General features: G+C 70.7%; 62 protein-coding genes, 1 tRNA gene and 1 riboswitch (2 of these 64 only partly in view). Of the genes, 38 read left to right on the top strand and 25 right to left on the bottom strand.

Translation table 11 applies throughout. The features are described 5' to 3' along the window. Positions 1-58, top strand: partial view of a hemolysin family protein gene (locus tag BBA86_RS01470; protein ID WP_065569925.1) — the final stretch only. 1271 nt of this gene lie to the left of the window's left edge; the window shows 58 of its 1329 coding nt (coding positions 1272-1329); the start codon falls outside the window, past its left edge; its stop codon occupies positions 56-58. After that, positions 55-1107 carry a hemolysin family protein gene (locus BBA86_RS01475; RefSeq protein ID WP_065569926.1) on the top strand — a complete coding sequence of 351 codons (1053 nt, stop codon included), beginning with the start codon at positions 55-57 and terminating at the stop codon, positions 1105-1107. The genes BBA86_RS01470 and BBA86_RS01475 overlap by 4 nt, the downstream gene beginning before the upstream one ends. Positions 1108-1113: 6 nt before the next feature. On the opposite strand, the gene BBA86_RS01480 is transcribed toward BBA86_RS01475, so the two are convergent. Then, positions 1114-2187, bottom strand: coding sequence for an NADH:flavin oxidoreductase/NADH oxidase (locus BBA86_RS01480; protein ID WP_065569927.1), 1074 nt, complete (start codon positions 2185-2187; stop codon positions 1114-1116). Positions 2188-2208: 21 nt separating this feature from the next. Here BBA86_RS01480 and BBA86_RS01485 point away from each other — a divergent pair, with 21 nt between their 5' ends. The 6 genes from BBA86_RS01485 (at position 2209) to BBA86_RS01510 (ending at position 7830) form a co-directional block, all read left to right on the top strand. Beyond that, positions 2209-3042: an NAD(P)H-hydrate dehydratase gene (locus BBA86_RS01485; protein ID WP_083199400.1), complete on the top strand. Its 834-nt coding sequence runs from the start codon at positions 2209-2211 to the stop codon at positions 3040-3042. 28 nt (positions 3043-3070) lie between these two features. Next, positions 3071-4267 carry a glycosyltransferase 87 family protein gene (locus BBA86_RS01490; RefSeq protein ID WP_065569928.1) on the top strand — a complete coding sequence of 399 codons (1197 nt, stop codon included), beginning with the start codon at positions 3071-3073 and terminating at the stop codon, positions 4265-4267. A 13-nt stretch (positions 4268-4280) separates the two neighbouring features. Further along, positions 4281-4622: an MTH1187 family thiamine-binding protein gene (locus BBA86_RS01495; RefSeq protein ID WP_065569929.1), complete on the top strand. Its 342-nt coding sequence runs from the start codon at positions 4281-4283 to the stop codon at positions 4620-4622. Further along, positions 4619-5836 (top strand): MFS transporter, encoded by a 1218-nt coding sequence (locus tag BBA86_RS01500; protein ID WP_065569930.1) that lies wholly within the window; start codon positions 4619-4621, stop codon positions 5834-5836. The genes BBA86_RS01495 and BBA86_RS01500 overlap by 4 nt, the downstream gene beginning before the upstream one ends. A 63-nt stretch (positions 5837-5899) precedes the next feature. Continuing rightward, positions 5900-6382, top strand: coding sequence for an SRPBCC family protein (locus BBA86_RS01505; RefSeq protein WP_065569931.1), 483 nt, complete (start codon positions 5900-5902; stop codon positions 6380-6382). Continuing rightward, positions 6379-7830, top strand: coding sequence for a phytoene desaturase family protein (locus BBA86_RS01510; protein ID WP_065569932.1), 1452 nt, complete (start codon positions 6379-6381; stop codon positions 7828-7830). The genes BBA86_RS01505 and BBA86_RS01510 overlap by 4 nt, the downstream gene beginning before the upstream one ends. A 7-nt stretch (positions 7831-7837) precedes the next feature. Here the strand turns inward: BBA86_RS01510 and BBA86_RS01515 are convergent, their stop codons facing one another. From BBA86_RS01515 to BBA86_RS01525, 3 genes are all read right to left on the bottom strand, one after another. Then, entirely contained in the window at positions 7838-9040 is a 1203-nt protein-coding gene (locus tag BBA86_RS01515; RefSeq protein WP_065569933.1) for a homoserine O-acetyltransferase MetX, read from the bottom strand. A gap of 40 nt (positions 9041-9080) precedes the next feature. Next, complete coding sequence (locus BBA86_RS01520) at positions 9081-9278, bottom strand: hypothetical protein (RefSeq protein WP_065569934.1); 198 nt, start codon at positions 9276-9278, stop codon at positions 9081-9083. 132 nt (positions 9279-9410) lie between these two features. After that, on the bottom strand, positions 9411-10733 hold the full coding sequence (locus tag BBA86_RS01525; protein WP_065569935.1) for a bifunctional o-acetylhomoserine/o-acetylserine sulfhydrylase: 1323 nt from the start codon (positions 10731-10733) through the stop codon (positions 9411-9413). 161 nt (positions 10734-10894) lie between these two features. Between BBA86_RS01525 and BBA86_RS01530 the strand changes: the two genes are divergently transcribed. After that, on the top strand, positions 10895-11680 hold the full coding sequence (locus tag BBA86_RS01530) for an SDR family oxidoreductase (RefSeq protein ID WP_189318398.1): 786 nt from the start codon (positions 10895-10897) through the stop codon (positions 11678-11680). 6 nt (positions 11681-11686) lie between these two features. On the opposite strand, the gene BBA86_RS01535 is transcribed toward BBA86_RS01530, so the two are convergent. Further along, positions 11687-13132 carry an MFS transporter gene (locus tag BBA86_RS01535; protein WP_065570157.1) on the bottom strand — a complete coding sequence of 482 codons (1446 nt, stop codon included), beginning with the start codon at positions 13130-13132 and terminating at the stop codon, positions 11687-11689. A 121-nt stretch (positions 13133-13253) separates the two neighbouring features. Between BBA86_RS01535 and BBA86_RS01540 the strand changes: the two genes are divergently transcribed. From BBA86_RS01540 to BBA86_RS01550, 3 genes are read left to right on the top strand one after another with little or no spacing between them, the layout of a single operon-like run. Continuing rightward, positions 13254-13772, top strand: coding sequence for a phosphoribosyltransferase (locus BBA86_RS01540; protein ID WP_065569937.1), 519 nt, complete (start codon positions 13254-13256; stop codon positions 13770-13772). Continuing rightward, entirely contained in the window at positions 13769-14455 is a 687-nt protein-coding gene (locus BBA86_RS01545) for a uracil-DNA glycosylase (protein WP_065569938.1), read from the top strand. The genes BBA86_RS01540 and BBA86_RS01545 overlap by 4 nt, the downstream gene beginning before the upstream one ends. 16 nt (positions 14456-14471) lie before the next feature. After that, entirely contained in the window at positions 14472-15095 is a 624-nt protein-coding gene (locus BBA86_RS01550) for a GNAT family N-acetyltransferase (protein WP_065569939.1), read from the top strand. Here the strand turns inward: BBA86_RS01550 and BBA86_RS01555 are convergent. The 8 genes from BBA86_RS01555 to BBA86_RS01590 all read right to left on the bottom strand — a co-directional run bounded on the left by BBA86_RS01555 (position 15073) and on the right by BBA86_RS01590 (position 22450). Continuing rightward, on the bottom strand, positions 15073-15399 hold the full coding sequence (locus BBA86_RS01555; RefSeq protein WP_065569940.1) for a protealysin inhibitor emfourin: 327 nt from the start codon (positions 15397-15399) through the stop codon (positions 15073-15075). The genes BBA86_RS01550 and BBA86_RS01555 overlap by 23 nt on opposite strands. Beyond that, positions 15383-16441, bottom strand: coding sequence for a M4 family metallopeptidase (locus BBA86_RS01560; protein ID WP_065569941.1), 1059 nt, complete (start codon positions 16439-16441; stop codon positions 15383-15385). Before BBA86_RS01560 ends, BBA86_RS01555 begins: the two co-directional genes overlap by 17 nt. Positions 16442-16482: 41 nt before the next feature. Further along, positions 16483-17280 (bottom strand): ABC transporter ATP-binding protein, encoded by a 798-nt coding sequence (locus tag BBA86_RS01565; RefSeq protein WP_223246992.1) that lies wholly within the window; start codon positions 17278-17280, stop codon positions 16483-16485. Continuing rightward, positions 17277-18068, bottom strand: a complete 792-nt coding sequence (locus tag BBA86_RS01570; protein WP_065569942.1) for an ABC transporter ATP-binding protein — start codon at positions 18066-18068, stop codon at positions 17277-17279. Before BBA86_RS01570 ends, BBA86_RS01565 begins: the two co-directional genes overlap by 4 nt. Beyond that, on the bottom strand, positions 18065-18946 hold the full coding sequence (locus BBA86_RS01575; protein ID WP_065569943.1) for an ABC transporter permease: 882 nt from the start codon (positions 18944-18946) through the stop codon (positions 18065-18067). Before BBA86_RS01575 ends, BBA86_RS01570 begins: the two co-directional genes overlap by 4 nt. Further along, positions 18946-19896 (bottom strand): ABC transporter permease, encoded by a 951-nt coding sequence (locus tag BBA86_RS01580; RefSeq protein WP_065569944.1) that lies wholly within the window; start codon positions 19894-19896, stop codon positions 18946-18948. Before BBA86_RS01580 ends, BBA86_RS01575 begins: the two co-directional genes overlap by 1 nt. After that, positions 19893-21401, bottom strand: a complete 1509-nt coding sequence (locus BBA86_RS01585; RefSeq protein WP_065569945.1) for an ABC transporter substrate-binding protein — start codon at positions 21399-21401, stop codon at positions 19893-19895. The genes BBA86_RS01580 and BBA86_RS01585 overlap by 4 nt, the downstream gene beginning before the upstream one ends. A 104-nt stretch (positions 21402-21505) precedes the next feature. After that, the gene (locus tag BBA86_RS01590; RefSeq protein WP_065570159.1) at positions 21506-22450 is read right to left on the bottom strand and encodes an alpha/beta fold hydrolase; all 945 of its coding nucleotides are present in this window, start codon (positions 22448-22450) and stop codon (positions 21506-21508) included. 51 nt (positions 22451-22501) lie between these two features. Between BBA86_RS01590 and BBA86_RS01595 the strand changes: the two genes are divergently transcribed. Then, a complete protein-coding gene (locus BBA86_RS01595) occupies positions 22502-22984 on the top strand; it encodes a carboxymuconolactone decarboxylase family protein (RefSeq protein ID WP_065569946.1) in 483 nt (160 codons plus the stop codon). After that, positions 22981-23694 carry a tyrosine-protein phosphatase gene (locus BBA86_RS01600; protein ID WP_065569947.1) on the top strand — a complete coding sequence of 238 codons (714 nt, stop codon included), beginning with the start codon at positions 22981-22983 and terminating at the stop codon, positions 23692-23694. The genes BBA86_RS01595 and BBA86_RS01600 overlap by 4 nt, the downstream gene beginning before the upstream one ends. A gap of 7 nt (positions 23695-23701) precedes the next feature. Here BBA86_RS01600 and BBA86_RS01605 read toward each other — a convergent pair whose 3' ends face one another. From BBA86_RS01605 to BBA86_RS01620, 4 genes are all read right to left on the bottom strand, one after another. Further along, on the bottom strand, positions 23702-24145 hold the full coding sequence (locus tag BBA86_RS01605) for a Fe-S oxidoreductase (protein WP_065569948.1): 444 nt from the start codon (positions 24143-24145) through the stop codon (positions 23702-23704). Continuing rightward, a complete protein-coding gene (locus tag BBA86_RS01610) occupies positions 24142-24954 on the bottom strand; it encodes an arginase family protein (protein ID WP_065569949.1) in 813 nt (270 codons plus the stop codon). The genes BBA86_RS01605 and BBA86_RS01610 overlap by 4 nt, the downstream gene beginning before the upstream one ends. A 67-nt stretch (positions 24955-25021) precedes the next feature. Further along, on the bottom strand, positions 25022-25756 hold the full coding sequence (locus tag BBA86_RS01615; protein WP_065569950.1) for a PspA/IM30 family protein: 735 nt from the start codon (positions 25754-25756) through the stop codon (positions 25022-25024). 62 nt (positions 25757-25818) lie between these two features. Then, entirely contained in the window at positions 25819-27810 is a 1992-nt protein-coding gene (locus BBA86_RS01620; protein WP_065569951.1) for a TPM domain-containing protein, read from the bottom strand. Positions 27811-27975: 165 nt separating this feature from the next. Between BBA86_RS01620 and BBA86_RS01625 the strand changes: the two genes are divergently transcribed. The 5 genes from BBA86_RS01625 (at position 27976) to BBA86_RS14490 (ending at position 31275) form a co-directional block, all read left to right on the top strand. Continuing rightward, a complete protein-coding gene (locus BBA86_RS01625) occupies positions 27976-28809 on the top strand; it encodes a DUF3097 family protein (protein ID WP_065569952.1) in 834 nt (277 codons plus the stop codon). Positions 28810-28868: 59 nt separating this feature from the next. Further along, positions 28869-29615, top strand: coding sequence for a tRNA (guanosine(46)-N7)-methyltransferase TrmB (gene trmB / locus BBA86_RS01630; RefSeq protein ID WP_065569953.1), 747 nt, complete (start codon positions 28869-28871; stop codon positions 29613-29615). Further along, positions 29615-30466, top strand: a complete 852-nt coding sequence (locus tag BBA86_RS01635) for a CPBP family intramembrane glutamic endopeptidase (RefSeq protein ID WP_065569954.1) — start codon at positions 29615-29617, stop codon at positions 30464-30466. The genes trmB and BBA86_RS01635 overlap by 1 nt, the downstream gene beginning before the upstream one ends. An 83-nt stretch (positions 30467-30549) precedes the next feature. Continuing rightward, positions 30550-31032: a pyridoxamine 5'-phosphate oxidase family protein gene (locus tag BBA86_RS01640; RefSeq protein WP_065569955.1), complete on the top strand. Its 483-nt coding sequence runs from the start codon at positions 30550-30552 to the stop codon at positions 31030-31032. Between the two features lie 87 nt (positions 31033-31119). Then, entirely contained in the window at positions 31120-31275 is a 156-nt protein-coding gene (locus BBA86_RS14490) for a hypothetical protein (RefSeq protein WP_189318399.1), read from the top strand. A gap of 13 nt (positions 31276-31288) precedes the next feature. Here BBA86_RS14490 and BBA86_RS01645 read toward each other — a convergent pair whose 3' ends face one another. The 3 genes from BBA86_RS01645 to BBA86_RS01655 form a co-directional block, all read right to left on the bottom strand. Then, positions 31289-31852, bottom strand: a complete 564-nt coding sequence (locus BBA86_RS01645) for a GNAT family N-acetyltransferase (protein WP_065569956.1) — start codon at positions 31850-31852, stop codon at positions 31289-31291. Between the two features lie 21 nt (positions 31853-31873). Continuing rightward, complete coding sequence (locus tag BBA86_RS01650; RefSeq protein WP_065569957.1) at positions 31874-32056, bottom strand: hypothetical protein; 183 nt, start codon at positions 32054-32056, stop codon at positions 31874-31876. 79 nt (positions 32057-32135) lie between these two features. Next, positions 32136-32312, bottom strand: coding sequence for a hypothetical protein (locus tag BBA86_RS01655; protein ID WP_223246993.1), 177 nt, complete (start codon positions 32310-32312; stop codon positions 32136-32138). 141 nt (positions 32313-32453) lie between these two features. Here BBA86_RS01655 and BBA86_RS01660 point away from each other — a divergent pair, with 141 nt between their 5' ends. The 3 genes from BBA86_RS01660 to BBA86_RS14495 all read left to right on the top strand — a co-directional run bounded on the left by BBA86_RS01660 (position 32454) and on the right by BBA86_RS14495 (position 33821). Continuing rightward, complete coding sequence (locus BBA86_RS01660) at positions 32454-33188, top strand: tyrosine-protein phosphatase (protein WP_065569959.1); 735 nt, start codon at positions 32454-32456, stop codon at positions 33186-33188. A 5-nt stretch (positions 33189-33193) separates the two neighbouring features. After that, a riboswitch (guanidine-III (ykkC-III) riboswitch) is annotated at positions 33194-33258 on the top strand. Between the two features lie 12 nt (positions 33259-33270). Next, on the top strand, positions 33271-33588 hold the full coding sequence (locus BBA86_RS01665; protein WP_065570160.1) for a DMT family transporter: 318 nt from the start codon (positions 33271-33273) through the stop codon (positions 33586-33588). A gap of 86 nt (positions 33589-33674) precedes the next feature. Further along, entirely contained in the window at positions 33675-33821 is a 147-nt protein-coding gene (locus tag BBA86_RS14495; RefSeq protein WP_189318400.1) for a hypothetical protein, read from the top strand. Between the two features lie 57 nt (positions 33822-33878). Here the strand turns inward: BBA86_RS14495 and BBA86_RS01670 are convergent. Beyond that, positions 33879-33951 (bottom strand) — tRNA-Arg (locus BBA86_RS01670). A 71-nt stretch (positions 33952-34022) separates the two neighbouring features. Here BBA86_RS01670 and BBA86_RS01675 point away from each other — a divergent pair. Beyond that, positions 34023-34748, top strand: coding sequence for an NUDIX hydrolase (locus BBA86_RS01675; RefSeq protein ID WP_065569960.1), 726 nt, complete (start codon positions 34023-34025; stop codon positions 34746-34748). Here BBA86_RS01675 and BBA86_RS01680 read toward each other — a convergent pair. Beyond that, positions 34736-35725 carry a DUF2510 domain-containing protein gene (locus BBA86_RS01680; protein WP_065569961.1) on the bottom strand — a complete coding sequence of 330 codons (990 nt, stop codon included), beginning with the start codon at positions 35723-35725 and terminating at the stop codon, positions 34736-34738. The genes BBA86_RS01675 and BBA86_RS01680 overlap by 13 nt on opposite strands. 134 nt (positions 35726-35859) lie before the next feature. Between BBA86_RS01680 and BBA86_RS01685 the strand changes: the two genes are divergently transcribed. Next, complete coding sequence (locus BBA86_RS01685; protein ID WP_065569962.1) at positions 35860-36504, top strand: SDR family oxidoreductase; 645 nt, start codon at positions 35860-35862, stop codon at positions 36502-36504. A 12-nt stretch (positions 36505-36516) separates the two neighbouring features. Here BBA86_RS01685 and BBA86_RS01690 read toward each other — a convergent pair whose 3' ends face one another. Next, positions 36517-37308 carry an SGNH/GDSL hydrolase family protein gene (locus tag BBA86_RS01690; protein WP_065569963.1) on the bottom strand — a complete coding sequence of 264 codons (792 nt, stop codon included), beginning with the start codon at positions 37306-37308 and terminating at the stop codon, positions 36517-36519. Positions 37309-37406: 98 nt separating this feature from the next. On the opposite strand from BBA86_RS01690, the gene BBA86_RS01695 reads away from it, so the two are divergent. The 10 genes from BBA86_RS01695 (at position 37407) to prfA (ending at position 50059) form a co-directional block, all read left to right on the top strand. Next, entirely contained in the window at positions 37407-38231 is an 825-nt protein-coding gene (locus BBA86_RS01695; RefSeq protein WP_065569964.1) for a transglutaminase-like domain-containing protein, read from the top strand. A gap of 65 nt (positions 38232-38296) precedes the next feature. After that, entirely contained in the window at positions 38297-39469 is a 1173-nt protein-coding gene (locus BBA86_RS01700) for a sensor histidine kinase (RefSeq protein WP_223246994.1), read from the top strand. A 30-nt stretch (positions 39470-39499) separates the two neighbouring features. Further along, a complete protein-coding gene (locus BBA86_RS01705) occupies positions 39500-41167 on the top strand; it encodes an arginine--tRNA ligase (protein ID WP_065569966.1) in 1668 nt (555 codons plus the stop codon). A gap of 1 nt (position 41168) precedes the next feature. Continuing rightward, entirely contained in the window at positions 41169-41945 is a 777-nt protein-coding gene (locus BBA86_RS01710) for an LmeA family phospholipid-binding protein (protein ID WP_065569967.1), read from the top strand. A 107-nt stretch (positions 41946-42052) separates the two neighbouring features. Further along, positions 42053-43477, top strand: a complete 1425-nt coding sequence (gene lysA, locus BBA86_RS01715; RefSeq protein WP_065569968.1) for a diaminopimelate decarboxylase — start codon at positions 42053-42055, stop codon at positions 43475-43477. Continuing rightward, positions 43474-44811 carry a homoserine dehydrogenase gene (locus tag BBA86_RS01720; protein WP_065569969.1) on the top strand — a complete coding sequence of 446 codons (1338 nt, stop codon included), beginning with the start codon at positions 43474-43476 and terminating at the stop codon, positions 44809-44811. The genes lysA and BBA86_RS01720 overlap by 4 nt, the downstream gene beginning before the upstream one ends. A 1-nt stretch (position 44812) precedes the next feature. Then, positions 44813-45895: a threonine synthase gene (thrC, locus tag BBA86_RS01725; RefSeq protein WP_065569970.1), complete on the top strand. Its 1083-nt coding sequence runs from the start codon at positions 44813-44815 to the stop codon at positions 45893-45895. Continuing rightward, complete coding sequence (gene thrB / locus BBA86_RS01730) at positions 45892-46824, top strand: homoserine kinase (RefSeq protein WP_065569971.1); 933 nt, start codon at positions 45892-45894, stop codon at positions 46822-46824. Before thrC ends, thrB begins: the two co-directional genes overlap by 4 nt. Before the next feature lie 162 nt (positions 46825-46986). Then, positions 46987-48969, top strand: coding sequence for a transcription termination factor Rho (gene rho, locus BBA86_RS01735; RefSeq protein ID WP_065569972.1), 1983 nt, complete (start codon positions 46987-46989; stop codon positions 48967-48969). A 10-nt stretch (positions 48970-48979) separates the two neighbouring features. Further along, complete coding sequence (gene prfA / locus BBA86_RS01740) at positions 48980-50059, top strand: peptide chain release factor 1 (protein WP_065569973.1); 1080 nt, start codon at positions 48980-48982, stop codon at positions 50057-50059. Between the two features lie 6 nt (positions 50060-50065). On the opposite strand, the gene epsC is transcribed toward prfA, so the two are convergent. Both epsC and cysK read right to left on the bottom strand, forming a co-directional pair. Then, a complete protein-coding gene (gene epsC / locus BBA86_RS01745) occupies positions 50066-50671 on the bottom strand; it encodes a serine O-acetyltransferase EpsC (protein WP_065569974.1) in 606 nt (201 codons plus the stop codon). Positions 50672-50700: 29 nt separating this feature from the next. After that, positions 50701-51636, bottom strand: a complete 936-nt coding sequence (gene cysK, locus BBA86_RS01750; protein ID WP_065569975.1) for a cysteine synthase A — start codon at positions 51634-51636, stop codon at positions 50701-50703. A gap of 130 nt (positions 51637-51766) precedes the next feature. Between cysK and prmC the strand changes: the two genes are divergently transcribed. From prmC to BBA86_RS01770, 4 genes are all read left to right on the top strand, one after another. Beyond that, positions 51767-52657 carry a peptide chain release factor N(5)-glutamine methyltransferase gene (gene prmC / locus BBA86_RS01755; protein WP_065569976.1) on the top strand — a complete coding sequence of 297 codons (891 nt, stop codon included), beginning with the start codon at positions 51767-51769 and terminating at the stop codon, positions 52655-52657. A 79-nt stretch (positions 52658-52736) separates the two neighbouring features. Beyond that, the gene (locus tag BBA86_RS01760) at positions 52737-53432 is read left to right on the top strand and encodes an L-threonylcarbamoyladenylate synthase (RefSeq protein WP_065569977.1); all 696 of its coding nucleotides are present in this window, start codon (positions 52737-52739) and stop codon (positions 53430-53432) included. Next, complete coding sequence (locus BBA86_RS01765; RefSeq protein ID WP_065569978.1) at positions 53429-54589, top strand: MraY family glycosyltransferase; 1161 nt, start codon at positions 53429-53431, stop codon at positions 54587-54589. Before BBA86_RS01760 ends, BBA86_RS01765 begins: the two co-directional genes overlap by 4 nt. After that, a protein-coding gene (locus tag BBA86_RS01770) for a hypothetical protein (RefSeq protein ID WP_065569979.1) crosses the window boundary here: on the top strand, positions 54586-54662 show its beginning. It continues 433 nt past the right edge of the window; only the first 77 of its 510 coding nucleotides appear in the window; it begins with the start codon at positions 54586-54588; the stop codon falls past the right edge of the window. Before BBA86_RS01765 ends, BBA86_RS01770 begins: the two co-directional genes overlap by 4 nt.

The following is a 54662-nucleotide window of genomic DNA, read 5'->3' on the forward strand; positions in this document are numbered from 1 at the left end:
GTTCGTGCCCGCTCCCGTGCCGGTCGGTGCCGAGACGGAAGGGGGTGAGCGTCGATGAACGACTGGGTCGGAATCGCCTGGCTCGTCGTCCTCCTCGTGGCGAACGCCTTCTTCGTCGGCGCGGAGTTCGCCGTCATCTCCGCGCGACGGTCGCAGATCGAACCGCTCGCCGAGAAGGGCTCCCGCTCCGCCAAGACGGCCTTGTGGGCCATGGAGCACGCGACCCTCATGCTGGCGACGTGCCAGCTCGGCATCACCATCTGCTCGCTGCTGATCCTGAACGTCTCGGAACCGGCGATCCACCACCTGCTGGCGGTGCCGCTCGAGGCGATCGGACTGCCCTATGCGGTCGTGGACGTCACTGGCTTCGTCATCGCCCTGCTGCTGGTGTCGTACCTGCACGTGGTGTTCGGCGAGATGGTGCCGAAGAACCTCGCGTTCTCGCTGCCGGACCGTGCCGTGCTACTGCTCGCGCCGCCGCTCGTGTTCGTCTCACGGGTGTTCCACCCGATCATCGTGGCGCTCAACTGGATCGCGAACCACGTCGTGCGGTTGTTCCGCGTGGAGCCGAAGGACGAGGCCGCCTCGACCTTCACCCTCGACGAGGTGGCCACCATCGTGAACCAGTCCCGCATCGAGGGGGTGCTGGATGACGCCTCGGGCGCGGTCGCCGCGGCGGTGGAGTTCACCGACAAGAAGGCGAAGGATGTCGCGGTCCCGCTCTCGGAGCTCGTCACCCTGCCCGAGAACACGACGCCCGACGAGATCGAGCGCGCTGTCGCCCGTCACGGCTTCTCGCGCTACGTGATCGTCGATGACGAGGGGATGCCCCTCGGCTACGTCCACTTGAAGGACGTCCTCCGGGCTGCGGAGGGGGAGGACTCCGAGGACACGGTCGCTCAGCCGATCAAGCCCAAGCGGATCCACCACATGATCCCCATCGGGGAGGCCACCGATCTCGAGGACGCCCTCGCCCTCATGCGCCGGTCGAGCCGTCACCTGGCGCAGGTGCGCGATTCGGCGGGCGAGACGACGGCCGTCCTGTTCCTCGAGGACATCATCGAGGAACTCGTCGGCGAAGTGCACGACGCGACGCGTCGCCTCTGACGAGGATCAGCGCCGGCGGGCGCGGAGGTACTGCGGCGGCCACAGCGTCGCAGCCTCCGCGTCGCCGAGGTCCTCGGCGGCCTGAAGTGCGAAGTGCGGGTTCCGCAGCCAGCCGCGACCGATCATGACCGCGTCAGCGAGCCCGTCCTGCAGGATGGCCTCGGCCTGCGGGCCGTCGTCGATCTCGCCGACCGCCGTGACGAGGAGGCCGGTGCGTTCGCGGACCGTCGCCGCGAACGGGACCTGGTAGCCCGGGCCCGTTGTGATCTTCTGGTGCGCGACGAGTCCGCCGGTCGAGATGTCGATGACGCTCACCCCGCGCTCGCCGACCCAGCCGGCGACGGTCGCGGTCTCGTCGACGTTCCAGCCGCCATCGGCCCAGTCGGTCGCCGAGAAGCGGACGGCGAGGGTGCGACCGGGCGCGGCATGCCGCACCGCGTCGACGACGCGGAGGAGCAGGCGGGCGCGGTTCTCCAGCGACCCGCCGTACTCGTCGGTGCGCTCGTTCGACAGCGGGGAGAGGAACTGGTGCAGGAGGTAGCCGTGCGCGGCATGCACCTCGAGCAGGTCGAAGCCGGCCTCGTCCGCCCGGCGGGCGGCGTCGCCGAAGGCGACCACGAGCGCGTCGATCCCGCTCGCGTCGAGGGCGACCGGCTCCGCGTAGCCGTCGAAGGCGACGGCGGAGGGGGCGACGGTCGTCCAGCCGCCCTCGGCGGCGGCGACGCTGCCACGGGCATCGTCGAACGGGCGGTGCGTCGAGGCCTTCCGGCCCGCGTGCGCGAGCTGAACGCCGGCGAGAGCCCCGCGGGAGTGGATCGCGGCGACGATCGGGGCCCAGGCATCCCGCTGCGCGTCGTTCCACAGCCCGGTGTCGCACGGGGTGATCCGTCCTTCCGGCACGACGGCCGTCGCCTCGGCGATGACCACCCCGGCGCCGCCGTTCGCGAACTGCGCGAGGTGCACGTGGTGCCAGTCGTTCGGCACACCGTCGACGGCCGTGTACTGGCACATGGGAGACACCCAGAGACGGTTGCGCGCGGTCGTACCGGTCATGTCGAGGGGGCGGAAGAGGAGGGTCATGGGCGGACTCCGTCGCATAGGGTGGGCGCCATGACGGCGCGGAAGTGGAACGGTGCGGACACGGCCGCAGTCATCACCGAGCCAACGGCGGACGACGACAAGTATTCCCGCGGTGTGGTCGGGATGCGGACCGGTTCGGCCGCGTTTCCCGGAGCCGCGGTGCTCGGAGTCGAGGCCGCCTGGCGCACCGGCGTCGGCATGGTGCGCTACCTCGGGCCGGAGCGGGCAGCCGACCATGTGCTCGCCCGACGGCCGGAGACCGTGACGGCGGACGGCCGGGTGCAGGCGTGGGTCATCGGGTCCGGGACGGATGCCGCGCACCGCTCCGCGCGCGAACGAGCGGCGCTCCTGGGCATCCTCTCCGGCGATGCGCCCGTCGTCGTGGATGCGGGAGCCCTGGATCTCGCCGCCGCAGCATCGGCACCCGTCGTGGCGACGCCCCACGGCCGCGAGCATGCCCGCCTGCGCCAGATGCTGGGGCTCGACCCGCAGGTCGACGACCCGGCCGGGACGTCGGCCGCGCTCGGCGGTGTCGTGGTCCGGAAGGGGGCGACGACCGTCGTCGCGGCGCCGGGGACCGACCCGATCGAGATCACCGCACCGACCTCGTGGCTGGCGACCGCCGGGACGGGCGACGTCCTCGCCGGGACCGTCGGCGCCGTGCTCGCCGGTGTCATCGGGCATGGCACGTCGCCGGGCGACCTCGCCGCACTGCAGCGAGCCGCGGCATCCGCCGTCTGGCTGCACGGGCACGCGGCCGCGCTCGCCGTCGCGGCTCACGGCGGCGGACCGATCGTCGCGCTCGACGTCGCCGAGCACCTGCCGCACGCCGTCGCGACGGCGCTCGCGGGGTGACGCGAGCGCGTCGCCTTAGGCTGGAGGCGTGACGAACCGCGTGCTGGGGTGGGCCGCGTTCGCCCTCGTCCACCTCGTCGTCGGCGCGCTCGGCTTCCTGCTGCCGAACGAGCCGATGGGCGATGTCTACCGGGTCTACGAGCCGTGGTCGCGTGCCGTCTTCTCGGGCGGTGGGATCGTGGGCGTCACGCAGGACTGGGTCTACCCGCACCTCGCGCTCCTGCCGATGCTCGTCTCGCATCTTCCCGGAGCGCTCGTCGGGAGCTACACCGTCGGGTGGGCGATCCTCGTGACCCTCCTCGACGCGGTGGCTTTCGCCGTGCTGATCGGCTCGGGCCGATCGATCGGACGCCGGTGCGCGGCGGGGTTCTGGCTCGCGGCGATCGTCGCCCTCGGGCCCGTGGGGATGTACCGGATCGACGCGGTGTCCGTTCCGCTGGCGATCCTCGGATGCCTGTGGCTTCTGCGCCGGCCGGGTGTCGCCGCTGCTCTGCTCGCGGCCGCGACCTGGATCAAGATCTGGCCTGCCGCCCTCGTGGCGACCGCGGTGGTCGCGGTGCGGCGGCGCAGCGTCGTCCTCGGCGCCGGAGCCCTTGTGAGCGTGGTCGTCCTCGGGGTCGTCGTCGCGGCGGGCGGTGCCGATCATGCGCTCGGTTTCGTGACCGGGCAGACCGGGCGCGGGCTGCAGGTGGAGGCCCCGGTGAGCGCCGTCTACCTGTGGGGTGCGCTTCTGGGTCTCGAGGGGTGGACGGTCTACTACGACCAGGGCATCCTCACCTTCCAGGTCACGGGCCCCCTCCTCGAGGTCGTATCGGCCATCATGACCCCGGCTCTCGTGCTGGCCGCCGGCGCAGTCGTTGCGGTCGGCGTCGTCAAGGTCCGGAGGAACGCGGCCTTCGTGCGGCTGTTCCCCACCATGGGGCTGGCGCTCACGACCGTCCTCATCGTCGTCAACAAGGTCGGCTCACCTCAGTTCCAGACGTGGCTGTTCGCGATCGTCGTCTTCGGTCTCGTGGTGGATCGTCGCCGATGGGTGGCGCCCGGCATCCTCGTTCTCCTGTCCGCCGCACTGACCCAGCTCGTCTACCCCGTGCTGTACAACGGCATCGTCTCGCCCGAGATCGTCGCCGTCGCCGTGCTGACGCTCCGCAACCTCGCACTCGTCGTGCTGATGGTGTGGATGGTCGTGCGCCTGTGTCGTCTCCCCGTCCGCTCCATCCCCTGATCCGGAGGTCTCCATGATCGTCGCCTTCTCCGTCGCCCCGTCCGGCAACGGCAACCCGGACGGTTCCGTCCATGACGCCGTGGCAGCGGCCGTCGCCGTCGTCCGCGGCTCTGGGCTGCCGCACCGGACCACGAGCATGTTCACCGAGATCGAAGGGGAGTGGGACGAGGTCATGGCCGTCGTCAAGGGCGCCGTCGACGCCGTGCAGCGGTTCGGCTCCCGCGTCTCGCTCGTCCTGAAGGCCGACATCCGCCCCGGCTATACGGGCGAGATCGACGGCAAGATCGAGCGGCTCGAGTCCGCGCTCGAATCGATTCGTCCGCAGGAGGGGAGCCAGACTACGATCCCGGAGTGACTTCCGCTCCTGCCCGCCCCCGTCGCGCCCTCCTGGCGCTCGCCATCGGCAGCTTCGCCATCGGGATGACGGAGTTCGTCGTCATGGGGCTCCTCCCCGAGATCGCTCGCGAACTGCTGCCCACGGCGTGGGTCGCGTCGCAGGAGGATGCCATCGCCCAGGCGGGTTGGCTCATCACGCTCTACGCGCTCGGCGTCGTCATCGGAGCCCCGACGATCGCGGCATCCGTCGCGAAATACCCGCGCCATCGCGTGATGATCCTCCTCGCCGGTGCGCTGACCGTCTGCAACGCGCTGACGCTGATCCTGCCGACGTTCGAGCTGGTCGCGGCGTCCCGCCTTCTGGCCGGCCTCCCGCACGGCGCCTACTTCGGGATCGGCGCTCTCGTCGCCGCCGACGTCATGGGGCCGGGGAACCGCGCCAAGGGCGTCGCCTTCGTCCTCACGGGGCTCACGGTGGCGAACGTCGTGGGCGTTCCGCTCGGCACGTTCCTCGGTCAGAACCTCGGCTGGCGCTGGGCGTTCGTGATGGTCGTCGTCATCTTCGCCGCCGCGACGCTCGCCATCGCCCTCACCGTGCCGCACCGGCCGGGCGAACCGTCGCGGACCCTTCGGGCGGAGCTCAAGGTGTTCCGCATCCCGCAGGTCTGGTTCGCCCTCGGGATCGGTGCCATCGGGTTCGGCGGCTTCTTCGCGGTGTACACCTACGTCTCGCCCCTGGTGACGGAGGCGGCGGGGGCTCCCGCCTGGCTCGTCCCGATCGTGCTCGTCGTCCTGGGACTCGGGATGACCGCCGGGAACCTGGTCGGCGGCCATCTCGCCGACGTCAACCTCGTCCGATCGATGATCGGACTGCTGGCCCTCCTCGTCGTGACGCAGCTGCTCCTCGCTCTGACCGCGGGCTGGATCGTGACCGTCGTCGTCTTCGTCTTCGCGGTGGCGTTCGCCTCGTCGGCCGTGAGTCCCACTGTCCAGACACGGCTCATGGACGTCGCCGGCGACAACCAGTCGATCGCCGCGGCGCTGAACCACTCGGCGTTCAACACGGGCAACGCGGTCGGTGCGGCTCTCGGCGGCGCGGTCATCGCCGCCGGACTCGGCTTCACTGCTCCGGTCTGGGTGGGTCTGCTGCTCGCCCTCGGCGGCCTCGTGATCGGCGTGGCCAGCGTTACGGTCGAGCGGCGATCGGCCGCGCGGACGCCGGCCGGTGTCTGACACGCTCTGACGGAGGGCGCAACCCCGTCCGTCGCGCGCACCGCGAGTCGATAGCGTCGAGGCATGTCCCGCAACTCGCGCGTGTTCGCCTGCACCCCTGACGATGTCTTCGCCGTCCTCGCCGACGGGTGGCTCTTCCCCTCGTGGGTCGTCGGCGCGTCGCGGATGCGCGAGGTCGCCGAGACCTGGCCTCGGGTGGGTTCACACCTGCACCACTCGTTCGGTGTGTGGCCGGTCCTCATCGACGACGAGACCGAGGTGCTGGCCTACGACCCGCCGCGTCACATCCTCCTCCGCGCGAAGGGGTGGCCGATGGGTGAGGCGCAGGTCGACATCCAGGTGAGGCCACACCCGGACGGGGCGGTCGTCAGGATCCAAGAGGAGGCCGTCGCCGGACCCGGGAGCCTCATCCCGACGGCGATCCTCGACGTCGCTCTGCAGCTGCGGAACGCCGAGACCCTGCACCGCCTCGCCTACCTCGCCGAAGGCCGCTCCGCGCGACCGACCGACGAGACGACCGCCGAGGACGAGGGCGTCGGCGAGTGAGCGACCTCGACGCGATCATCGTCGGCGCGGGCCCGAACGGGCTCGCCGCCGCAGTCACGCTGGCCCGTGCCGGCCTCGCCGTGCGCGTGTACGAGAAGGGCGGCACCATCGGCGGCGGCGCGCGGACGATGGAGATGACGCTCCCCGGGTACCGGCACGACGTCTGCTCGGCGGTGCACCCGCTCGCGTTCGAGAGTCGGTTCTTCCGCGAGTTCGGGCTGCGGCAGCGGGTGGACTTCGCCGTCCCGGATGCCTCGTTCGCGCAGCCGCTCGACGGCGGACGCGCGGCGATCGCCTACCGCGACCTCGACCGCACAGCCGCCACGCTCGGCCGCGACGGCGACGCGTACGCCCGCCTGATGCGTCCGCTCGTGGACCATGCGTCCGGTGTCGCGGACTTCACGGGGCACGCGCTCATCCGCGTGCCCGCCGACCCCATCGCGGCCGTGTGGTTCGGCCTGCGGACCCTGGAGCAGGGGAGCGGAGCGTGGAACGCCCGGTTCCGGGAGGACGCCGCACCCGCCCTGCTCACGGGCGTCGCCGCGCACACGATCCTCTCCCTGCCGAGTCTCGCCGCCGCCGGGGCGGGGCTCGCGCTCTCGACCTACGGGCACGCGCGAGGCTGGCCGATCCCGATCGGCGGCAGCCAGAGCATCGTCGACGCGATGGCGGACGACCTGCGCGCGCACGGCGGCGAGATCATGACCGACGTCGAGGTCGAATCGCTGCGGGAGCTGCCCGAGGCGAAGGCCGTCCTGCTCGACGTCATCCCCCGCGACTTCCTGCGGATCGCCGGCGACGCCGTGCCCGCCGGCTACCGAGGCGCGCTCGAACGCTTCCGCTACGGCGGCGCGGTCGCGAAGGTCGATTTCGCCCTGTCCGGTCCCGTCCCGTGGGCCAACGATGAGGTCCGCTCGGCCGGCACGGTGCATGTCGGCGGCACGCGCGCCGAGATGGCGGCATCCGAGAACCTCATCTCGCGCGGCGGACTGCCGGACGCGCCCTACGTCCTGGTGGCGCAGCCGTCGGGGTTCGACCCGTCCCGTGCGCCGGCGGGCGGTCACGTGCTCTGGACGTACACGCACGTGCCGTCCGGCAGTACGGCCGACCGCGCCGAGGCCGTCATCCGGCAGATCGAGCGGTTCGCGCCCGGCTTCCGCGATCTGATCGTCGGCATGAAGTCCCGGAACGCCGTCGAGGTCGAGGCCGAGAATCCGAACTACCCGGGCGGTGACATCGCAGCCGGGGCCCCCGCCCTGTGGCAGCTCCTCAAACGGCCGGTCGTGTCACCCGAGCCGTGGCGCACGCCTCTGGACGGCGTCTACCTGTGCTCGGCATCGACGAGTCCGGGGCCCGGCGTACACGGCCTGGCAGGCTGGCACGCGGCCCGCTCGGCGCTGCGCCACACGTTCGGCACGCGGATCTCGCCCGACCTGGCGCCGCGATAACCGAGCCTCAGCTCTCGAGCAGGCGTCGCAGGTGACGTCCGACTTGATCGGTCTCGATGAGGAAGCCGTCGTGGCCGAAGTCGCTCGCGAGGACGACCGTGTCATCGTCGATGGTGGTCCGGATGCCGCGGCTGATGCGGTGCTGCCCCTCGACGGGGAACAGCCGGTCGCTGTCGACCCCGAGCACGAGGGTGCGTGCTGTCACGCGGGCGAGGGCCTCCTCGACGCCACCACGATCCCGGCCGACGTCGTGCGAGTTCATCGCCTCGACGAGGGCCAGGTAGGAGTTGGCGTCGAACCGGCGCGTGAATCGATTCCCGTGGAAGTCGAGGTAGCTCTCGACGGCGTACCGGCCGCCCTCGCCGAAGGGGCTCTTGTCGGACTGCCACGACCGTTGGAACCGCTGATTGAGTTCGGTGGGTGTGCGGTAGTTCAACAGCGCCATGCGCCGCGCGAGCGCCAGCCCGCGGTGCGGGCCGTCGCCGTCGGGGGCGTCGTAGTAGTTGCCGCCGGCGAAGCGCGGGTCCATCTGGATCGCCGCGAGCTGGACGGAGTTCAGCGCGACCTGGTCCGCCGTCGTCGTCGGCGGGGAGCACAGCACGCCGAGGCGCTCGACCCGCTCCGGATGCCCCACCACCCACTCGAGGGCGTGCATGCCGCCCATCGAGCCGCCGATGACCCCCGCCCAGACGTCGATTCCGAGGGCGTCCGCGAGCATGACCTGCGCGGCGACCTGGTCGCGGATCGTGAGGAACGGGAAGCGGGACGCCCACTCGTAGCCGTCCGGGGCGATGCTCGCGGGGCCGGTCGAACCCTGGCATCCGCCCAGCATGTTCGGGGCGACGACGAACCAGCGGTCGGTGTCGATCGGGGCGCCGGGGCCCACGACGTCGCCCCACCATCCGTCGGTCGCATGACCCGGGACGGCGTCTCCGCGGACGTGGCTGTCACCCGTCAGGGCGTGCAGGATCAGCACGGCGTTGTCGCGAGTCGGGGAGAGTTCACCCCACGTCTCGTAGGCGAGACGGATGCCGGGAAGGCTCGCCCCGCTCTCGGTGGTGAACGCGCCGAACTGCGCGAACCGGCGCTCGCCGACGGGGTCGCCGTCGCGCCAGGCACCGGTCGCCGGCGGACGCCCGAGGAGCAACCGGGCGTCGGCCTCGGTCACCGGAGCCGAGGGCACCGTGTCTTCCGAGGTCTGCCAGTCCATGTCTCCATTGTCCCGGCCGAGGCGCGCGCTCGGCGTCGTGTTACGTCCGACCGCGGGCGGGGATGAGGGCGAAGACGAAACCGGTCAGGGCAGAAAGACCCCCAGCCACCACGGCGAAGGTCGCCCACCCGCTCCACACCGGCGGTGCCAGCCAGATGACGAAGATTCCGAGGACGACCAGGGCGATGCCGACTCCGAATCCGATGTTCACTGCGCGCTTCTTGGTGCTGATGTCCATCCCGGTAATCTATGCGGCTCCGCGTCCTCATCCATCCGCCTCGGGTCGTGCGCGCATCATCCTTGCGGATGACGCACGACACCCCGCCGCGGGCGAACCCGGGCGGGGTGTCGTGCTCCTGAGGAGGGGAGGTCAGGCGCGAGCGGCCTCGGAGTGCCGGCGCGCGGCGGCGAGGGCCTGGTCGAGGTCGGCCTTCAGGTCCTCGATGTTCTCGAGACCCACCGAGAGGCGGACGAGACCCGGGGTGACGCCTGAGGTGAGCTGCTGCTCCGGGGTCAGCTGCGAGTGGGTGGTGGATGCCGGGTGGATGACGAGCGAGCGCACGTCGCCGATGTTCGCGAGGTGGCTGAACAGGCTGAGCGCGTTGACGAATTCGCGCCCGGCGGAGACGCCGCCCTTCAGCTCGAATGACAGGACCGCGCCGACGCCCTTGGGGGCGTAGCGGTTGGCCGCCGCGTACCAGGGCGAGGTGGGGAGACCCGAGTAGTTGACCGAGGCGACGTCGGCGTGGTTCTCGAGCCACTCCGCGATCTCCTGCGCGTTCTGCACGTGACGTTCGATGCGCAGTGACAGCGTCTCGACGCCCTGGATGAGGTTCCACGCGCTCTGCGGCGAGATGGCGGAGCCGAGGTCGCGCAGCAACTGGACTCGCGCCTTGATGATGTACCCGAGGCCGTCACCCACGGCATCCGTGTACACCGCTCCGTGGTACGACTCGTCCGGAGTCGTCAGGCCGGGGAAGCGGTCGGAGTGCTGCGACCAGGGGAACGACCCGCCGTCGATGATGACGCCGCCGATGGTCGTGCCGTGGCCGCCGAGGAACTTCGTGACCGAGTGCACGACGATGTCGGCACCGTGCTCGAAGGGGCGGATGAGGTAGGGCGTCGCGATCGTGTTGTCGACGATGAGCGGCACGCCGGCGGCGTGGGCGACGTCGGCGACGGTGCGGATGTCGAGCACGTTGATCTGCGGGTTGCCGATCGTCTCGGCGAAGAACAGCTTCGTGTTCGGGCGGACGGCGCGGCGCCACTCCTCGGCGTCGTCCTGGTTCTCGACGAACGTCGTCTCGATGCCGAGCTTGGCGAGCGTGTATTTGAAGAGGTTGTAGGTACCTCCGTAGATCGAGCTCGAGGAGACGATGTGGTCGCCCGCCTGCGCGATGTTGAGGACGGCGAAGGTCGAGGCGGCCTGGCCGCTCGAGAGGACGAGCGCCCCGGTGCCGCCCTCGAGACCCGCGAGGCGCTGCTCGAGGACGTCCTGCGTGGGGTTCTGGATGCGCGTGTAGATGTTGCCGAACTCCGCCAGGGCGAAGAGGTTCGCGGCGTGGTCGGCGTTGTCGAAGACGTACGACGTCGTCTGGTAGATCGGCGTGGCGCGGGCCTTGGTCACCGGGTCCGGAGCGGCGCCGGTGTGGATCTGCTTGGTCTCGAAGCGCCAGTTCTCGGGTGCGGACATGACAGGGCTCCCTGCGTGTGTGGTCGGGTGGTGGTCTGCGACGGATGCCGCGGGCCCGACACCGACGTTACGAGTCGCGCGCGGCGGGGACAACGGAACGGGACACGCGGCGTAACGTGACGCGGCCCGGCGCCGCCCTCCGAGTCACTAGCGTTGAGCACATGGCGAATCGACGTGCAGTGGTGACCGGTGCGAGCTCGGGGATCGGTGAAGCGGTCGTCCGCGCGCTCCGCGCGGGCGGGTGGGACGTCGTCGGCGTCGCTCGTCGCGCCGCCCGGTTGGAAGCTCTCGACGCCGAGATCGGGTCGCGGTCCTACGCCGCTGACCTGACGAGCGAAGCCGATGTCGCCGCGCTCGCCGCGCACCTGGAGGACACCGGTCCCGTGCACGCACTCGTGCACGTCGCGGGTGGTGCTCGGGGCACGCAGCGCGTCGAGGACGGCGACCCGGACGACTGGCGCTGGATGTTCGAGGTCAATGTGCTGTCGGCGCAGCTCGTGACCTCCGCCCTCCTGCCGCACCTGCGCCGCGCGGCTGAAGCCGATGGCCACGCCGACACCGTCTACGTCACCTCGACGGCCGCGCAGACCGCGTATCCCGGCGGTGCCGGCTACAACGCGGCGAAAGCGGGCGAGGCGATGCTCGTGCACGCCTTGCGACTCGAACTGAACGGCGAGCCGATCCGGGTCGTCGAGGTCGCTCCCGGCATGGTGCAGACCGAGGAGTTCTCGCTCAACCGCCTCGGCGGAGATCGCGCGGCGGCCGAGAAGGTCTACGACGGCGTCGAGGAGCCGCTGAGGGCCGGTGACGTGGCCGACGTCGTCGCCTATGCGCTCAACGCCCCCGGCCATGTCAACCTCGACCTCATCACGATGCGCCCGGTGGCCCAATCCGCGCAGCACCTGCTGGCCCGGGGACCACTGCGTCCGCGCACCGTCGAGAGCTGAGCCGCCTCAGCCCGCAGGCGGCGCGTCCGCGAACGCGACCTTCGGGACGAGGAGCAGCAGGAGCGCGGCGAGGAACCCGCCGGCCGCGCAGATGGCCCACACGATGAGGTAGCCGCCGAGCGAACCGGCGGTCTGCCCGACGACGGCCCCGGCGCCTGCGGCGAGCACGACGCCGAAGACGGCGGACGAGAATGCGCCGCCGATCGTCTTCGTCGTGTTCGTCATCCCCGACGCCTCGCCGGTCTTGCGGAAGGGTGCCGCCGCGGCGGCGGCTGCCGGGAGCGCCCCGACCAGGGCGCCGCAGCCGATGCCGGCGATCGACAGGTTCAGGAGCACCTGCCAGACCTCCAGGTGGAACGGCAGGAACAGCGCGTACCCGACCCCGACGAGGACGGCGGCGGCGATGAGGGCCAGACGCGGACTGACCCGCCGCGACGTCACGGCGAACAGGACCGCTCCGACGATGAGGGACACGAGGTAGAGACCGATGACGTACGAGCGCTCCGTCGCGTCCAGCCCGAGACCGTAACCGAGCGACGAATCGGTGCCGGCGTAGGTCGACAGCGGCCCCTGCGCGCCGAGCAGGCTGATGCCGATGAGGAACGCCGTCGCCTGCACCGGCCACATGTCGGGACGGGCGAGGACGCGCATGTCGACGACGGGATGCCGGTGGCGCAACTCGTGGCGGACGAACCACACGAGTACGCCGACGCCGAGCACGAACAGCGCCGCGACCCCCGCCCACGTGCCGGCGCCGAGACCGAGTTCGCCGATGAGCCGCATCCAGGCGAGGGCGCCCGTCACCAGCAGCAGCCCCCAGGCGAGGAGGACCACCCCCGCGGTGTCGAGGCGGCGCTCGCCGCTGGGGGTCGATTCCGGCACCCACAGCCAGATGACGATCACGACGAGCGAGACGGCGACGGCGGGCACCATGAGGGTGAGTGCGAGGTCGCCCGTCGCCGCGTAGATGCGTCCCGCGGCGAGCGCGCCGATGATCGCCCCGGCTTCGAGCCCGACGACGAGGAGCCCCGCCGCGCGGCGGGTGAGCGAGACGCCGCGGTTCTGCTCCCGCCCGCGTTCGAAGATGAGGGCGACCTCGAGCGGGAGCCATACGACGTAGAAGCCCTGGAGCGACCAGAACAGGAGGAACGTCCAGAACGAGTCCGCGAAGACGAGTCCCCAGGACGCGAGGGCCGTGAGGATCGCGGCGACGAGCAGGATGCGCTTGTGCCCGAACATGTCGCCGAGCTTGGCGAGGATCGGGACGACGAGGGCGCTCAGCAGCAGCTGGCCCGCCTCGAACCAGTTCACGTCCGCATCGCGGATGCCGAGCTGGATGACGATGTCGCTGAACAGGGGGACGTAGAACCCCTGCAGGATGCCGCTGACCAGCTCGACGACGATGAACCACCCGATGAGTCCCGCCGTGATGCCCAGCGTGGATGTACCCAACCGCGACGAACGCAGGCTGGACGTGCGCAGCAGCGGCGCGGAGGAGCGCGGGATCCCGGTCACGAGCGCGAGCCTAGCGCTGGAGCGGCCCGCCGTCGCGCAGGTCGTAGTCTGAGAATCCATGGACGAAGGGATGCCGGTGGCCGCCGAACGCGAGACGCTGACCTGGGATGATTTCGGCGCGGCGACCCGCGAGCTGGCGCGAGCGATCGTCGCGGACGGGTTCGCGCCCGATATCGTCGTCGCGATCGCCCGAGGCGGGCTCCTCCCGGCGGGAGCAGTCGCTTACGGGCTCGGAGTGAAGAGCTGCGGAGCGCTGAACGTCGAGTTCTACACCGGTATCGGTACGGTCCTCGATGCTCCCGAGATCCTGCCGCCCGACCTCGACCTCGGAGCGCTCGACGGCAAGCGCGTGCTCCTCGTCGACGACGTGGCCGACAGCGGTCGCACCCTCGCCCTCGCCGTCCAGCTGCTCCGGGACGCCGGCGCCGACGTCCGCTCCGTCTGCATCTACACGAAGCCCGGCTCCATCGCGATGCCCGACTACTCGTGGCGCGAGACCGACCGATGGATCGACTTCCCCTGGTCGTTCCAGGGGACCGTCGTCCAGGAGGACGCGGGTCTGCCCGCCGGAGCATGAGCGGTCGCTCCCTCGACGACCTCGCTGCGGGCGGGCTGATCCACCCCGAGTGGGCCGTGGCGCTCGCTCCCGTCGCCTCCGACATCGCGGCACTGGGAGACCGGTTGCGCGCGGACGAGCGCGGCTACCTTCCCGCGGGAGACCACGTGCTGCGCGCGTTCACGCGCCCGCTCTCCGCCGTCCGCGTGCTCATCGTCGGCCAGGACCCGTACCCGACCCCCGGGCATCCGATCGGTCTCTCCTTCGCCGTCGACCGCCACGTCCGTCCATTGCCGCGGAGCCTCGGGAACATCTACGCCGAGCTCTCGAGCGATCTCGGCATGCCGCCGGCGTCGCACGGCGACCTCTCGGCGTGGACCGATCAGGGCGTCATGCTCCTCAACCGCGTCCTCACCGTCGCGCCCGGCGAGGCCGGTTCGCACCGCGGCTGGGGATGGGAGCGTGTCACCGCGCACGCCATCTCGACGCTCGTCGCCCGGTCCGAGCCGCTCGTCGCCGTGCTCTGGGGGAAGGACGCCGCGAGTCTCGTCCCGATGCTCGGCGAGACCCCGCGCGTCGAGTCGGCGCATCCGTCCCCGCTGTCGGCGCGGCGCGGCTTCTTCGGCTCGCGACCCTTCTCGCGGGTGAATGAGCTACTCGAGGCGCAGGGGTCGGCTCCCGTCGACTGGCGACTGCCCGACTGAGCCGTATGCTGGCGGCATGCTGGAGGACGAGTACGAGCGCGATCGCCGCCGCCTTCCCCGTCATCTCCGCCGTCGTCCCGAGCCCGAGCGGGAGTTCTCGTTCGAGCTGCGCCCCGCCGTCCGCACCGATATGGCCGATGTGCGCGAGATCTACAACCACTACGTGGCGAACTCGGTCGTGACCTTCGACGAGAAGCGGTGGTCCCACAAGCAGTGGGTCGAGAAGTTCGACTATCTCGCGAAGCTCGGCCTGCCCTTCCTCGTCGCCGTGTCCCCGAACGGGCAGATCCTCGGCTACGGACTCGTCTCGCCATGGGCGGGCAAGAGCGGATTCCGCTACACCGTCGAGAACTCGATCTACCTCGGGCAAGCGGCGACGGGCAAGGGCCTCGGTCGGGCTCTCCTGGAGGGCCTCATCGCCGCGTGCGAAGAGAAGGGCATCCGCGAGATGGTCGCCGTCGTCAGCGACAAGGGCGCCGAGGCATCCCTCGCCCTCCACGAACGGCTCGGGTTCGTGGAGGTCGGCCGCATGGGCAAGGTCGGCGTCAAGTTCGGGCGCTCGCTCGGCACGATCTACCTGCAGAAGCACCTGAACCCGAAGAAGAAGGATTCGCTCCTCACGCGTCTGCGTTCCCGCTGAGATCCGCCGGCCGCACGGCTGCGCCGTCGGTCTGGACTCGCTGGATGAGCTCGCTCCACGGGCCGACGGCCTCGCCGACGACCGCACGGCGATCGTCCTCTCCGCGGACGGCCTCGACCTCCCACGAGAACCGATCGGCCCCGGGAGCGGATGCCGGATCCTCGCCCCACGGGCATGCGTCGACGAGCGACAGCCAGGCGTCGGCCTCTTCGCCCGCGACCTCGATGCGCCAGGCGCGGCGGAGGCCGGCGATTCCGCCCGAGCGGACGACGACGATCGTCAGCGGATCAACGGGGTGCGGCATCCTCCACGACTCCGACGCTCGCCCACGCGGTGCGGACGGCGACGGCCTCCTCAGAGTCCTCACCGTACTCCGACGCGGCTGTGCCGGCGGTGGCGGCGGCGAACTGCGCGAAGGTGGACGCCGCCGAGAGGGTGCCGGAGACGAGGGTGAGGTACCAGATGCGCCCGGCGCGTTCCCAGGCGTAGCCGCCGAGAGCCGTTGCGACCAGGTGGAACGCCTTGTTCGGGATGCCGGAATTGATGTGGACGCCGCCGTTGTCGCCCGACGTCTCGACGAAATCGCGCATGTGAGAGGGCTGCGGGTCCCTGCCGAGCACATCGTCGTCATACGCGGTGCCGGGGGCCGCGAGCGAGCGGAGGGCGGAGCCGGTGACTGCGTCGGTGAAGATCTCCGCGCCCACGAGCCAGGTCGCGACATCCGCCGTCTGTCCCCGGTGGTGCTGGTCGGCGAGGGCGCCGAACACGTCGGCGATCGACTCGTTGAGCGCGCCGGACTGTCCCGAGTAGTCCAAGCCGCCGGCCGATTCGATGACGCCGTGCCCCAGTTCGTGCGCGATGACGCTGAGCGATCGTGTGAAGCCGGCGAACACCTCGCCGTCGCCGTCGCCGAACACCATGCGCTCGCCGTCCCAGAACGCGTTGTCGTAGGCGCGGCCGTAGTGCACCGTGGCGGCGAGCGAGCCGCTGCGCCCGTCGAGACCGACGCGCTCGAAGGCGTCCCACAGGAACGCGAACGTCGCGCCGAGGCCGTCGTAGGCTTCGTCGACCGCCGTGTCGCCGGTCGCCTCGGCACCCTCGGCACGGGCGGGCTCGCCGGGCAGTTCTTCGCGGTTCTCGGCGTCGGAGATCAGCCGATCGGGATCGGGAGCGGCCGAGACGACGAGCGAGTCCCCGTCGACGGACAGATCGAGGTGGGCGCGCATCGGCGCATAGGCGCGAGGGACCGCCAGGGTTGCGCGCGCGGCCGCGACGGCGTGCGGGAATCGTTCGGCCGGAGCGGCCGCGAGACGGGCGAGCAGATACGGCGGGACGATGGCGTGCATGTCGCCACGCTAGTGCCCGCCGCCGACAGCGTGACGTCCGGTTACCGGTCCCGCGGATCGATGACCGGGATCGAGGCGAGCAGCCGCCGCGTGTAGGCGACCTGCGGTTCGAGCAGCACCTTCTCGGTCGGGCCCTCTTCGACGACGCGGCCCCCGGTCATGACGATGACGTCGTCGCAGAGGTTCTGCACCACCCCGATGTCGTGGGAGACCATGACGAGGGTGAGACCGTCCCGCCGACGCAGGTCGCGGATGAGGTCGAGGATCTGCGCTCGCACCGTCACGTCGAGGGCCGACAGCGGCTCGTCGCCGACGAGGACGTCGGGGCGGTGAACGAGCGCTCGTGCGAGCGCGATGCGCTGCCGCTGGCCGCCTGAGAACTCGTGCGGGAACCGTTCGGCGGCGTCCGAGGGCAGCCCCACGTCGTCGAGGACCTCGCGGACGCGGGCCCGATGATCACCGGGGATGTCGAGGGCCGAGAGCGGCTCGGCGACGATGCGGCCGACGCTCATCCGCGGGTCGAGGGACCCGTAGGGGTCCTGGAAGACGATGCCGGTGCGGCGCCGCAGCCAGTGGAGCGAACGGGCGGACGCCGATGCGTCGACGGGACGCCCGTCGAACTCGACGGTGCCCGCGCTCGGCGCGTCGAGACCGAGCAGGAGTCGGACGAGCGTCGATTTCCCCGAGCCCGACTCGCCGATGACGCCGAGAGCACTTCCCGCTCGGACGTCGATGTCGACGTCGTCCAGAGCGCTCGTCCATCGCGCCGGCTCGAACGGTCGGGACCGCGGCATCCGGTACCTGCGCGTCAGCCCGCGCGCGCGCATCAGTTCGCTCATGCCCGGCCTCCCGGTCGCCAGAGGGTCGCCGTCGCGTCACGGAGCAGCGCCTGCGTCACGGGCGAGGCGGGGGAGCGCAGCAGGGTGCGCAGCGGTCCCGCTTCGACCACGCGGCCCGTCTCGAGGACGACCGCGTCGGTCGCGATCTGGGACAGGACGGCGAGGTCGTGCGTGATGAAGACGAGCGACATCCCGTCCTCGTCGACGAGATGGTGGAGGAGGTCGAGGATCTCGGCCTGGATCGTGACGTCGAGGGCGGTGGTCGGTTCATCCGCGATGAGCAGACGCGGCCGGCAGGCGAGTGCCATCGCGATCGCGACGCGCTGCCGCTGTCCGCCCGAGAGCTGGTGCGGGTACCGGCGGACGATACCTTCCGGATCGGGGAGTCTCACCCGCCGCGCCTCGTCGATCGCGCGCGCCCATGCCTCGGCGCGCGAGACCCCGCGCTGATGGATGCGGATCGATTCGGCGATCTGCCGCCCCACCGTCCGGATGGGGTTGAGGGCCGTCTGCGGCTCTTGGAACACCATGCCGATCTCGTCGCCGCGCAGGCGCGCGAGGTCGCGGTCAGGCATCCCGATCAGCTCCCGGCCGTCCCACCGGATACTGCCCCCCACCCGAGCGCCGTCGGGCAGGAGGCCGAGGACGGCGAGGGCGGTCAGGGACTTGCCGGATCCGGACTCGCCGATCAGGCCGACGCGCGCTGCGTCACCGACCTCGAGGTCGACGCCGTCGACGACGCGGTGACCGGCGATGTCGATGGTCACTCCGGTGAGCGAGAGAGTCATGCCGTCACCGCCGCGGGAGGCTCGGTGCCGCGCGGCTCGGAGCCGCGCGACAGGGTCGGATCCGTCGCGTCGCGCAGCGCGTCGCCGAGGAGGTTGAAGCCGAGGACGGTGAGCGTGATCGCGAGTCCCGGCCAGAGCACCGACAGGGGGTGGACGCTGATGAAGCGCTGCAGGTCGGCGAGGAGCAGTCCCCACGACGGCTGGGTCAGGGGGGCACCGAATCCGAGGTAGGAGAGACCCGCTTCGGCCAGCACCGCGACGGCCATGCCCCACGACAGCTGGACGATGAATACGGGGGCGACGTTCGGAAGCAGGTGACGCCAGAGGTTCTGCGACGGGGTGAGCCCCGAGGCTCGCCCCGCGAGGACGAAGTCGCTCCGGAGGATGCGACGCAGCTCGGGACGCGTCACGCGGGCGATGTTGACCCCGAACCCGATCCCGACGGACGCGATGACGACCAGAAGCGACCCGCCCCACACCGCCGAGATCATCATGGCGATGAGCAGCACCGGGAAGGCGATGAGGATGTCCACGAGCACCGTGACGCCCTCGCGGACGGGCCGCGGGGTGAGCGCTCCGAGGGCGGCGAGCACGAGCCCGATGACGGTCGCGATGACGCCGGCTCCCACGGCGACGAGCACCGTGGTGCGCGCCCCCGCCATGAGCAGACTGAGGATGTCCCGCCCCGACCCGTCCGTCCCCAGCAGGTGTCCGGCGCCCGGTCCCGCCCAGCGATTCGCGATGTCCACGCGTTGCGGGTCGAGCGGGGTCCACAAGAGCGACACGATCGCGGTGACGGTGATCGCGAGGACCACGATCACTCCGAATCGGCCGGGACCCGATGCCCACACGCGTGCCGCCCACTGCGCTCGCCGCATCACTCGGCCTCTCGCTGACGCGGATCGAGGAGGCGATGCACGAGGTCGACGAGGAACCCGATCACGAGGACGAGGCCGGTCAGGACGAGGAGTTCGCCCTGAACCTTCACGAGGTCGCGGTTGCCGGTGTCCTCGACGAGCATGCGTCCGATGCCGGGCAGGCTGAACAGCTGCTCGATGACCACGGCCCCGACCATGATCCCCGCGACCTGCACGCCCAGCACAGTGACGACCGACAGGCCGACGCTCGGCAGCCCGTGCCGAAGGAGTGCCTGCGTGCGCGTGAGCCCTTTCGCCGCGGCGGTCCGGACGAACTCCTGACCCATCGCCTGCAGAGTCGCCGAGCGCACGAACCGCAGGAGCACGGCCCCCTCGACGACGCCGATCGTGACCGCGGGAAGAACCAGGGCCCGGAAGGCCGCCGCAGGGTCCGCCCACCCGGCGCGCGGGAACCCCTGCGCAGGCAGCCATCCCAGGGTCACCGCGAAGACCACGACGAGCATCATTCCCGCCCAGACGACGGGGACCGCGGCGAGGGCCTGGGCGCCGACCGAGACGGCGACGCCGTCCGGTCGGTGCCGGCGCACGGCGGCGTACACGCCGAAGGGGAGTGCGACGAGCAGCGCGATGACGAACGAGAGGATGCCGAGGGGCACCGTCACCTCCGCCTTCTGCAGCAGCTCCGACACGACCGGTGTGCCGGTGAGCTGGGACCTGCCCAGATCGCCGGTCAGGATCCCGCCGATCCACTCCCCGTACTGGACGGGGAGGGGACGATCGAGTCCCAGACGTTCGCGGATGCCGGCGAGCTGCTCGGGAGTGGAGTTCACCCCGGCGATCAGCTGGGCGATGTCACCCGGCAGGATCCGGAGGGTGGTGAAGATGAGCGCGCTGGCGACGAACAGGCCCAGCACCAGCAGGGCCAGTCTCGTCAGCGCGTAGCGGATCACCCCTCGCTCTTGGCCAGCTCGGCGACGTTGAGACGCTCGTTCACGTTGACCGTCGGCATCCCGCTGACGTCCGACGCCACTGCGAGGACGGACTGCCCGTTGTAGAGCCAGTCGGCGGCGTCGTCCTCGGAGACGATGCGGGCGGCCTCCTTCAGCAGGTCCGCGGCAGCCGCGTCGTCCGTCGCGGCGACGGCCTCGGCATAGAGCTTCTGGACTTCGGGATTGTCGTAGGTGAAGTAGTAGTCCGGGTTCGCCCAGTTCTCGAAGTCGCGTGCCTCGGTGTGGAGGACGAAGCTCAGCTGATAGTCCTTGTTGACGTACACGTCGTTGACCCAGGTGGGGAACTCGACCGGGTTGACCTTGAGGGTGATGCCCACGTCGCGCAGGTTCGAGACGAGGATCTGGGGGATCGTCGTGCCGTACGCCGAGGGGATCGTGAGCGTCAGGGAGAGGTTCTTCGCGCCGGCCTCGGAGAGGAGGTTCCGTGCGGCCTCGGGGTCGAAGGGAGCGACCTTCGACAGGTCCTCGTATCCCGGGTCGAGCGAGGGGATGGGACCGTACATCGTCTTTCCGGCGCCGAGAGCCTCGACGATCGCCGTCTTGTCGATCGCCTGCCGGATCGCCTTGCGTACGCGCTTGTCGGCCAGCGGGCCCGAGGCCTGGTTGAACGCGAGGGTGCCCTTGTCGGTCGAATCGCCGATGTCGAGCGAGAAGTCGCCGTTCGCCTCGACCTGGTCCTTCAGGTTTGCGTCGAACCCGGTCAGCACGTCGAACTCGCCCGCCAGGGCACCGCTGAGCGCGGCCTGGTTGTCGCTCACGTACGAGAAGACGACCTCGGCGGCGGAGGAAGCGGTGCCCCAGTAGTCGGCGAACCGCTCGAAGACGATGCTGTCGCCCTCGCGCCAGTCGGCGAGCCGGAACGGACCGGTGCCGTTGGCCGCGGTCTTGCGGTCGACCTTGTCGCCTTCTTTGAGGATGAGGCCAGCACGGCCGGTCAGGCTCCACAGCAGCGTCGAGTCGGGCGCCTTCAGGGTCAGCGTGATCTTCTGCCCGTCGGCGGCGATGCCCGAGACATTGGCCAGGCGTGCGGAATCGCGATACGTCGCGGTGTCGCGGACCTGCGTCAGCGACCAGACGACGTCCTGCGGCGTGAGCGGCTGCCCGTCGTGGAACGTGACGCCCTCGCGCAGCGTGAACGTGTAGGTGAGCTTGTCGGCGGACACCTCGTAGTCGCTGGCGAGCGCCGGGACGATCTTCTGGTCGGGGGTGCGGGAGACGAGGCCCTGGTAGACGTTGTCGATCAGGATCTGGTCGAGAGCGGATCCGGCGGTCTCGCGGATGTCGAGGTTGCCGGGCTCGAGCACGAGGCGCACGTTGACGGTCGCGTCGGGGTCGGGTGTGCCCGCGGATCCCGAGGGAGCCGGCTGCGAGCCGGTGCAGCCCGACAGGAACAGGGCTCCGGCGGCGAGGAGCGCCGTGGCGGCCAAAGCGGTGCGGCGAAGCATGGGGGTGGGGGGTCCTTTCGGCATCGATGGGCGTCGACGTCGACGCCGGCCCATCGCGGTGCTCGGTGCGCGTTACAGCCTAGAGTCCCGCGCGCGCAGTTCGGTCACGCTCGGTCATGAGCGGAACGGACGAGCGCCGCGAGTTCGCGGGGTCGCTCCTCGTGGACGTTGTGCGCTGTGTCGAGCTCGGTGTGCCGGGCGCGCGGAACGCGCCGCAGGAATTCGGAGCGGTCGGCATCTGTGAGGAATCCTCGAGTTCCCGTGACCAGGGTCATCGGTGCGGTGACGGCGGCGAGGTCGTCCCACCCGGCGGCGGAGAGCACGCCGGCTTCGGCTCGGTGCGCTGCGTCGACGGCGCTCGCCGCGTCGGGATCCTCCGCGAGCCGGTTCGCGAGGTGGGCGAAATGATGCTTCCATTCGACGCGGCCGTCGGGACGGACCCGCGAGTTCAGGGAGACGCCTCGGGTGGCGGCCTCGCGCGTGCCGCCGAGTCCGAACGTCAGCGCACGCTCGACGAGCTCGTCGCGGCTCGCCCAGTCCGTCGGGCCGGCGAAGAACGCCCGGATGGAGGATGCCGCCCCGTTCGGATCGATACCGGGGGAGATGTCGACGAGGACGACCGAACGGACGAGGTCCGGATGCCGCGCCGCGAGCGCCGCTGCGGCGAGTCCTCCGAGCGAATGCCCGACGAGGACCTGCCGGTGGCCGTTCGTCCACTCGTGGACGGCGGGCGCGACATCGACGGCGATGCTCCCGCCGGTGTAGCGCGCGTCGTCCCGCCAGGAGGAGTCGCCGTGCCCGGGCAGATCGAGGACCAGGGCGGGCAGGCCCAGGTGCAGGACCGTCGTGTCCCACGTGTGCGCGTTGAGTCCGGCCCCGTGAAGGAACGTGACCTCCGGTGCGGCATCCGGGTCGCCGAAGCGAAGCGCGCTGATCACACGACCGTCCGCGAGCCGGTGCGTCAGACGACTCACGGTCGGGACGGGGACCCCGATGTCGGCCGCCTGCGCGGGGAGGTAGGAGAACTCGTCGAAGGCGGCGTCGCTCACGTTCCCATTGTGGCCGATGCCGGGCGCGGATGCCGCGGCTAGGGTGACGACATGAGCGATCACCACCGCGTGCACCTCGCCCGGGCCGCGCGCCCGGCCTACGACGCCCTCGAAGCGTTCGCGACGACCGTCGGGGATCTCGCCGCCGAGGCGGGGATCGACGCGCGGCTGCGCGAGCTCGCCCTCATCCATGCGTCCCAGCTCAACGGCTGCGCGTACTGCGTCCGGGTCCACGTCGACCGGGCCGTGAAAGCCGGGCTCACGCTCGACGTCGTCGCGCAGCTGCCCGTCTGGCGGGAGTCCGGTGTCTTCAGTGAGCGCGAGCGGGCGGCGCTCGAGCTGACGGAGTCCTACGTCTTCATCCACGACGAAGGCGTCTCCGACGAGGTGTACGACCGTGTCGGCGGCATCCTCTCCGAGGAGGAGTACGTCGCCCTCAGCTGGCTGCTCGTCTCGATCAACGCGTTCAACCGCATCGCGATCGCCGGCCGGTACCCGGTCTCCGAGCGGCGCACGCCGCCGCCGGCTCCGTGAGCGTCGTCGACGTCCCCGGAACGTTCAACTTCCGCGACGTCGGGGGCCTGTCCGCCGGCGAGAGGCGCACCCGCTCGGGCGTCCTGTTCCGCTCCGGCAACCTCGCTCACCTCGAGCCGGCGGGACGAGATCGCGTGGCGGGCCTCGGCATCCGTCGCATCGTGGACCTGCGCGACGACGACGAACGGCGCAGGGAACCCTCGCGGCTCGACGGTCTCGGGATCGACACGGTGCACCTCCCGATGTACGCGGGGTCGGTGTCGTCGTTCTTCGCGGACGACCTGTCCCTCGGAGACGTGTACCGGGCGCTCGTCGACGGTTCCGCGTCGCGGTTGGTCGAGGCGGCGCGCGCCGTGCTCGAGGTCCAGCCGGTGCTCGTGCACTGCACCGTGGGCAAGGACCGCACCGGGCTGTCCGTGGCCCTCATCCTCGCGGCCGCCGGCGTGGACGACGACGCCGTGCTCGCCGACTATGCACGGACCGAAGCGTTGCTTCCCGCGACGCGGAACGAGAGCGTCCTGCGTTACCTCCGGCAGAGGTACCCGGGGGCGCGTCATCTGGAGGACCTCGTGACCCGGTCGCCGGCGGAGGCGATGCGCGCCGTGTTCGACGACCTGCGCCTGCGCTACGGGAGCGTCGTCGAGTACCTGCAGGCGTACGGCCTCACGACCGTCGAGATCGCGGAGCTGCGTCGGGCGCTCGTCGAGTGACGGGTGGTCAGCGGGGGATGTAGCGCCCGTCGGCGAGACCCGCTTCGATCTCGAACCGGTTCGTCAGCGGGTTCCGGCCCGCGAACAGGTACAGGACCGGCATGAGCATGCCGTACCGCCGCCATTGTTCGCGATGCGTGGCTTCGTGGCGCAGTAGCCGATCGTCGATGGGACCGTCGCCGGTGAGGAAGCACCCGCCGACGCACACACCGCCGCGGCCGAACGTGGCCCCCGGCATCCCCCGGAAGACCCAGAGCCCTGCTCGCCGTTCGATGCGGCCCGTCGACCACAGGGTTCCCCAGGCGAAGCCGAACGCCGTCCCCGCGAGGTAGCCGAGGCGGCTGAGAGGTGAATCGAGCAAAATGCCGGGGATCCAGCGGTCGAACCGTCGCCCGCGCGCCACGGCGCGGTGCGCCCGAGCCTCCCACCCCGCCGGGGGCACGGGGTTCATGCGAGGGCTCCGAGGAGGCGGAGGATCGTGCCCAGGTCCTCGACCGCGGCGTCCCGCGACGCCGGGGCGAACCCGGACAGCGAGGCGCCGACGAGCGGCATCCGCTCGCGCAGTCGCGCGATCGACGCGGAGACGTGCGCGGGGTCGGCACCGAAGGGGACCGGTTCGAGGACTCCGACGACCGCGGCGGGGTCGAGGACGTCGAGGTCGATGTGCACGTAGACCGCGTCGGCTCCGGTTGCGGCGACGGCCTCAGCCAGCGACGCGGCGTCGGCGAGGGCGTCCGCTGCGACCGTGGTCATCTCGGAGCCGTCGAGGAGAGCGGCCTCGGCGTCGTCGAGTGCGCGTGCCCCGACGAGGACGGTCCGGGATGCGGGTACGAGCGGGTCGGCGACGAACGGACCCGCCTCGATCGTCGCCCGCAGAGCCATCCCCGCCAGCGCGCCCGAGGGGGACGAATCCGGCGTGTGCAGGTCCCCGTGGGCGTCGAACCACACGACCGCGACAGACGGATGCCGCTCGGCGGCGGCGGCGATCGCCGGCACGGCGACTGCGCAGTCCCCGCCGATGACGACGGCGGGTTCCTCACCGGAAGCGAGAACCTCGGCGAGGGCGTTGCGGACGCGGGTGAGGGTACTGAAGCGACGGATGCCGGTGCCCACCGCCTCTCCGGCTTCGGCGGGCACGTCCACACGGGTCAGCGCGGAGCGCGGCAGGTCGTCCGCGATCGCCTCGGCTCCGTCGATGAGGCGCATGGCGCGGGAGGACGGCGAGCCCTGCCACTGCGGGACGACGAGGAAACGGGTCATGGGTGCCTCCGGGGGAGCACGGCGGCGCCGGACCCTCGGGTCCGGCGCCGCGTCTCGCGTGCGGGTCTTACTGCTCGATGGCGCCGGCGTTGCCACCGGTCTTCAGCGCAGCCAGGCGCGCCTCGACCTCGGTGAGCTCACCGAGGTCCTCGAGCTGGTTGAACTGCGCGTCGATCGTCGACGCGGCGATCTCGGCCTTGCCGGCGGCGAGAGCCTCCTGGCGGCGGACCTTGTCCTCGAACCGGCCGAGCTCGCTCGTCGGGTCGAGTACGTCGATCGACTTCACGGCGTCGTGCACCTTGTTCTGAGCCTCAGCGGTCTTCGCGCGGGCGAGCAGCTCGGAGCGCTTCGAGCGAAGCTGGTCGAGCTTCTGCTTCATGCCGTTGAGGCCGTCCTTGAGCTTCTCGACGACCTCGGTCTGCGCGGCGATCGACGGAGCGATGGCGCGGGCCTCGTTCTCCTCGCTGATCTGACGCTGCAGGGCGATCTTGGCGAGGTTGTCGAACTTGTCGGCATCCGTCGTGTTACCGGCCGAGCGCAGCTCGTCGGCCTTGCGGCTCGCGGCGATGGCCTTGTTGCCCCACTCTGCGGCGGCCTTCACGTCCTCGTCGTGGTCGCGTTCGAGCAGGCGCAGGTTGCCGATGGTCTCGGCGATGGCGGTCTCGGCGTCGGCGATGTTGTTCGTGTAGTCGCGGACGAGCTGATCGAGCATCTTCTGCGGATCCTCGGCGGAGTCGAGGAGGGCGTTAATGTTCGCCTTCACAAGGGTGGAGATGCGGCCGAAGATGGACTGCTTTGCCATCGGGTTTCCTTTCGTTACGAGAGGTCGTGCTGTCGAGGTCTGTGAGGTACGGCGTCGGAAGATCAGAAGCGTCCGCCTCCTCGCCGGGAGCGGGAACCGCCGCTGCTGCGCCCGATCGAGCCGCCGCCGAATCCGCCGCCGCGACGCGAGGACGAGCCGCCGAAGCCGCCGCCGAATCCGCCGCCGAATCCGCCGCCGAATCCGCCGGAGGGCCGTCTCGATCCGCCGCCGCCGAGGAGGGAGCCGATGATGATGCCGCCCAGCATGCCGCCGAAGTCGCCCGCGCCGCCAGTGTTTCCGCCGCCGGCGAACGATCCGACGTCGCCCTGCGCGCGTTGCATCGCCTCGCCCGCCAGTGCGCTGGAGCGGTGCGCGAGATCGAGGGCGCGTTCGGGGTCGCTCTGCTGCAGCTGCGTCGCCTGCACGAGGGCGGCGCCGGCTTCGGCCAGTCGCGTACGCGCCGTCGCCCCGACGGCACCCCGCCGAGCGCCGATGAAGTCTTCGGCCGTCGACACCTGGGCCCTCGCCTGGAGCAGCGTCTGGGAGAGCACGCTGCGCGCGCGATCGGCGCGCTGCTGCGCGTCGCGCACCTGACCGAGGGCACCGTCGATCGCCGCGTTCGCCTCTTCGAGGAGGTCGACGGCCGACAGGGGGTCGCGCGCCCGGCCGGTCAGCTTCTCGCGGGCGGCGTCCAGGTTCAGGCGGGTCGAGGCGATGACGGGTGCGAGACGTGACTCGGGGTCGGGTGTCGCGGCGGCCGCCGCGAGGTCGGCGTCGAGTTCGGTGACGAGGGCGGCGCCCTCCTGCTCGGCGGCGGACAGGTCGGCGGCGAGCTTCTCGACGGCGTCCTGAAGACGGGTCGCCTGGTCGACGGCCTGCTCGGCGGCTCGGATGCCGACGGCCGCCCCTGCGCCGTCGCCTGCCGCGAGCTCGGTCTGAGCCTCGGACAGCCGGGCGTCGGCGAAGCTGAGGCGATCGCGTGCCTGAACGGGGTTGTCGGCGACGGCGGCGAGGGCCTCGGCGCGGTACGCCGCTCGGAGCTCGCTGAGACGGCCGTCGATTCCGTCGAGACGGGCACCCGCCTCGGTCCGGCGCTGCTGCACGCGGGCGAGGGCTTCCGGAGCGTTCTTCGCGAGACCCCGCAGGGCGTCGAAGGCCTCCGCCTTCTCGGTCAGCGTCTCCGCGGCACTTCGGCAGAGGCTCAGGATCTCCTCGTACCAGGCGCGGCGCTGGTCGGGGGAGTCGGGCGTCTCTTCGTCCATCTGCTGCTGCAGCGAGAACGCGCGCTCGAGCGAGGTGCGCGCCGTCGCGATGGCCTGCTCGAACTCGGCGGTGGCGGCACTTCCGAACTCCGCCGTGGCGAAGCCGAGTTCTTGCGCGCTCGTGGTCATCGCGTCGTCGGTCTGCACGAGCGCGGCACCGGCCTGGCGTTCGAGCTCCTCGAGCGGAACCTGTCGCGTGCCGGCGTTCGTGCCGGCCGCCGCGCGGCGGCGCCGGACGACCGCCCAGACGACGAGCCCGGCGATCGCGGCGACGATGAGGAGGACGACCCAGATGAGACCGCCGCCCCCGCCGGAGCGCGTGTTCTCGAGTCCGTCGGCCGCTGCGACGCCGGCGCCCTGCCAGTCACCCGCATCGAGGGCGGGGAGCACGCGCTCCTGCTCGATCGCGGTGATGCGGTCGTCCGAGACAGGCCCCGACGAGTCGGAGGAGAGGTAGTAGGCGCGCCCCTCGGTGGCGATCGCGAGGAGGTACTGGTCGGGTCCGAGGTTGTTGAGATTCGCGGTGTCTTCGGCCCACTGCTGGGCGCCGGTCGGGTCGGTGAACCTGTCGACGTAGACGACCCAGAGGTCGAGCCCGGTGTCGTCGGTGAGGCGCTCGAGGCGAGCGTCGAGGGTGGCCTCCTGCGCGTCGGTCAGGACGTCGACCTGATCCCAGACGCGGCTCTCGCCGAGTGTGACGGGCTCGGTCGCCGCGGCTGGTGCGGCGAGGGCGACAGAGCCGATGGCGACCGCGAGCGAGGCCGCGACGACGGACGTCAGGCGGGATCGCATCGGTGAGTCCTCCGGGAGTCGCTCGGTGGGTCGCTCGGCGGTCGCAACCGCTTGTCGCGAGTCTATGCCGCGGTCCGTATGTCTCGATACCGGGTTGCCGTCGGAGCGCCTGTGCGTTCCCTTTGCGTTGCTCGCTTAGGCTTCCCGAGGTTTCAGGAGGTGCGTGTGGACGATCGGTACGGCAGCGATGTGCTCGCCGCGGGGTGGCGTGACAAGGGACGGCCGACGGTGTCGACCGTTCCCGCCGACAGGGGTCTCGTCGTCGAGGTCGCCCTCGACGATTTCGTCGGCGCGGTGACAGGTGTGACCGCGGGTCACGTCGAGCTCGAGGACCGGCACGGCCGCGTGCGGCTGTTCCCGGTCGGCGGTGGCTTCCTCGTCGACGGCAAGCCCGTCCAGCTCGTCCCGCCGCGGGCCGCTGCCCCCGCCGGACGGACGCGCACGGCATCCGGCTCCTTCGCCGACCCGCGGGCCCGCGCTCGCGTCGCCCGCGCGTCGCGGATCCTCGTCGAGGGCCGCCATGACGCGGAGCTGGTCGAAAAGGTCTGGGGCGCTGACCTCCGCGTCGAGGGCGTCGTCGTCGAATACCTGCAGGGCGTCGACCTGCTCGAGGATCTGCTCCGAGCGGAGCCGCCGAGCGCCGAGCGCCGCTACGGGGTCCTCGTCGATCACCTGGTCCCCGGCTCGAAGGAGACGAGGATCGCCGAGCAGATCCTCCGCGGCCCGCACGGGCCGCACCTCAGGATCGTCGGTCACCCCTACATCGACGTGTGGCAGTGCGTCACGCCCCGCGCCCTCGGCATCGCCGCCTGGCCCGAGGTCCCGCGGGGGATCGAGTGGAAGAAGGGCGTCAGTCGCGCCCTCGGCTGGCCCGCCGAGGACCAGACCGACATCGCCCAGAACTGGCAGCGCATCCTCGGCTCCGTCACGACCTTCCGCGACCTCGACCCCGCGCTCCTCGGCCGCGTCGAGGAACTCATCGATTTCGTGACCGCATGAGCGGGCGCCGCCGAGGCAGGCCCGCGGGGACCCCGGATTCCGCGGGATACCCTGGTCGCATGCCCGATCCCGACGCGCCCGAGTCCGCGCCGCGCTTCCGTGAGAAGCCCGTGTCGTTCGTGCGCCGGAGCGGTCGGATGAGCGATGCGCAGGAGCGCGCCTGGGATGACCTCTCGAGCACGTATCTGCTCGAGGTGGAACGGGATGCCGCGGCCACCAGCATCCGTCCCGGTTCGATGATCGACCCGGTCGCCGAGTTCGGCCGGGAGGCCCCGCTGACCGTCGAGATCGGCTCGGGCCAGGGGCACGCGATCGTGCATGCCGCCGGGCGGGCACCGGAGCGCGACTTCCTCGCCGTCGAGGTGTTCCGCGCGGGGCTCGCCCGCACGATGCTCGACGCGGACCGCGAGGGGGTGCGGAACCTTCGTCTCGTCGAGGCGAACGCGCCCGAGGTCCTCGAGCACCTGCTGCCCGAGGCATCCGTCGACGAGGTGTGGATCTTCTTCCCCGACCCGTGGCACAAGACCAAGCACAACAAGCGCCGCCTCATCGCGGACGGGTTCCCGGCGCTCGCCGCCCGCGCCCTGCGCGACGGCGGAACCCTGCGCCTCGCGACCGACTGGGAGGACTACGCGCTGCAGATGCGCGACGTGCTCGCCGGTGCGGCTGACTTCGAGTCGGCGTTCGAGGGGGAGTGGGCGGATCGCTTCGACGGTCGCATCATGACCGCGTTCGAGCGCAAGGGAATCGCGAAGGGGCGCGAGATCCGCGACCTGACCTATCGCCGCCGTTCCCGGCCGGCGTGATGGTCCGCGCGGACGGCGGAACCCGGCCCGTCCTCGACGTCCGCGTCGTGCCGGCGCTGCTCGTCTGCCTCGCGGCGCCGGCGTTCTTCGTCCTGTTGACGCCCTGGCTCGGGTGGCTCCTGCTGGGTGCAGGCCTCGCCGTAGCCCTGATCATCGAACGACGGGATGCCGCGGCATCCGACCCGTCGATCACGCGGGACCTCTCGCTCATCGCGATCGGCCTGCTGATCGTGAGTGTCATCCCGCTGAAGGCGGAGCTCGACGACGCGGCGATGATCCGGTTCACGCTCGCCCTCGGCGGCGCGGTGCTGGTGCCGTACCTCGTGTCGCGCTTCATCTATCGCGACCACGCGATCCGGTTCCCGTGGCGCGGCGGCGGGCGATGGACGGCGTGGCAGTGGGTGTGGCTCGTCGCCGTCCTCGTGCTCGGGTGGCTGCTGCTGCCGTTCTACTTCATCACCTCGGGCGTCTATGAGAACTGGCCCGTCGTCGACACCCCGGACCTCATCGCACGTCTGTTCGTCGGCGTCGGGGCCGTCGGCATCTGGGACGAGCTCTTCTTCATCTGCACCTGCTTCGCGCTGCTGCGGCGCCACTTCGCGGATGCGACCGCGAACGTCCTCCAGGCGATCGTGTTCGTCTCCTTCCTCTGGGAGCTCGGCTACCGGGCATGGGGGCCCGCGCTCACGATCCCGTTCGCCCTCCTGCAGGCGATCATCTTCTTGCGCACGAAGTCGCTCGCATACGTCGTGACGGTCCACCTGCTTTTCGACGCGGTCGTGTTCGGCGTGCTGGTCCATGCGCACAACCCGGGTCTGCTCGACGCGATCTTCCTCGTCCCCGCGCCCTGAGACGCCCATCTGCGCGAAGTGTCAACCCCGAGGTCGTATGCGGCAGCGGATGTGACGCTGAAGCGGAGACGAAGGAGGGCCCCATGGCCACCGAGAACGATCCGCACGCGACACTCATCGACCTGCTGCCGAAGTTCCGCTTCGCGATGGTCACGACCATGAACGAGGAAGGTGCGCACGTCGCACGCCCGTTGACCGTCCAGGACCGGGAGTTCGATGGAGACCTGTGGTTCATCGTCGGCCGCGATTCGTCGGTCGCCGCGCACGTCGCTGCGCAGCCCGCGGTCGGTGTCGCTCTGAGCACGAACGACGCCTGGGTGTCGCTCGCGGGCAACGCCGAAGTGGTGGACGACCTGGAGCGCCTGCGGGAGTACTGGTCGCCGGCGGTCGAGGCCTGGTTCCCGGACGGCCCGGAGGATCCGAACGTCACGCTCCTGAAGATCGACGCCACGTCGGGCGAGTACTGGAGCAGCCCCGGCGGCACGGTCGCGTCGATCATCAGCCTCGTGAAGTCGAAGGTGACGGGTGAGCCCTACGAAGGGCGGAACGACACCGTCGATCTCTGATCGCCCTGCCTGTCAAGGCCCTCTCCGCGCGGGTGCTGCATGCGTACCGTCGCCCGCACGTGACCGACAGCGACCGGAAGGACCGCGATGAGCGACACGAACGGCTCGGATGAGCACAACACCCAGGGTGTCCCCGACGATCAGGCCGACGCCGATACGGCTTCGGGTGGATCGCCCGACGAGAACCCGCCGGTGACCACGAACGAGGACGGGACTCCCATCGAGAATCCCTCGGGCGGCTAGACCGACCCGAGCATCAGTTCTGCCGTCGCGCGGGGATGTCCGTCCTCAGCGCGACGGCAGTTCCTCGTTCGGGAGGATGCGGGTCGGTCGTGAGTCGAGCATGGGTCTCGACGTCGTATCTCTCGTCGCCGTATCGGAGCTTCTGTCGTTCGATGCCTTCGGCGAGGTATCCGGCAGCGTGGGCGACACGGCAGGACGCAGGGTTGTTGACACGGTGACCGAGCTCGAGCCGGTGGAGCCCGGCGCGGAACGCCCAGTCGCTCACCCGAGTGAGGGATGCCGCTGCGACGCCGTTGCCCCGAGCTGCGGGCGCGAGCCAGTAGGACATCCACGCCGTCTGGTGGCGGAACTCGATCGCGGCTGCCCCGACATTGCCGACGACATGACCGTCGATCTGCACCGCCCAATTCTTCGCCGTGTCGTCGAAGCGAAGGTGGCGCTCGATGAATCCGCGAGCAGCAGATGCGTCCGCGAGGTCCACACCGCCGAACTGCGGTGCGAGATCGTCGCCGTCGCGAGCGGCGCGACTGAGGTCGTCGGCATCGGCGGCGTTCCAGGGGCGCAGGAGGATGGACATCCCCGGCATCCTCTCAGGTGCTCAGAAGTGCGACAGCAGCGACGGGCCGAACGCGACGACCACAGCGATGGGAACGACGAGCAGGCTCATCGCAGCGATGCCGATCGCAGCGATGGTGCCGAGGACCGACAGCACGGCGGCGCGCGTCGTGGTGCCTGTAGAGGTGCCGTGGCGAGAGGTAATCGGGAGGGTCGCGGTAGCCATATCTCGACGCTACGAATCGCCGCGGGTCCCCGCGTCAGCCCGGGGACTGGCCGGTGTCATCCTTCGGGATGACCTTGCGTCAGAACGGTGGCGGTCCGGGTGGGCCGGTGGTGAAGTGCGGGATGCGTCGACTCATCGCCTCCCACACCCGCGGGTACCGGTGCACGAGCGCCCGCCCGATCCCCATCAACCGCCCCGCGGCATGCTCGGTGATCCGCAGCGCCGACGCCACTTCCAGGCGCACGTCCGCGCTCATCACCACCCGATCCAGGGTCGTCGGGATCCCCTCGGGACCTCGTCGACGAACGGGGGAGGGCTGGACATGGCCCCAGACGAGGAGGGGGTTCCGACATCGCTTCCGCCGCGGCCCCGCACCCCGGCGTGGCAGGATCGCCGCATGGAGACGCCTCTCGGAATCGCAGGGCTGGCGAATGCTCGAGACCTCGGCGGGCTCGAACGGACCGACGGCTCGCACACGCCGGCCGGCGTCTTCGTCCGGGCCGAGACGCTCGACCGTGTGACCGACGCCGGGTGGCATCGGCTACGAACGCACGGCGTGAAAACCGTCGTCGACCTTCGGCGTCCGAGTGAACGTACGGTGTCCGTGCCCCGCGACATCACCGTCCGGCACGTCGACCTCGACGGGGACGAACGGCATTTCTGGGAGTCCCGCGAGAAGGACGGCCAGTGGGGGACCCCGCTGTACTACGTCGATCACATCGGCGAACTCCCGCACCGGCTCGCGGGCGCCCTCGACGAGATCGCTCGAGCCCGTGCCGGCGGCATCCTGTTCCACTGCAGCGCAGGCTGGGATCGGACCGGCCTGCTGGCTGCGGTCCTGCTGAAGGCCGTCGGCGTGACAGAGGATGCCGCGACCCGGGACTACCTCTCCTCATTCGCCAACGCCGAGACCATGGCGGAGCTCCACGGCCGCTCGTTCGACGTCGTCGAGCGTCTGAGCGTCCTGGACCGCTTCGGCCACACGCCGGAGTCCGCTTTCCGCGACATGTACCGTCGGCTCGATGCCGACGCGTGGCTGGGCGCTCACGTCGACGTCGACACCGCGGAGGTCGTCAGGACGTGGCGCGGTGCCATCCGATCTGCACCGGATCTGCCCAGCACGTCTCGATAGACTCGGCGCGGGCCCCGACCGGGCCCCCGGACGAGGGTTCAGTACCCGGTGAGCGACAAGACTGGCCAGGAGGTCAGTCATGCTGTCGTGGATCGTTCTCATCGTCGCCGGGTTGCTCGAAGCCGTGTGGGCCACGGCCCTCGGCCGCTCCGAAGGCTTCACGAAGCTGTGGCCGACGGTCACCTTCGGCGTCGCACTGGTCGCGAGCATGGGCGGGCTGGCGTTCGCGCTCCGTGAGATCCCGACCGGGACCGGGTACGCCGTGTGGGTCGGGATCGGAGCATCCCTCACCGTCGTCTGGGCGATGGTCACCGGCGCGGAGTCGGTGTCGATCGTGAAGGTGCTCCTGATCCTCGGGCTCGTCGGCTGCATCGTGGGGTTGAAGCTCGTCTCGGACTGACGAGCTGAGCTGTCAACCCCGAGCAGACGTGCGGACGGCGCAGTAGCGTCGCGTCCACACGAACGACAACGACCATGGAGGACGACATGTCAGGTGAGGACCGCGGTACCGACGAGAACGCCTACGAGGGTCCCGACGTCGAACTCCCCACGCATGACGGCGCGGTCCCCGGCGGCATCCCGCCGTTCGGTCACCCCGTCGACCCGGACGGCGGGACCCCGGACGAGGACTGAGCGGATCCGGGAACGACGAAGGGGACCCGGCGGTGCCGAGTCCCCTTCGCGTACCTGTGCCCCCGGAGGGATTCGAACCCCCGACTTCTGGTACCGGAAACCAACGCTCTATCCCCTGAGCTACGGAGGCGTACCGATCGAGACTATCACCGGTGCACCGGGTCCCGCGCCCACCGGCACACGGTCGCATAGCCTGATCCCATGAGCTCGCCTGCGCCCGTCCCCGCCGCGCGAGCGCAGCTGCAGCAGCTGGTCGAATCGGTCGCCGGTGGCGATGTGCAACCGGGCTTCGATGCCCTCCGGGCGCTGCCCGCTGTGCCAGGCGCACGCGCAGCGGCGGTGCTCATCCTCTTCGGAGTGCTCGACGACATCCCTGCCGATCGGGAGCACCCGGAGCGCGCCGTCTCCCGCGACCTCGACGTTCTGCTCCTGTCGCGAGCCGAGACGCTTCGCTCCCATCCTGGTCAGGTCGCGTTCCCGGGTGGGCGTGTGGATGCCGAGGATGCCGACGCGATCGCGGCATCCCTTCGCGAAGCGCGGGAGGAGACCGGTCTCGACGTCGCCGGTGTCGACGTCCTCGGCACGCTCGAGCCCATCCCGCTCGAGTACTCGCGCCACCTCGTCACCCCGGTTCTCGCGTGGTGGCGGCGACCCTCCCCGGTCGGTGTGGTCGACGAGGCCGAGTCGGCGGACGTCTTCCGCGCCCCCGTCGGCGACCTGCTCGATCCGGCCCGCCGCGGCGTCACGGTCGTCCGCACCGATCGCGGCGAGTTCCGTGGTCCCGCCTTCCTGATCCCCACGACCCGGGGGGACCGGCTCGTCTGGGGGTTCACCGCGATGATCCTCGACGGCCTGTTCTCGCGGCTGGCGTGGACCGAGCCATGGGATCGGGACCGCGTCATCCCGCTCCCGGGTCAGAACGCGTAGTAGCCCGAAAGGTCGGTCAGCAGGAAGTCCGTCGCGTCGTCCGGGACGAGGTACGCCACGAGGCCGCTCGCCGTGTCGCCCTCGGCGATCGTCCCCGCATCGCGCAGGAGCGTCGTGTCGTCGCCGGCGACCACGAACGAGTACGGGTACACCCCGCCGTCGTCGGTGGCGAGGGAGAGGTCGTACGTCGGGAATGCCGCCGGAACACCGTCCGGGGCCATGCTCGTGACGCTCATCTCCACCAGCACGTAGCGGTATCCGTCGGTCGCGGCGGTGTTGAGCGAGTTCCACGAACTCACCTCGTCCGTGGCATCCTCATCGACGATGCGGACCTCGGCGGTGTACTCCGTCCCCGACCCCGTCTCACGGACGTAGGGGAGGGAGAGCGGCTCTCCGATCGACCCGGGCCCCGTCTCCGGCGCATACGGTTCGAGGTCCGGAACGGCCGGTGACTCCGGGTCCTCCGGCGCAGATCCGTAGTCCTGGTCGCTGTTGTAGCTGTAATCGGTGGTCGAACCGTTCCAGATGAGCGACAGGACGGAGAACGTCGCGAGGCACGCCAGCACGAGGCCGACCCCGGAGAGGATCGTTCCCGTCAACGCCAGGGGTTTCGGCTGACGGCGCACGAGCGCGATCGCGCCGAAGACGGCGCCCGCGATCGCGACGACCAGGCCCAGGAACGGGATCCAGCCGAGGACGATCGCCGCGATGCCGATCGAGAGCGCAGTCACTCCGAGAGCCACGGGACGGGACGGCTGCACGGGTCCGCCGGCGTAGGGCGGGTATGCGGGCGGCATGCCCGCCGCCGATGCGTACGGCGGAAGCACAGGACCGCTGGGGGAGGGGATGCCGGGGCTCGCTGCTGTGCCGGCGGGAAGGTAGGCGGGCGCCGCATGCCAGGCCGTCCCGTCCCAGTAGCGGAGCTCGTTCCCCGCGTGCGGGGCCGGGTACCACCCGGCCGGAGTCGTGTCGCTCACGTCTGTCTTCCCCCTCGTGCGTGTGGTCGTGGAAGCGGACCGAGCCCCCTTCCACGTCGAGGGTACAAGTGCAAGGGCAGGTCCTTCGGCGGTCCGTCGACGTAGCGTCGGGTCTTGACGAAAGGAGCCACTCCATGGCAAACATCACGATCATCGGCGGGCACGGCAAAGTCGGGCTGCTTCTCGCTCCCCTCCTCGTCGAGGCCGGGCACGACGTGACCTCCGTCATCCGGAACCCGGACCACAGCGACGACATCACCGCCACCGGGGCGACCCCGCTCGTGGCGGATGTCGCGGCATCCGATACCGACGCGATCACCGAACTCCTCGCAGACAGCGACGCGGTCGTCTGGTCTGCCGGCGCGGGCGGCGGATCGCCTGAACGCACGTACGCGGTCGATCGGGATGCCGCGATCCGGTCGATCGACGCCGCGGTGGCGGCGGAGGCGCGGCGCTACCTGATGGTGTCCTACTTCGGCGCCGGCCCCGACCACGGAGTCGACCCGTCCGATGACTTCTTCGCCTACGCGGAGTCCAAGGCGGCTGCGGACGAGCACCTGCGCGCAGCGGATCTGGACTGGACGATCCTCGCGCCGTCGGCGCTGACCCTCGACGAGCCGACCGGCCGGATCGACGCGCACGCCGCCGAGGGCACGTCCGTCTCGCGCGCCGATGTGGCAGCTGTGATCGCGGCGTCCCTGGCGGACCCGAGCACGATCGGGCGGACGATCTCGTTCAACAACGGCGACGCGCCCATCGCCGACGCCATCCGCGCCTGAGCGCGGGCGTCGTCACGGTACGACGGGTGCCGGTGCGTCCTCACGGGGTGCGCCGGCGTCCGTCGTGACGCTGCGTTCGTGCAGTGCGGCCAGCAGCTTCTCGGCGAGGTATTCGTGGCCCCGATCCGAGGGATGCTTGCGCCCTGCACCCGTGTCGATCATCTCGTGATAGTTCGCCGGCGTGAGCCACTGCTCCTGCAGCGACGAGATGTACCACCAGTGGCGGTCGGCCGCCGCGGCCTCGAGGTCGGAGTCGATACGCGCCGTGCCCTCGTTGACGGGGAACTCGTGGGGCGTCGGACCGAAGATGACGATCTGCGCCTGTGGGAAGAGCCGCTCGAAGGTGTTCCACGTCGCGTCCACGGCTTCCCGGTAGCCGCGCTCACCCTGCTGGTCGTCGTTGATCGAGCCCTGGATGATGATGAGGTCGAAGTTCGACGCCGGGTCCAGCGTCTCGGCGCGGCGGCGGAAGTCGGGTCCGTCCCGTCCGGGCTTCATGTAGCCCGAGCCCCGGACGCCGTCGACGGTGACATCCCACCCGCTGAGCTGGCCCAACTGGTACGCGTAACCGTCGGTGGGCACCGTCGCGGCGGATCCGTAGGTCCACGAGTCGCCGAAGACGAGGACTTTCGCGTCGGCGGGGACGGACAGCGGCTCGACGTCGGCGACGGCGCCGACGGAGGTCGCAGCTTCGGCAGTGGGCGGGGTTCGCCACGGCTGCCAGGCGGACACGGCGACGATCGCTGCCACACCGGCGGCGACGACGCCCAGCCCCCAGCCGCGGGCGCGTCGTACAGAAGTCATGCGACGAGGGTAAGCGATCATCGACGATCCCGAGCCACTGTTCACGTGACTGATACGCGGACCCGACGGTGACCGTCCTCGCGTGCGAGGATTGCTCGGTGCAGCGCGTCGTCCGAGCCGAGCTCGACCTTCATGTCGACGGGGAGCTCGACCTCATCCTGTGCGTCGCCGTCGCGACGGGGGTCCCCGTCGCAGCGGAACGGCTGTCTCTCGCGCGCGACGGCGGAGAAATCGCCCCCGTGGAGGTGACGGATGCCGCCGGGTCGCGGCTCCACCGCCTCCGCGTCGAGCCCGGCTCCCTGCAGGTTCGCTACGAGGCGCGCGTTCTCGGACAGGCCGAAGCGGCTCCCGCGTCCGGCCTCGACACCGCCGTCTATCTGCGCCCGAGTCGGTATGCGCCCTCCGACTCGGTCTTCGCCCAGGCGCGGCGGCAGTTCGGCGGGTTGCGCGGCACGGACCTCCTCCGCGCCGTCGAGGCCTTCGTCGCCGAGACCGTCACGTACTCGCCGGGGCTCTCCCTCGGGACGGATTCCGCCGTGACGACGCTCGCGACGGGGCAGGGCGTCTGCCGTGACTACGCGCACCTGGTCATCGCGTTGCTTCGGGCGATGGATGTCCCCGCCCGCTACGTCGCCTGCTATGCGCCGGGTCTCGTGCCCATGGACTTCCATGCTGTCGCCGAGGCGTGGATCGACGGCCGCTGGCTGGTCGTCGATGCGACCCGTCTGTCGAACCGTCGAGGCCTCGTCCGGATCGCGACGGGAAGGGATGCGGCCGATTGTGCGTTCCTCAGCTATTACGGTGCGAACGTGTCATTGCGGCGCATGCTCGTCGACGCACGCGTCGACGGCGATGAGGCGGCGGTGGCCGCGGCATCCGATCCGCTGCAGGACGATCGCGCCGCCCTCGTCACGATCGCATGATGCGCTGCCGAGCCCGCCGGGCACAGGGTGGTTAGGGTGAGGGCTAGGAGATCCGGGAGCTGAATGTGAAGACCGCCGACGACGCCATCCGGCGCGCGCTCATCGAGGACTACGGGGTGCTCGGTCGCGCTCCCGAGCCTGATCTGCAGGGCCTCGTGCAGTTGGCCGCGACAGTGTGCGGCGTTCCGACCGCGGTGATCAACATCATCGACGACCGGTCCCAGCACCAGATCGCCGCCGTGGGCTTCGAACCCGCGGTGTGCAGCCGTGAGGACTCCATGTGCGCCGTGGTGTTCCGCGAGCCCGGTCACACCGTGGTGGAGGACGCGACCCGCGATGACCGGTTCGCGGGCAACCCCTTCGTGACGGGCGAGGTGGCGAACGTCCGGTTCTACGCGTCGAGCCCGCTCATCACCCCGTCGGGGGTACCGATCGGCACGGTCTGCATCTTCGACGAGGAGCCGCGCGAGCTGCCGGATGAGGAGAGCGCCGCACTGGCTCTCATCGCGCACCAGATCGTCGATGTCCTCGAGCTGCGTCGTCTCACGCGCGAGCTCGGCGAATCGAACGAGCAGCTCGAGAACTTCGCCGCTCAGGTCGCGCACGACCTCCGCAATCCGCTGACCGCTTTGACGGGCTACATCGAACTCGCCTCCGAGGTGCCGGAGGTCGCTGAGGTGCCCGCAGCTTCGCGCGCGCTGGCGCGTGCCGAGTCGGTGGCCGACAGGATGTCGGGGATGATCGCCCGCCTGCTGGACTACGCGAGCGTCGGCGGCGCGCCGATCCGCCGCTCCACGGTCGAGGTCGGTCCTCTCGTCGCCTCGACGATGGAGGACCTGCGCAGCGCCGGTCTCGACAACGGCGCCGAGGTGGCCATCGAGGCATCCGTCCCCGTCCCCGCCGACCCGACCCTCCTCGGCGTCCTGATCCAGAACCTCGTGGGCAACGCGGTGAAGTTCGCCGGTGCTGGTGAACGCACGCCGGCCATCACAGTGACCGTGGGCACCGTCGTCGCGGGCGTCCGGATCATCGTCGACGACAACGGACCCGGCGTGCCGCCCGCCGAGCGGGAGGTCGTCTTCGAGCCGCTCGAGCGCGGATCGAACGTCGCCGTCCCCGGCTTCGGGATCGGTCTCGCGACGTGCAACCGGATCGTCCAGTCGCACGGCGGACGGATGGGCATCGACGAGTCGCCCTCGGGTGGCGCTCGCGTCTGGGTGGTCCTTCCGTCGGCGTGAGGACCCCCTGAAACGTAGACTTGACGGGCTATGACTCCCGAAGCCCTCTCCGCAGCCCTTCTCGCCGTCGTCTCCCCGCTCGTGGAGGCGCGACGACCCGGCTCCGGTGAGGCGCTCACACTCGCCGACTTCCCCGTGGAGCGGCCGAAGAACCGCGACCACGGCGACTGGGCGTCCAACGCCGCGCTGAAGCTGTCGAAGCAGGTCGGTGCGAACCCGCGCGAGTTCGCGGCCGAGGTCGCCGACGCGCTTTCCGCCGTCGACGGCATCGCCTCGGTCGAGGTCGCCGGCCCCGGGTTCATCAACATCCGACTGGATGCCGCGGCTGCTGGCGCGCTCGCGAAGACGATCGTCGAGGCGGGCACCGCTTTCGGTCGTGGCCGCAGCCAGGAGGGCAACACGATCAACCTCGAGTTCGTCAGCGCCAACCCGACCGGCCCCATGCACATCGGCCACACGCGGTGGGCGGCTCTCGGCGACGCGATCGCACGCCTGCTGCTGGCCAGCGGCGCGACGCTCGTCCGCGAGTTCTACATCAACGACGCGGGTGCGCAGATGGACCGGTTCGGCCGCTCCGTGCTGGCACGGATGCAGGGGGAGCCGGCACCCGAGGACGGCTACGCCGGTGCCTACATCGACGATCTCGCGAAGCGCGTGGCCGAGGCCGAGCCCGGCATCGGCGACCTGCCCGAGGACGAGCGCGTGGCCGCGGCCCGCGACAAGGCCTACGAGCTGCAGCTCGCGGAGCTCCAGGCATCCCTCGAGAAGTTCAACGTCCACTTCGACGTCTTCTTCAGCGAGCGGACGCTGCACGCGAAGACCGCCGACGGAGGCCCGAGCCTCGTGGACGAGGCCGTCGACCGCTTGCGCGCGCAGGGCCACGTCTTCGACGCCGACGGTGCCGTCTGGGTCCGCACGACCGACTTCGGCGACGACAAGGACCGCGTCATCCGTCGTTCGAACGGGGAGTACACGTACTTCGCCGCGGACGCCGCGTACTACCTGAACAAGGGCGACCGCGGCTTCGCGCACAAGATCTACCTCCTCGGCGCCGACCACCACGGGTACGTGCACCGCCTGAAGGCGCTCGCCGGCGCAGCGGGCGACGATCCCGAGAAGGACATCGAGGTGCTCATCGGGCAGCTCGTCTCCGTCAACGGAGCGCGGCTCTCCAAGCGCGCCGGAAACATCATCGAGCTCGACGACTTGCGCGACTGGCTCGGCACCGATGCGCTCCGCTACTCGCTCGCGCGGTACCCGGCCGACTCGCCGCTGACGCTCGACCCCGAGATCCTGCAGAAGCGCACGAACGACAACCCGGTCTTCTACGTGCAATACGCCCACGCGCGCACGCACAACGTCGCCCGCAACGCCGCAGATTCCGGCGTCGCGCGCGACGCGTTCGCCCCCGAGCTGCTCACGCACGAGACCGAGTCCGCGCTCCTGGGCGCGCTGCAGGAGTTCCCGCGCCTCGTCGCCTTCGCCGCGGAGCTGCGCGAGCCGCACCGCATCGCGCGCTACCTCGAAGAGCTCGCGAGCCTGTACCACCGCTGGTACGACTCGTGCCGCGTCACCCCGCTCGGCGACGAAGAGGTCACGGACGTGCACCGCACGCGTCTGTGGCTGAACGACGCCACGGGTCAGGTCCTCCGCAACGGCCTCGACCTGCTCGGCGTGAGCGCGCCCGAACGGATGTGACGTGACGAGCGTGACCGGGGCCCGTCGTCGGCCGCGCCGCTGGATCGCCGTCGTGGTGGTCCTCGCCGTCGTGGCGGTCCTGCTGGTCGCGGCAGAAATCGCCGCGCGTGCGATCGTGCCGCAGGTGGTCCGGTCTCAGCTCATCGCCAACCTCGGACTCGCCGAGGATCAGGAGATCGACGTCCGGATCCCGGGGCTCGTCCTGCCGCAGCTGATCGTCGGTTCGATCCCGCAGATGGACCTCACCGCCGACGACGTCGAGGTGCAGGGCGTCTCGGGTGACGTCCGCGTCGACATCCAGGACGCCCCGGTCTGGGGCGGCGGCGACTGGAGCAGTGCGAAGGCCGTCGTGGATCTCGATGAGAACCAGTTGCGTGCGATTCTCGGCCGTGTCGAGGGCTTCCCGGTCGACGCCGTGACGCTGCGTCCACCCGAGGTCGCCCTCGACACCGAGTTCTCGGTCTTCGGGGTGTCGGTGCCCCTGGGCGTCCAGCTCTCCGCCTCGGCCGAGGACGGCGATCTCGTCCTCTCCCCGACGAGGCTCCGCCTGGGCGGCGTCGACGTCTCCGCCGACGCGCTGCGCCAGCAGGTCGGCCCGCTCGCCGGGTCCTTCGCCGAGAATTGGCGGGTATGCCTCGCGCAGTACCTGCCGCGCGCCCTGACCCTGACGGGTGTGACGATCGAAGAGCGCCACGTCGCGGCATCCTTCGACATCGACAGCGCGATCCTCCGCGACGAGGCGGCGCAGGAACCCGGTTCCTGCGCCGCCGACCGCTAGCGTCACGGAGCCGGGCGGCTCCGCCCCGGTGCCCTAGACTGTGGGCACCGTCGGGGCGTGGCCACACCGCCCGACGTACCCGTTCCCACCCCGATTGGTGCCCCTGCGTGTCCACCACCTCCGACCGTCCCGCTGTGCCCGAGTGGCTGACTCAGCCGCACGATGCGAACGCGCTCGCCGAGGCCGTGTGGCCCGAGGGAGCCGCCCGTGACGACGCCGGCGCGATCGTGTTCGGAGGCGTGGCCGCGACGGAGCTCGCCGAGCGGTTCGGCACGCCGCTCTACGTGGTCGACGAGGACCTCGTCCGCGCCCGCGCCCGCGAGGTGCTGGCGGCGTTCCAGGATGCCGCGGCCCGCCACGGCGGCTCGGCCCGGGTCTACTACGCCGGCAAGGCGCTGCTCACGACCGACGTCGTGCGCTGGGTGACCGCGGAAGGCCTCGGAGTCGACGTCGCCAGCGGCGGCGAACTCGCCGTCGCCCTCGCCGCGGGCGCCGACCCGGCTCGCCTCGGCCTCCACGGCAACAACAAGCTCGTCCCCGAGATCGCCCGCGCCGTGCGCGTCGGGATCGGCTCGATCGTCGTCGACTCGCTCGTCGAGATCGAGCGGGTCGCCGCCCAAGCCGAGGCCCAGGGCGTCGTGCAGACCGTGCTCGTCCGCGTCAACAGCGGGGTCCACGCCGAGACGCACGACTTCCTCGCCACTGCCCACGAGGACCAGAAGTTCGGCTTCGCGCTGACGGATGCCGAGGCCGCTGTCGCCCGCATCCGAGAGCTGCCGTCGCTGCGTTTCGCGGGATTGCACTGCCACATCGGTTCGCAGATCTTCGGAACCTCCGGTTTCGCCGAGTCCGCGGCTCGGGTCGTGGAGCTGCACGCGCGGCTCCTCGCCGATGGCGAGGTCCCTCTCCTCAACCTCGGCGGCGGCTTCGGCATCGCCTACACGTCGAAGGACGATCCGACCCCGATCGCGGAGCTCGCCGACGGCATCGTCGCAGCGGTCGCCCGCGAGTGCGAGAGCCGCGGCATCCCGCTCCCCGAACTCGCCTTCGAACCGGGACGGACGATCGTCGGACGCGCGGGCGTGACGCTGTACTCCGTCGGCACCGTGAAGCCCGTGCGGGTCTCGGACGACCTCGAGCGGCTGTACGTGAGCGTCGACGGCGGCATGAGCGACAACGCCCGCCCCGCCCTGTACGGCGCGGACTACAGCGCGCGGATCGCGAGCCGCCGTACCGACTCCGCTCCCGCGCTCACCCGTGTCGTGGGGCGCCACTGCGAGGCGGGCGACATCGTGGTGTCGGACGAGTACCTGCCGGGCGACGTGGAGCCCGGAGACCTCCTGGCCGTCGCGGCGACCGGTGCCTACTGCTTCTCGCTCGCGAGCAACTACAACTACCTGACCCGACCTCCTGTCGTGGCCGTGAGCGCCGGCACTGCCCGGCTGATCGTCCGCGGCGAGGACGAGAACGACCTGCTGGCGCGCGACCTCGGCGTCGCACCGGCATCCCGCACCACCGAGGAGTCCGCATGATCGAACCCCGCCGCCTGCGCGTCGCGCTGCTGGGAGCCGGCGCCGTCGGATCCCAGGTCGCCCGCCTTCTGCTGACCCACGCCGACGAGCTCGCCGCCCGCGCCGGTGCACCGCTCGACCTCGTCGGGATCGCCGTCCGCGACGTCGACGCCCCGCGCGAAGCGGACCTGCCCCGCGATCTGTTCACGACCGACGCCGACACCCTCATCGCAGGCGCCGACATCGTGATCGAGGTCACCGGAGGTCTCGAGCCCGCCCGCACCCGCATCCTCCACGCCCTCTCGTCGGGCGCCGACGTCGTCACGGCGAACAAGGCGCTCCTCGCGACGCACGGCAGCGAGATCTTCGACGCCGCCGACCAGGTCGGCGCCACCGTCGCCTACGAGGCAGCCGTCGCCGGCGCGATCCCGATCATCCGACCCCTGCGCGACTCGCTCGCCGGCGACCGCGTCCGCCGCATCATGGGCATCGTCAACGGCACGACGAACTACATTCTCGACCGTATGGACCGTGAAGGTCTCGGCTTCGAAGAGGTGCTCGCCGAGGCGCAGCGGCTCGGGTACGCCGAGGCCGACCCGACGGCGGATGTCGAGGCGTACGACGCCGCGCAGAAGGCGGCGATCCTCGCGAGCCTCGCCTTCCACACGACGGTGCCGCTCGACGCCGTGCACCGCGAGGGCATCACATCGGTGGATGCCGGTGTCATCGAGGCCGCCCGCAAGGCCGGCTACGTCGTCAAGCTCCTCGCCGTGTGCGAACGGCTCGTCGACCAGCCCGACGCGGCACCGCACGGCGAGGCGATCTCGGTCCGCGTGTACCCCGCCCTTGTTCCCCGGGAGCATCCGCTCGCCTCGGTCCACGGCGCGAACAACGCCGTCTTCGTCGAAGCCGAAGCGGCCGGCGACCTCATGTTCTACGGCGCGGGTGCCGGGGGAGTGCAGACCGCGTCCGCCGTCCTCGGCGACGTCGTCTCGGCCGCCCGCCGCCACGTCGCGGGCGGACCCGGTGTCGGCGAGTCGACGCGCGGAGGCCTGCCGATCGTCCCGATCGGCCGCATCCGGACGAGCTGTCAGATCACGCTCGAAGTCGACGACCGACCCGGCGTCCTCGCCACCGTCGCGGGCATCCTCAGCGACGGGGACGTGTCGATCGCGACCGTCGAACAGACCACCTCGGGCGGCGCCGTCGCCCAGGAGAGCGAGGATGCCGTCGCGCACCTCGTCATCGGAACCCACACGGCCCGGGAGCAGGACCTGGCCGACACCGTCGAGCGCCTCGCTGCCACCAGCGCGGTGCGTCGGGTGGTCTCGGTCCTGCGGGTAGAAGGAGACTGACATGGCACACGTCTGGCGCGGAGTCCTCCGCGAGTACGCCGATCGGCTGGGCGTCACCGACGCTTCGACCGTCGTGACGCTCGGCGAGGGCGGCACCCCGCTCATCCCGGCGGCGTCGCTGTCGCGCATCACCGGTGCCGATGTGTACATCAAGTTCGAGGGCATGAACCCGACGGGCTCGTTCAAGGACCGCGGCATGACCGTCGCCCTGTCCCGTGCCGTCGAGCACGGGGCCGAGGCCGTCATCTGCGCCTCGACCGGCAACACCTCGGCATCCGCTGCCGCCTACGCTGCGCATGCCGGGATCACGGCCGCCGTCCTCGTCCCCGAGGGCAAGATCGCGATGGGCAAGCTCAGCCAGGCCGTCGCCCATGGCGGCAAACTCATCCAGATCCGCGGCAACTTCGACGACTGCCTCGAAATCGCGCGTGAGCTCGCCGGCGGGTACAAGGTGCACCTCGTCAACTCGGTCAACCCCGACCGTATCGAGGGCCAGAAGACGGCGGCGTACGAGGTCGTCAGCCAGCTCGGCGACGCCCCCGACTTCCACTTCATCCCCGTCGGCAACGCCGGAAACTACACCGCGTACTCGCGCGGCTACCGCGAAGAGGCCGAGCGCGGCGTCGCGACGCGCGTACCCCGCATGTTCGGCTTCCAGGCCGAGGGGTCCGCGCCGCTCGTACGCGGCGAGGTCGTCAAGAACCCCGAGACGATCGCCTCCGCCATCCGCATCGGCAACCCCGCCTCGTGGGACCTCGCCCTCGAGGCCCGCGCGGCCACCGACGGCTGGTTCGGCGCGATCGACGACGAGCGCATCCTCGCTGCGCAGAAGCTCCTCGCCGGGACCGTCGGCGTCTTCGTCGAGCCGGCATCGGCGATCAGCGTCGCCGGCCTGCTCGATCGTGCCGAGGCGGGCGTCATCCCGAACGGCGCCAAGGTCGTCCTGACCGTCACGGGTCACGGTCTGAAGGACCCGCAGTGGGCGCTCCGCAACCCCGACGGCTCGCAGGTCGAGCCCCTCGTCGTGGATGCGGCGACCAGCGAGGTGGCCTCCGCGCTCGACCTCACCCGCGTGGCGGGATGACGCTCGCGGGGCGCTCCGTCGCCGTTCGCGTCCCTGCGACGAGTGCCAATCTCGGTCCCGGTTTCGACACGCTGGGTCTCGCCCTGAGCGTTCACGACGAACTCGTCGTGACCGCGCTCGACGGCCCGGGCCTGGAGATCGAGGTCTCGGGGGAGGGGGCCGCCGACGTACCCACCGATGCCTCGCATCTCGTGGTCCGCTCGATGGCGTACGCGTTCGAGGCGGTCGGCCGGCCGATGCCCGGCATCCGACTGCGGGCGCACAACGTCATCCCGCATGGTCGGGGGATGGGCTCATCCGGCGCCGCGGTCGTCGCGGGCCTCCTCGCCGCCCAAGGACTGCTCGAGGGGGACATCACCCTCGGTCCGGAGACCCTGCTGCGTCTGGCGACCGAGCTCGAGGGGCATCCTGACAACGTGGCACCCGCGCTGTTCGGCGGCCTCACCATCGCGTGGATGGACTCCACCGGCCCCCAGCACAAGAAGCTGGCCGTCCACCGTGGCGTCTCACCGCTCGTCTTCGTTCCCGAGTTCACGATGTCGACCTCGGTCGCCCGCGGTCTTGCGCCGCTCCACGTCACGCGCGAGGACGCCGTTTTCAACGTCTCGCGGTCGGCCCTCCTCATCGCCGCGCTGACGCAGAGCCCCGAGCTGCTGATGGCGGCAACCGAGGACAAACTGCATCAGTCGTACCGGGCGCAGGCGATGCCCGCGACGGATGCGCTCGTGCAGGGCCTGCGTGCCGCAGGGTTCGCCGCGGTCGTCTCGGGCGCCGGCCCCAGCGTCCTCGTGCTCGCCGACGGGCCGGGGCGCCGGCTCGAAGCGGTCGATCATGCGGCCGCCACCACGGACACGCCATGGAAACCTCTGCTGCTGGCCGTCGATGTACGGGGTGGTACAGTGAGGGACCATACGGAGGATGCCACGTGATCACGTGAATCTGCCCTCCATCGCAATCTGCGAACCACCGCACACCCCTCCTGACGGGCCTGCGCAACTCTGTGCCTGCGCGAACACCCCGCCGAGGAATCGGATCCGTCGTGGACGGAACCACCTGCGGTTATGACTTTCCACATCTGAAAGGGAGAACTCGTGGAGTCCATCTCCGAGATCCAGACCGGCGACGACGTCGCCACCGGTGGCGCCGCTGCCGACGAGACCACCACTGCGGCTCCGGCCACCGAGCCCGCGACGACGGATGCCGCTGACACGGCCGCCGTCGACGCGCCCGCCGCTGACGAGGCAGCGGCGCCGGCCCGAGCCAAGCGTCCTGCTGCCAAGCGGACGTCCGCCAAGAAGGCCGCTGCCGAGGCGACCGCCGCCGAGGCGACCGCGGCCGAGGCGACCGCGGAACCGGCCGCCGACGAATCGCCGGCCGCCGGTGCGTCCGTCGATGAGAAGCCCGCCGACGAGAAGCCGGCGAAGGCGCCGCGCAAGCGCGCGCCGCGTCGGGCCAAGAGCGGCGACGTCCCCGCTGAGGCTGCGCCGGCGTCCGAGGCCGCCGCGGCGACCGAGGCGCCCACGGCCGGATCCGCGCCGTCAGATGCTCCGACCGGCGGAGCCGCCGACGCGGAGACCCCGACCGAGGCGCCCGCCGAGCAGGCTCCGGCCGACGCGAGCGCGCCCGCCTCGGGCGACGCGAACGCCGCGGCATCCGGTGACGACTCCGAGGGCAGCGGCCGTAGCCGTTCGCGCAGCCGCAACCGCAGCCGCAACCGCAACAAGGGCGAGACCAGCCAGAACGGCGGCGCCCAGGGCGGGAACGGACAGGGCGCGCAGAACGCGCCCGCAGACAAGCCGGCCATGGAGTCGTCGTCCGACGACGAGCAGGGCCAGGGCCGCGGTCGTCAGCGCAACAAGCGTCGTGGCCAGGCCGCGAACGACGAGTTCGACACCGAGATCGGCGAGGACGACGTCCTCATCCCGATCGCCGGCATCCTCGACGTCCTCGACAACTACGCGTTCGTCCGCACCACCGGCTACCTCCCCGGCCAGAGCGACGTCTACGTGTCGCTCGGCCAGGTCAAGAAGTACAACCTGCGCAAGGGCGACGCGGTCGTGGGCGCGATCAAGCAGCCCCGCGAGGGCGAGCAGTCGAGCCGTCAGAAGTACAACGCGCTCGTCAAGGTCGACGCCGTCAACGGCCTGTCGGTCGACGACGCGGCGACGCGTGTCGAGTTCGGCAAGCTGACGCCGCTCTACCCGCAGGAGCGCCTGCGCCTCGAGACCGCGCCCGAGAAGCTCACGCAGCGGATCATCGACCTCGTCGCCCCCATCGGCAAGGGCCAGCGCGGCCTCATCGTCGCACCCCCCAAGGCGGGCAAGACGATCGTCCTGCAGCAGATCGCGAACGCGATCGCGACGAACAACCCCGAGGCCCACCTCATGGTCGTCCTCGTCGACGAGCGTCCCGAAGAGGTCACCGACATGCAGCGGACGGTCAAGGGCGAGGTCATCGCCTCGACCTTCGACCGCCCCGCCGAGGACCACACGACGGTCGCCGAGCTCGCCATCGAACGCGCCAAGCGTCTCGTCGAGCTCGGTCGCGACGTCGTCGTCCTCCTCGACTCGATCACCCGCCTCGGTCGCGCGTACAACATCTCGGCGCCGACCTCGGGCCGCGTGCTCACCGGCGGTGTCGACGCTTCGGCGCTCTACCCGCCCAAGCGCTTCTTCGGCGCTGCGCGCAACATCGAGAACGGCGGCTCGCTCACGATCCTCGCCACCGCTCTCGTCGAGACCGGCTCCAAGATGGACGACGTCATCTTCGAGGAGTTCAAGGGCACCGGTAACAGCGAACTGCGCCTGTCGCGTCAGCTCGCCGACAAGCGGATCTTCCCCGCGGTCGACGTCAACGCGTCGAGCACCCGTCGCGAGGAGATGCTCCTCTCCGCCGACGAGGTCAAGATCACGTGGAAGCTGCGTCGCGCTCTTGCGGGTCTCGATCAGCAGCAGGCCCTCGAGGTCGTCCTCGGCAAGCTGAAGGAGACGACGTCGAACGTCGAGTTCCTGGTGCAGATGCAGAAGTCGATGCCGGCCCCCGCTGCCGGCGGGCACGAGAACAGCATCCGCTGAGCCTCGAGCCGTGTTCGAATCCGTCCAGACGCTGATCGACGAGCACCGCGCGGTCCAGGAGGAACTCTCCGACCCCGCGGTGCACGCCGACGCGTCGCGCGCCAAGCGCGTCAACCGGCGGTACGCGGAGCTCTCCCGCATCGTCGCCGCGTATGACGCGTGGCACGGTGCGGAGGAGGACCTCGCCGCGGCGCGAGAGCTCGCCAAGGAGGACGACGCCTTCGCCGAGGAGGTTCCGGCGCTCGAGCAGCGTCTGGCCGACACGCAGGAGAAGCTCCGGCGTCTGCTGATCCCGCGCGACCCCGACGACGCCCGCGACGTGATCCTCGAGATCAAGGCGGGGGAGGGCGGTGCCGAATCTGCGCTGTTCGCCGCCGACCTGCTCCGCATGTACCTGCAGTACGCGGCATCCCGTGGCTGGAAGACCGAGCTCCTCGAGCGGAACGAATCGGATCTCGGCGGCTACAAGGACGTTCAGATCGCGATCAAGGGTTCCTCGAGCGACCCCGCGCAGGGCGTCTGGGCGCACCTGAAGTACGAGGGCGGAGTTCATCGCGTGCAGCGTGTCCCCGCCACCGAGTCGCAGGGGCGCATCCACACGTCGACCACCGGTGTCCTCGTCTTCCCCGAGGTCGACGAGCCCGAAGAGGTGCAGATCGACCCGAACGACCTCAAGATCGACGTCTTCCGCTCGTCCGGCCCGGGCGGGCAGTCGGTCAACACGACGGACTCCGCCGTCCGCATCACGCACGTGCCCACCGGCATCGTCGTCTCGATGCAGAACGAGAAGAGCCAGTTGCAGAACCGCGAAGCCGGGATGCGCGTCCTTCGCGCGCGCCTGCTCGCCAAGCAGCAGGAGGAGCGGGATGCCGCGGCATCCGACGCCCGCAAGTCGCAGATCCGCGGGATGGACCGATCCGAGCGGATCCGGACCTACAACTTCCCCGAGAACCGCATCGCAGACCACCGCACGGGATACAAGGCCTACAACCTCGACCAGGTGATGGACGGGGCTCTCGGCCCTCTCATCGATTCTGCGATCGCCGCCGACGAAGAGGCGCAGTTGGCCGCGGTCGGCTCGGAGTCCTGAGCCGGGTCAGATGTGATATTCGGGCGCCATGAGGATCGCCCGGGTGTCGTCGCTCGCCGTGCGTCGACGCGCTCGCGCGGGCACGCCGACGAGGACCGAGTCCGCGGGTGCATCCTTCGTCACGACGGCGTTCGCGCCGATCACCGAGTGCGCACCGATGACGACGGGGCCGAGGATCTTCGCGCCGGCGCCGACGGCGACTCCGTCCTCCAGGGTGGGATGCCGCTTGCCGCCGTCCCGGGTCCGACCGCCCAACGTGACGCCGTGGTACAGCATGACGTCATCGCCCACTTCGGCGGTCTCGCCGATGACGACGCCCATACCGTGATCGATGAAGAACCGACGGCCGATGCGCGCCCCCGGATGGATCTCGACCCCGGTCAGCCAGCGGGTCACCTGTGAGATCGCCCGCGCAGGGAACCGGCGGCCGCGCCGCCACAGCGCGTGAGCCACCCGGTGGCTCCACACGGCGTGGAGCCCCGGGTACAGCAGCGCGATCTCGGCGCCCCCCCGAGCCGCGGGGTCGCGCAGCTTCGCGGAGGCGACGTCCTCACGGACGGACCGCGCCGCGGCGGCGATGCCGCGGGCGAACCAGGGGGCGGTGCGGGGCACGGCTGACCTTCCGGGTCTCGGCGTGCGGATCAGTCGCGGAACTCCTCGAAGAGCGCCGTGGACAGGTACCGCTCGCCGAACGAGGGGATGATGACGACGATGTTCTTGCCCTCGGCCTCGGGGCGCGCCGCGACCTGGAGCGCGGCCCAGATGGCGGCGCCCGACGAGATGCCGACGAGGATGCCTTCGGTCGTCGCGACCTTCTTCGCGGTCTCGATCGCGTCGTCGAAGGTCACGTCCTGGACCTCGTCGATGACGCCCTGGTCGAGGATCGGGGGGATGAAGTTCGGGCCGATGCCCTGGATCTTGTGCGGACCGGGCTTGCCCTCGGTCAGCAGCGGCGAATCCTTGGGCTCGACGGCGACGACCTTCGCGGAGGGCACCCGCTCCTTGAGGACCTGGCCGACACCCGTGATGGTGCCGCCCGTGCCGATGCCGGCGACGAAGTAGTCGACGGCGCCGTCGGTGTCGCGGAGGATCTCCTCGGCGGTGGTCTTGCGGTGGATCTCGACGTTGGCCTGGTTGGCGAACTGCTTCGCGAGGACGGCGCCGGGGGTCTCCTCGGCGATGCGCTCGGCCTCGCCGACGGCGCCCTTCATGCCGAGCGACGGGTCGGTCAGCACGAGCTCGGCGCCGTACGCGCGCAGCAGCATCCGACGCTCGGTCGACATCGAGGACGGCATCGTCAGGATGACCTTGTACCCGCGCGCGGCCCCGACCATCGCGAGGGCGATGCCGGTGTTGCCGCTCGTGCCCTCGACGATCGTGCCGCCGGGCTTCAGCTCGCCCGAGGCCTCGGCGGCGTCGACGATGGCGATGCCGAGGCGGTCCTTGACCGAGGATGCCGGGTTGTAGAACTCGAGCTTGGCCAGGATCGTCCCGGGGAGGCCCTCCGATATGCGATTCAGTCGGACAAGGGGAGTGTTGCCGAATGCGCTGGTGATGTCGGAGTGGATGCCGGTCATGGGATGCCTTCCGTGCGGATGGAGAACGTAGGTCGCGGTTCAGGTACCCGCGATGCGCCTTCAGCCTACGGTCCTCTCACCGGCCGCGGCCCTGTGTGACGATGCCGCTCGCGGTATCCTGGTCTTTCCCATGTCGATCTCACGGACTCCCGCCGCGCCCGCGGGCAGCGACCTCGCGCCCCTCGTCCGCGCAGCTGCTCAGCGTCTCGGCGATGCCGGCGTCCCCTCCGCCGATGTCGACGCCGAGCTCCTCGCCGCCCACGTCCTGGGACTCGGGCGCGGTGAGCTCGCCGCGGCGATGCTGCGGGGGGATCGGATGCCGGAGCTCGAGGCCACGCGGTTCGCCGAGTTCATCGAGCGGCGTGCGGCCCGCGAGCCCCTCCAGCACCTGACCGGACGAGCTCCGTTCCGGCACCTCGAACTCCGCGTGGGTCCTGGGGTGTTCGTCCCGCGCCCCGAGACCGAGATGGTCGCGCAGCTCGCGATCGACGCGCTTCGCGAGGCGCCGGGTCCCGAGCCCGTCGCGGTCGACCTCGGGACGGGGAGCGGTGCCCTCGCCTTGGCCTTGGCCACCGAGGTGGCGCATGCGCGCGTGCACGCCGCCGAGAACTCGGTCGACGCGTTCGTCTGGGCCAAGGAGAACTTCGCCGAGCACGCGCCGCACGCCCGGCTCGCGTTCATCGACCTCGCAGATGCCTTCCCGGAACTCGACGGCACGGTCTCGGTCGTCGTCTCGAACCCACCGTACGTTCCCGATGACGCCATTCCGCGAGACCCCGAGGTGCGTTACTGGGATCCGCCCGCCGCGCTGTACGGCGGACCCGACGGCCTCGACGTCGTCCGTGTCCTCTCCGGCGTCGCCCTCCGCCTGCTCCACCCGGGAGGGACGCTCGTCATCGAACACGGCGAGTGGCAGGGCGCCGGCATCCGTCAGCTCCTCACCGAGGACGGCTGGCGCGGCGTCGCCACCCATCCCGACCTCACCCGTCGCGATCGCGCGACGACCGCCCTCCGCCCCTGAATCGACCCTGACCCGCCCGACGGTCCGTCCCGCCCTTTCGCAGGCGCGGCGAGGCCCTTCCTCGTAGAATGCTGCGGATATGTCTCCTGTCCTCGACTGTCGTGACGCCGACCAGTTGCTGCCTGCACTCCGTCAGGCGCGCCAGGCCATCGGCCGCGGCGAACTCATCGTGATGCCGACCGACACCGTGTACGGGGTGGCCGCCGACGCGTTCAACGCGTCCGCCGTCGCTCGTCTGCTGGCTGCGAAGGGACGCGGACGGCAGTCGCCGCCCCCCGTCCTCGTCTCGGGACCCGACACGATGCGCGCCCTCGTGGCCGAGGTCCCCGAACCCGTCGAGCGCCTCGTCGAGCGTTTCTGGCCGGGCGGGCTCACGATCGTGCTTCCGGCTCAGCCGTCGCTGCGGTGGGACCTGGGCGAGACCCGCGGCACCGTCGCGGTGCGCATGCCGAATGACCGTTTCGCCCTCGAGCTCCTCGAGGAGACCGGCCCGCTCGCGGTGTCCAGTGCGAACCTGACGGGCAGGCCGGCCGCGCTCGAGATCGACGCGGCCGTGCAGATGCTCCGCGACAGCGTGTCCGTGTACCTCGACGGCGGCATCGTCGAGACCGGCGTCGCCTCGACGATCATCGATGCGACCGGCCTCGTCGGTCGCGATCAGCGGCACGTCGCCGTCCTGCGCGACGGTGCGGTCTCGCGGGCCGATCTGCGCGACGTGCTCGGAGACCTGCTCGAACCCGATCCGGTCGACCCCGACGAATCCGACGCCGCGTGAGGGATTACCTGTTCGCGTTCGTCCTCACCGGCGTCCTCACCTTCGTCTTCTCGTGGGTCGTCTGGCGCGTGGCGATGAAGTTCGGGCTCCACCCGGCGATCCGCGAACGGGATGTCCACAAGAATCCCACTCCGCGCTTGGGCGGGGTGGCGATGTTCATCGGCATGCTCGGGTTCTTCGTCCTCTCCTCCCAGCTTCCGGCGTTCGCCATCGTCTGGCAGGAACCGTCGATGGTGTGGTCCCTCCTCGGCGCCGCCGCGCTCATGGTGGTGGTCGGCGTCGCCGACGACCTCTGGGACCTCGACTGGATGATCAAGCTCGGCGCGCAGTTCGTCGCCGCCTGGGTGGTCGTCTTCCTCGGCGGCATCCAGATCTTCTACCTCCCTTTCGGGCAGCAGGTCGTCGTCTCGAGCTGGGTGAGCATCGGCTTGTCGATCCTCCTGATCGTGATCGTCATGAACGCCGTCAACTTCATCGACGGTCTGGACGGTCTCGTCGCGGGTGTGTGCCTCATCGCGAACGCGGTGTTCTTCGCGTACTCGGCGATGCTCGTGCGCGACTTCGACAACAGCGAGCAGAGCAACACCGGGGTCTTCATCGCGATCGTGCTCCTCGGCATGTGCGCGGGCTTCCTTCCCTTCAACTGGAATCCCGCCCGCATGTTCATGGGGGATGCCGGTGCCCTCCTGCTCGGACTGATGATGGCGTCCTCCGCGATCGTCGTCACGGGCAACCTCCCGCCGAACCTTCTGAGCGACAACGACCTGTTCGGCAGATCGCAGCTGCTCGGTGCCTTCATCCCCGTCATCCTCCCCGTGGTCATCGTGCTGCTCCCGCTCGTCGACTTCGGGCTCGCCGTCGTCCGCCGGATGGCCAAGGGCAAATCGCCCTTCTCGCCGGACCGCAAGCACCTCCACCACCGCATGCTCGACATGGGGCACACCGACCGGAACGCCGTCTTCGTGTTCTACGCCTGGACGGCCGTCGTCTCTCTGTCGGTGCTCCTCATGTACATCGGCACGACGAAAGGATGGCCCGGTCGGTACTGGCCGGGAGTCGCCTTCCTCGTCATCGGGTGCATCGCCTGTGTCATCGTCACCCTGCCCCCCGCGCGTCGCACCCGCACCGCCGCGCCCGAACGAAAGGCCCTCATATGAGCGCCCTGTCTTCCAACCGGATGCTGCGCACCGCCCTGGCATGGTCGGCTATCGTGACCGCCGTGCTCGCCGT

This window comes from Microbacterium oleivorans (genome assembly GCF_001691565.1).
In the GTDB taxonomy this organism is placed as follows: domain Bacteria; phylum Actinomycetota; class Actinomycetes; order Actinomycetales; family Microbacteriaceae; genus Microbacterium; species Microbacterium oleivorans_B.

Coding starts and splice junctions, on each gene's coding strand:
- BBA86_RS01640 (WP_065569955.1), top strand. CDS start 30,550: ATGGCCACCGAGAACGATCCGCACGCGACACTCATCGACCTGCTGCCG.
- BBA86_RS01530 (WP_189318398.1), top strand. CDS start 10,895: ATGGCGAATCGACGTGCAGTGGTGACCGGTGCGAGCTCGGGGATCGGT.
- BBA86_RS01685 (WP_065569962.1), top strand. CDS start 35,860: ATGGCAAACATCACGATCATCGGCGGGCACGGCAAAGTCGGGCTGCTT.
- BBA86_RS14495 (WP_189318400.1), top strand. CDS start 33,675: ATGTCAGGTGAGGACCGCGGTACCGACGAGAACGCCTACGAGGGTCCC.
- trmB (WP_065569953.1), top strand. CDS start 28,869: ATGCCCGATCCCGACGCGCCCGAGTCCGCGCCGCGCTTCCGTGAGAAG.
- BBA86_RS01520 (WP_065569934.1), bottom strand. CDS start 9,278: ATGGACATCAGCACCAAGAAGCGCGCAGTGAACATCGGATTCGGAGTC.
- BBA86_RS01475 (WP_065569926.1), top strand. CDS start 55: ATGAACGACTGGGTCGGAATCGCCTGGCTCGTCGTCCTCCTCGTGGCG.
- BBA86_RS01505 (WP_065569931.1), top strand. CDS start 5,900: ATGTCCCGCAACTCGCGCGTGTTCGCCTGCACCCCTGACGATGTCTTC.
- BBA86_RS01565 (WP_223246992.1), bottom strand. CDS start 17,280: ATGAGCGAACTGATGCGCGCGCGCGGGCTGACGCGCAGGTACCGGATG.
- BBA86_RS01595 (WP_065569946.1), top strand. CDS start 22,502: ATGAGCGATCACCACCGCGTGCACCTCGCCCGGGCCGCGCGCCCGGCC.
- BBA86_RS01720 (WP_065569969.1), top strand. CDS start 43,474: ATGATCGAACCCCGCCGCCTGCGCGTCGCGCTGCTGGGAGCCGGCGCC.
- BBA86_RS01650 (WP_065569957.1), bottom strand. CDS start 32,056: ATGGCTACCGCGACCCTCCCGATTACCTCTCGCCACGGCACCTCTACA.
- prmC (WP_065569976.1), top strand. CDS start 51,767: ATGTCGATCTCACGGACTCCCGCCGCGCCCGCGGGCAGCGACCTCGCG.
- BBA86_RS01585 (WP_065569945.1), bottom strand. CDS start 21,401: ATGCTTCGCCGCACCGCTTTGGCCGCCACGGCGCTCCTCGCCGCCGGA.
- BBA86_RS01660 (WP_065569959.1), top strand. CDS start 32,454: ATGGAGACGCCTCTCGGAATCGCAGGGCTGGCGAATGCTCGAGACCTC.
- BBA86_RS01560 (WP_065569941.1), bottom strand. CDS start 16,441: ATGCACGCCATCGTCCCGCCGTATCTGCTCGCCCGTCTCGCGGCCGCT.
- BBA86_RS01605 (WP_065569948.1), bottom strand. CDS start 24,145: ATGAACCCCGTGCCCCCGGCGGGGTGGGAGGCTCGGGCGCACCGCGCC.
- BBA86_RS01575 (WP_065569943.1), bottom strand. CDS start 18,946: ATGCGGCGAGCGCAGTGGGCGGCACGCGTGTGGGCATCGGGTCCCGGC.
- BBA86_RS01655 (WP_223246993.1), bottom strand. CDS start 32,312: ATGAGCGCGGACGTGCGCCTGGAAGTGGCGTCGGCGCTGCGGATCACC.
- BBA86_RS01615 (WP_065569950.1), bottom strand. CDS start 25,756: ATGGCAAAGCAGTCCATCTTCGGCCGCATCTCCACCCTTGTGAAGGCG.
- BBA86_RS01705 (WP_065569966.1), top strand. CDS start 39,500: ATGACTCCCGAAGCCCTCTCCGCAGCCCTTCTCGCCGTCGTCTCCCCG.
- BBA86_RS01610 (WP_065569949.1), bottom strand. CDS start 24,954: ATGACCCGTTTCCTCGTCGTCCCGCAGTGGCAGGGCTCGCCGTCCTCC.
- BBA86_RS01555 (WP_065569940.1), bottom strand. CDS start 15,399: ATGCCGCACCCCGTTGATCCGCTGACGATCGTCGTCGTCCGCTCGGGC.
- thrB (WP_065569971.1), top strand. CDS start 45,892: ATGACGCTCGCGGGGCGCTCCGTCGCCGTTCGCGTCCCTGCGACGAGT.
- BBA86_RS01525 (WP_065569935.1), bottom strand. CDS start 10,733: ATGTCCGCACCCGAGAACTGGCGCTTCGAGACCAAGCAGATCCACACC.
- BBA86_RS01635 (WP_065569954.1), top strand. CDS start 29,615: ATGGTCCGCGCGGACGGCGGAACCCGGCCCGTCCTCGACGTCCGCGTC.
- BBA86_RS01620 (WP_065569951.1), bottom strand. CDS start 27,810: ATGCGATCCCGCCTGACGTCCGTCGTCGCGGCCTCGCTCGCGGTCGCC.
- BBA86_RS01690 (WP_065569963.1), bottom strand. CDS start 37,308: ATGACTTCTGTACGACGCGCCCGCGGCTGGGGGCTGGGCGTCGTCGCC.
- thrC (WP_065569970.1), top strand. CDS start 44,813: ATGGCACACGTCTGGCGCGGAGTCCTCCGCGAGTACGCCGATCGGCTG.
- BBA86_RS01480 (WP_065569927.1), bottom strand. CDS start 2,187: ATGACCCTCCTCTTCCGCCCCCTCGACATGACCGGTACGACCGCGCGC.
- BBA86_RS01645 (WP_065569956.1), bottom strand. CDS start 31,852: ATGTCCATCCTCCTGCGCCCCTGGAACGCCGCCGATGCCGACGACCTC.
- BBA86_RS01495 (WP_065569929.1), top strand. CDS start 4,281: ATGATCGTCGCCTTCTCCGTCGCCCCGTCCGGCAACGGCAACCCGGAC.
- BBA86_RS01675 (WP_065569960.1), top strand. CDS start 34,023: ATGAGCTCGCCTGCGCCCGTCCCCGCCGCGCGAGCGCAGCTGCAGCAG.
- BBA86_RS01545 (WP_065569938.1), top strand. CDS start 13,769: ATGAGCGGTCGCTCCCTCGACGACCTCGCTGCGGGCGGGCTGATCCAC.
- cysK (WP_065569975.1), bottom strand. CDS start 51,636: ATGACCGGCATCCACTCCGACATCACCAGCGCATTCGGCAACACTCCC.
- BBA86_RS01515 (WP_065569933.1), bottom strand. CDS start 9,040: ATGGACTGGCAGACCTCGGAAGACACGGTGCCCTCGGCTCCGGTGACC.
- BBA86_RS01760 (WP_065569977.1), top strand. CDS start 52,737: ATGTCTCCTGTCCTCGACTGTCGTGACGCCGACCAGTTGCTGCCTGCA.
- BBA86_RS14490 (WP_189318399.1), top strand. CDS start 31,120: ATGAGCGACACGAACGGCTCGGATGAGCACAACACCCAGGGTGTCCCC.
- BBA86_RS01550 (WP_065569939.1), top strand. CDS start 14,472: ATGCTGGAGGACGAGTACGAGCGCGATCGCCGCCGCCTTCCCCGTCAT.
- BBA86_RS01540 (WP_065569937.1), top strand. CDS start 13,254: ATGGACGAAGGGATGCCGGTGGCCGCCGAACGCGAGACGCTGACCTGG.
- BBA86_RS01570 (WP_065569942.1), bottom strand. CDS start 18,068: ATGACTCTCTCGCTCACCGGAGTGACCATCGACATCGCCGGTCACCGC.